The following is a 56395-nucleotide window of genomic DNA, read 5'->3' as shown; positions in this document are numbered from 1 at the left end:
AGCCAGAGAGGGCTGGGCTTACGCGTCGCCGCCGTCGCCGTCGGGCGGACGTCCGTGGGCGGGGTGTACACCTTCTTCTTACGGACCTGAGACTTGGGCACGACGCTCTCCAGAGGGGTTACGACCTCGTCCGGCCTGCAACCGGGCGCGAGGGCGACGGTCCATGGCCAATAATGTTCGAGAGCTAGCGTAGTCCGGAAGCCCCGCTCAATCCACGAATGGGGCCAGACCCGTTGCCGGACGCCCCGGCAGCGGACGGCGGAACAAGGGCCGTCACGACCGTACGGGTACGGTCGCCGGAGCCGAGGACAGGGGGACGGTCGTGGAGTACACGTCCGGCGCGGCCTCGTGGCAGAAGGTGCTGCGACGCCTCGTCGCCGGCCTGCTGCGGCGTGGACGGCGGCGACGTCCTGGCTGGTCAATCGGGGTACCGCTGATCGCCGCCGCTGCCGGCCTGCTCTTCACCACCACGGCCACCACCGCCGGCGGCACCGCCCTGCGCGAGGACCGCCGCCCTCAGCTCACCGAGTTGATCGAGGACCGCAGAGACCGGGTGGCCGCTAACGAACAGTTGGCCGGGACCCTGCGCCGGGAGGTCGAAAATCGTACGAACGACCTGGCGAACTCGGACACTCCGATCAAGGAGCAGCAGGAGCGGGCCGCCGAGAACCTGGCCGCCGCCGGCTTCACCGCCCTCACCGGGCCCGGATTGACTGTCGAACTCGACGACGCCCCACAGCTCAGCAAACTCCCCGAGGGGGCCAGCAACGACGACCTCGTCGTGCACCAGGGCGATGTGCAGGCGGTGGTGAACGCACTCTGGGCCGGCGGCGCGGAGGCCATGTCAATCATGAATGTCCGCGTTCTGGCTACCAGCGCGGTACGCTGCGTGGGTAACACCCTGCTGCTGCACGGCCGGGTGTACTCCCCACCTTTCAAGATCGTGGCAATTGGCGATCCCGGCGCGCTTCGGCAGGCCCTCGCCGCTTCCGAGGGAGTCCGGTGGTTCAGGAACGCGGTGGAAAACTACCAACTCGGCTACTCCGAGCACGCCTCCACGGTCACCGTGCCCGCATTCGAGGACTCCACCACTCTGCGCTCGGCGACCGTGCCGGAGTGAGGCCCTCATGAGCAAGCGGATCGCCGAGCAGAGGGCCGGGGCCGAAGCACCGTCATGAGCGAGCGTCCCCAAGGTCGACACCACGACCAGGCTGACGAGGCCACCGCCTTCCTGCCTAGGATCGAACGCACCGAGCCGACCCCGCCCCCGGCCCGCCCGACTGGTGCCTGGCCCGATCCGGTGCCGCCGCGTCCGACGACACCGGCACGTAGCGAGGGCGCGGCGCAGGTGACCGGCGTACCGCTGCCCTCCGGCCAGCCGGACATTCCGGTCGGGCCGACCCCGTGGCGGACGGCCTTCGAACCCAGCCGACCCCCCGACCAGGGCCCCCAGCGCAGCCAACCGCAGACCGCGCAGCAGCACCACCGTCAGCCACCGCCAGCCGGGCAGGGGTTCGGACCACCCGCACCGGCCGGGCAGCCCGACCGCCAGCCACCCCCGGCCGGGCAGGGGTTCGGGCCACCGGCACCGGCCGGACCTCGGGCGGCACCGCCACCCCAGGCCCCGCCACAATCCCAGACCCCGCCGCCCCCCGGGTACCGCTCTCCGGTGGAGGCACCCACCGCCCACCAGCAGCTCTTCGGCGGTACGCCTGCGCCGCAGCGCCCGCAGAGCGGCCCGTCGGCATCGCACGGCCCGCAGAGCGGCCCGTCGGCATCGCACGGCCCGCAGCCGCCCGGCGGGCACCAACGGCCCACCACACCGCTCCGCCCCGGCGAGGCTGGCGGACCGCAGCGTCCCGCCCCGGATCCGGCTGGCTGGTCCACCGAGGGCCCGACCGCACTGATCCCCAAGATCAAAGACTCCGCCACCGGCCCGACCCCGCCAGGGCCCCACCAGCGGCCCGGGGCACCGTCGAGCCACCCGGCCGGACCCCACCAGCAGTCCGCCCCGCCGCCGAACCACTCGGCAGGGCCTCACCAGCAGCCCGGACCGGTGCCACCGAAGCACCCGGCGGGACCCAGCCAGCAGCCTGGCCCGGTGCCGCCGAGCCATCCGGCGGGGCCCTCAGCGGCGGACCAGCAGCGAGCGGCTCGGAGCGGGCCGCAGCAGCAGACCGGCCCGACCGGGACCGATGAGGCGGCCACCGCCCTGATTCCGGCCGTCAACGGCGTACGGCCGGGAGCGCCGACCGCGACGGATTCGACCGCCCTGATGGGTGCGGTGCCCCGGGCACCGAAGGTCGAAGTGCCCGAGGGTGCCGACCAGCAGAGCGAGCCGCCCAAGCCTCGCCGGGGCGACCGGGTGGTGCAGTTGCGACCGGAGCAGACCGGTGAGGGCTACAAGAGCGTCTACTCCGAGCTGACCCGGCCCTCCTTCTGGTCCCGGGTCCGCACCGGCCTGCGTTTCGGTGGCGAGCTGCTGATCACCTTCGGTCTGGTGGTGTTGCTCTTCGCCGGGTACGAGATCTGGGGTAAGTCCGCGATCGTGGACGCCCATCAGGACGAGTTGAGCCAGCAGTTGGCCCAGGCCTGGGCGCCGGAGACCGACCCGACGGTCGCTGCCCCGGCCAGTCCCTCCGCCTCCGCCTCGCCCAAGCCGCCGGTGCAGGGCAAGCCCATCGCCGGTCTCTACATTCCGAAGTTCGACAAGGAATGGATCGTGGTGGAGGGCGTGACCCAGAAGGACATCCGGTACGCCCCGGGCCACTATCCGGACAGCGTCATGCCGGGTCAGGTGGGCAACTTCTCCGTCGCCGGGCACCGCAACCGGGCCACCTTCTGGCGGCTGGACGAGCTTCGCAAGGGCGATCCGATCATCGTCCAGAGCCGTGACGAGTGGTACGTCTACCAGGTGACCGAGAATCTGATCGTCAAGCCGCACCAGGTCGAGGTGGTGGCCCCGGTTCCCGGGCGACCCGGGGCGAAGCCGACGAAGAAGATGCTCACCCTGACCACCTGCAACCCGAAGTTCGACAACTACGAGCGCCTGATCATCCATGCGGAGTTGACGCGTACCCAGTCCAAGGACCAGGGGCGCCCGGCTGAGCTGGGGGCCTGATGTACGCCTGGATCTGGCGCAAGCTGCCCTTCGGGCTGCCCGGCAAGCTCATCGGCAGCCTGCTGCTCGTGACCACGGCGGTGGCCCTGCTCTGGTACGTGATCTTCCCCTGGGCCGGGCCACTGCTCCCCTTCACCGGCGAGGACGTGCAGGTCACCCAGCAGGACTCCGAGATACCGGGCACCCCTGGTGAGGTCGAGCCCGGCACCGAGCCCGGCACCGGGCCCGGCGAGGAGGCCCCGCCGGGCGACGAACACGACCTGCCGTACGACACCGACCGGAACAACACCCCACCCCCTGACGAGGACGAGTGAGACCGATGCGCGTCCTGGTGATCGACAACTACGATTCCTTCGTTTTCAACCTGGTCCAGTACCTGGGCCAGCTCGGCGTGGACTGCGAGGTACGGCGCAACGACGAGATCGACCTGGCCGAGGTGGGCCGACTCGGCCGAGCCGGGTTGCTGCTCTCGCCCGGCCCGGGTAGCCCGGATCGGGCCGGCATCTGCCTGGAGGTCATCCGCGAGTACGCCGGCAAGCTGCCCATCTTCGGGGTCTGCCTGGGCCACCAGGCGATCGGTGAGGCGTTCGGCGCCACCGTCACCCGGGCCCCGGAGTTGCTGCACGGCAAGACCTCGCAGGTCCACCACGACAACAGTGGGGTCCTCGCCGGGCTGCCCGACCCGTTCACCGCGACCCGTTACCACTCCCTGGCGGTGCTCCGCGAGACCCTGCCGGAGGAGCTGGAGGTCACCGGCTGGACCGAGTCCGGCATCGTGATGGCGATGCGGCACCGCACCCTGCCGATCGAGGGTGTCCAGTTCCACCCCGAGTCGGTGCTCACCGAGGGCGGCCATCTGATGTTGGCCAACTGGCTGGCCACCTGTGGTCACCGTGAGGCGTTGGACCGCGCCCCGGAACTGGCCGCCGAGGTCGACGCCCGCCGCCTGGCCGCCTTCGCCACCAGCTGAGCCGAGAGGCCGGGCAGGTCCGCCGCAGTGCCAGGTTGGTCCCTCAGCGGGTCAGTGCGTCCCTGACGCCAGGGTGAGCCGGGGAGTCGACTGCGGCGGGGCGGTTTCGGATCGCATCCCAGGCAGCCTTGCCACTGGCGAAGTAGTCCCGTACCGCCTTCTCCGCTAGCAGGCCCGCCCCGCAGCCGGAGCAGCGGGCGGGCACCCCGTCGGCCTCCACACCGAGCTGCCGACAGAGGGTCACCGCCCGGGACAGGTGGTAGGACTGGGTCACGATCAGGGCCCGCTGCACCCCGTACACCTCCCGGGCACGGCGACAGCTGTCGTAGGTGTCCAGGCCGTAGGGGTCGGCGACGACCCGCTGCGGATCGACCCCCAGCCGCTCGGTGAGGTGTGCGGTCATCGCCGCCGTCTCGTCACCGGAGGCACCGTTCCCGTCGCCCGAGACGAGTACGACCTGGGCCCGTTGTCGATGTACCAGCTCCGCGGCGGTCTCCAGCCGGCCCGCCAACCGGATGCCCGGCTGACGCCCCTCCTCGGTCACCGCCGTGCCCAGGACGATCACCACCTCCACGGTCGGGGCCTCGTCGACGGCATGGATGTGGCCGTACGCGGTGGCGGTCGTCCACATCCAGGGCAGGCTGGTGAGCAGGAGGGCGATCAGCCCCAGGACGGTCACCCGGCGCACGAGGCGCCGCCGACTCACCCCGCCCATCGGCGACTCATCCGGCCTGTCGGGTCCGCTCAGTCGACGGGTAGGCGGAAGGGCGGGACGCCCGGCCACACCTGACCGGTGTCGCCACTGCCGCCACCGCTGCCACCACCGTCATCGTCCGGCGGCGGGGTGGTCGGCTCCCCGGTCGGCGGGGTCGGGGTCGGAGGGTCGTCGTCCTCCGGCTCCGGCACCGATACGACGATCGTCACCTTGGTGCCCTTGGTCCGCTGGCTGCCGGCGTTCGGGTTCTGGTCGGTCACCCGGCCGGCCCGGTCGGCGGGTACCTCCGGGCCGATCTCCACATTCCACTCGAAGCCGGCGTTCTCCAGTTCCCGCTTCGCGTCGGCCTCGGTGAGGTTCTCCACGTTGGGCACCCGGGCCACGTTGCCCTTGGAGACGGTGAGGGTGACCACGGTGTTCTCGGCGACCTTCGTGCCTTCCTTGGGGTCGACCTCGAGCACCAGGCCGGCGGCGTCGGCGCTGTTCTTCTCCACGACCTTGACCCGGAGCTTGCGCTCCTCGACGCGCAAGGTGGCGCTGTCGACCTTGCTGCCGACGAGGCCCTCCGGAACGGTCGCCTCCGGCTTGCCGCCGCAGAGCCGCACGGTGACCGTGCTGTTCGGGGCGACCCTTTCTCCGGCGGGCGGGGTCTGGGTGGTCACCCGGCCCTTGCGGCAGTCCGAGGTGAACTCGTCGTCACCCCGCACCGGCTGAAGGCCGTCCGCCTCCAGCCGGGCGAACGCCTCCTGCTGGGTCATCCCACTGAGGGTGGGGACCGGCACCTCCTCGGCCGCCCGGTTATTGAACAGCAGCGCGGCCACCAGGGCGATCACGGCCAGCACCCCGAGGGCGGCGAACATGGCGATCAACCAGGATGAGGCGCGCCGCTGACGGGGGTCGCCCACCCGGGCCGGGATCTGGCGGGTCTGGGTGGCCCCCGCCGAGGGGTAGCCCGGACCACCGGCCGCGGACATCGGCACGGTCTCGTCCTCGCGCAGCACCGGGGTGGCCATCACCGGCCGACCCGCCGCCGCCCGAAGCAGATCCGCACGCATCTCGCCGGCGCTCTGGTAGCGGTTGAGGGGGTTCTTCGACAGCGCCTTGAGCACGATCGCGTCGACCGCCGGGTTGACCTCCGGGTTGAGATCGCTCGGGGTCGGCGGGGCCTCCCGCACGTGCTGGTACGCGACACTGACCGGGCTGTCGCCGACGAAGGGCGGATGCCCGCAGAGCAGCTCGAACAGCACACAACCGGCGGCGTACACGTCGGAGCGGGCGTCGACGGCCTCGCCGCGGGCCTGCTCCGGGGAGAGGTACTGCGCGGTACCGATGACCGCGCTGGTCTGGGTCATCGTGGTGGCGCCGCTGGCCAGGGCACGGGCGATGCCGAAGTCCATCACCTTGACCTGGCCGGTCTGGGTGAGCATCACGTTGCCGGGCTTGATGTCGCGGTGGATGATGCCGTGCCGGTGGCTGAAGTCCAGGGCGGCGCAGATGTCGGCGCAGATCTCCAGGGCCCGCCGGGGTTGCAGTCGCCCCTCGGCGCCGAGCACCTCTTTGAGGGTGCGCCCGTTGACGAACTCCATCACGATGAACGGAAGGGTCTCGCCGGTGGGTGCCTGTTCCTCACCGGTGTCGTAGACCGCGACGATCGCCGGATGGTTCAGGGAGGCGGCGTTCTGGGCCTCCCGACGAAACCGCATCTGGAAGGTGGCGTCCCGAGCGAGGTCCGTGCGGAGCATCTTGATCGCGACGTCGCGGCCGAGCCGAAGGTCACGACCTCGGTGCACCTCGGCCATGCCGCCATACCCGAGCAGCTCGCCGACCTGATACCTGCCACCGAGCAGGCGGGCCTGCGCTGTCATCGCGTCCGTCGTCCTTCGCTCGTCATCGTCTCGTAGCCCGCTCGGGGCTGATCCAGTCGACGGTACGCCGTCCGGGCCGGATCGTCTTGTCCGTCGGGCCCCAGCGCGCCGGACGTCACCGACTGCACGGACCCCACTACCGGCATGCTGCTGTTGAGGCTGTCCCGCAGCCTGTAGGAAACCACGCCCGAACAGACCACGACCAGTGTGCCCAGCAGGATGGCCAGGAACACCATGCCGGGCCGTGACCGCCTGGGTGCGGGCCGCGACTGACCGACCTGCGGGGCGTACGCCGGGGGAACCGGAGCTGCACCGCGTGGATAGCCGGTCACCGCCGGTGCCACCGTCGTCGGACGGGGCTGGGCGACCGGCTGCCGCCCGGCGACCGGCCGGTGACCCGCCGCCGGAGGATGCGCTGCGGCCGGGCGACGGTTGACGGCCGGCGGCCGAGGTCCGGCGGGCGAGTGGGAGGCCGCCTGCGGCCGGGGTGCCGCGGGCGAGTGAGGGGCCGCCGGTGGGCGGGGCGGCTGCGGCGCCGGCACCTGGGCCCGTCCGGGAGGCGGTGCCGCCGGGGGCCGACCCGGGGCCGGTGAGGCCGGCGCCGCCGAGATGGGGGCCGACCCACCGGGGCGCGCCTGCCGGGACAGGGCCGCCTTCAACTGCCGGGCGACCCCGGCCAGCATGGCGGCGCTGGCCCAGCGGTCCTTCGGATCCTTGGCCATCGCCCGCTCGACGAGCGCGCAGACCTGCGGCGGAATGTCCGAGGGCAGCTGCCGGGGGGTCTCCCGGACGTGCCGCATGGCGATGTCCAGCGGGTTGTCGCCCTCGAACGGCCGACGCCCGGCGAGACACTGGTAGGCGACCACCCCGAGGGCGTACACGTCGGAGGCGGGGGTGGCTACCTGACCGGTGGCCTGCTCCGGCGAGATGTACGAGGCGGTGCCGAGCACGGAACCGGCTGCGGTGAGCTGACCCACCAGCTCGGAGCGGGCGATGCCGAAGTCGGTGAGCACCAGGGTGCCGTTGGGGCGGACCAGCAGGTTGCCGGGCTTCACGTCCCGGTGCACGATCCCCTTGACGTGGGCGGCGTGCAGGGCGTCGGCGGCCTGCGCGACCAGCGCCATCGTCCGGGCCGGGGTGAGTCGACCGACCCGGCTGAGGGTGGCCGACAGGGGATCGCCCTCGATGTACTCCATCACCAGGAAGGCGATCTGCTGGTCGCTGCCGAAGTCGTAGACGTCGACCACCCCCGGGTGGTTGATCGTCGCCATGGTCCGGGCCTCGCCCCGGAACCGCTCGGCGAAACCCGGCTCGTCCAGCAACGCCGGGAGCAGGCTCTTGACCGCGACCGTACGCCCCAGCACCTGGTCGGTGCCGCGCCAGACGTCACCCATGCCGCCGCTGGCGATCCGCTCGTCCAGGCGGTACCGGTTGCCTAGCTGTACTCCCGGACTGAGCATGTCAGCGCCCCCCGGGGTCGGCGATGGCGGCGCGCATGATCTGGCCGGCGATCCGGGCGGCCTCGGCGCTGCCGCCGCTGCCCGCCTCCTCCAGCACGACGCAGACCGCCGAGACGGGGTTGCCGTCGGAGTCCAGTGCGAAGCCGATGAACCAGCCGTGGTCGGGCCGGTCCGGCGCGGACTGCGCGGTACCGGTCTTGCCCCCCACGGTGTAGCCGTTGATCTGGGCGTTGCGCCCGGTGCCGTTGCGCACCACGCTGACCATCATGTCCCGCAGGTCGGCGGCGACCTGACCGCTGACCGAGCGGCGCAACTCGCGCGGGTTGGCGGTGTCGTAGACCGTGGTGCGATCCGGCGCGAGCAGCTGACGCACCAGGTACGGCCGCATCTGGCTGCCGTTGTTGGCCACCGCCGCCGCGATCATGGCCCCTTCCAGCGGGGTCATCCGCACGTCCCGCTGCCCGATGGAGGACTGGGCCAGTGCGGCCGGGTCGGGGCCGCCGTCCGGGTTCTCCATGCTGCCGGTGCGGCTGGCCGCGACGCCCTGACCACCCTCGCCGAGCCGGCCCACGGTCAGGTCCTCCTGCTCGAAGCCGAAGTCCTGGGCCTTCTTCTTGATCACATCGGGGCCGAGCTGCACCCCCAGCTTGGCGAAGCCGGTGTTGCAGGAGTCGGTGACCGCCTTCATCAGGGTCACCTCCGCCTGGGGGCAGATCGAGGGCGCCGCGTTGGTGATCGACTGACCGGAGGTGGGCGGGGTGTAGCTGGGGCCCGCCGAGATGTTGGTGTCCTTGCCGATGCCGTTCTCCAACGCGGCGGCGGCCACCACGATCTTGAAGGTGGAACCGGGTGGCAGCACCTCCCCGAGGGCCCGGTTGCGCAGCGGACGGGACCGATCCTGATCCAGCTTGTTGTACGCCGCCGTCGCCTCGCGGGTGTTGTGGCTGGCCAGCGAGTTCGGGTCGAAGCTGGGCATGGAGACCATGGCCTGCACGGCCCCGGTACGCGGATCGATCGCGATCGCCGCCCCCTTGCTGGCCCCCCGGTTGTTGTTGCGCAACTGGTCGTACGCGACGTCCTGAGCACGCGGGGAGAGGGTGAGCAGCACGTTGCCACCGGCGGTGCGGTTGCCGGTGAACATGTCCTTGATCCGGTTGGCGAAGAGCTTGTCGCTGGTGCCGGCCAGGAAGTCGTTCTCGGACCGCTCGATGCCGGTGTCGGCGAGGTTGACCGGCTTGTAGCCGAGCACATGGGCGTACTTCGCCCCGCCGGGGTAGGTACGCAGGAAGGTCAGCTTGCCGTCGGTCTCCTTGCTGACCGCCAGGGCGGTGCCACCGGCCTCGATGTTGCCCCGGCGACGCTCGTACTCGGCCAACTGGACCCGGGTGTTGTAGTCGCTGGTGCGGTACTCGTCGGCCTTGTACCCCTGAACCCAGTTCAGGTTGGCGAAGAGCAGACCGAACAGGACGATGACGACGACACCGACCCGGCGCAGGGGTGCGTTCACGGCTTGATCACCTCCGTGGGGGCACCGTGCAACTGCTCGGGCGGGCCCCCGGTCGGTCGGTTCACCTTGCCGCCGCCGGTGACCGGCCGACGACCGGCGTCGGAGACCCGCAGCAGCACCGCGATGAGCAGCCAGTTCGCCATCAGCGAGGAGCCACCGGCGGACAGGAAGGGGGTGGTCTGACCGGTCAGCGGGATGAGCTTGCTGATCCCGCCGACGATCACGAAGACCTGCAACGCCAGGGTGAAGGCCAGGCCACCGGCGAGCAGCTTGCCGAAGGAGTCCCGCACCGCCAGGCCGGCCCGCAGCCCCCGCTCCACGATCAGCAGGTAGATCACCAGCAGGGCGGAGAGCCCGAACAGGCCGATCTCCTCACCGATCCCGGCGAAGATGAAGTCGTTCTGCACCTCGGGCAGCTCCGTCGGCTGGCCGCCGCCCGGCCCGGCCCCGAACAACCCACCGGTGCCCAGGGCCAGCAGCCCCTGCACCAACTGGTAGCCCTCGTGGTACGGCTTGGCGAAGGGATCGAGCCAGATGTCGGCCCGGACGGAGAAGTTGAGGAAAGGTCCACCGACCGTACTGCCGAGCACGTACGCCAGGTAGGCGCCGCCGAAGAACAGGACCAGACCGATGAGCAGCCAACTGACCCGTTCGGTGGCGATGTAGACCGTCGCCACGAACATGCCGAAGTAGAGCAGGGAGGTGCCCAGGTCCTTCTGGAAGATCAACACCAGCAGGCTGATCACCCAGACCACCAGCACCGGACCGAGGTCACGGCCGCGCGGGAAGTCGATGCCGAGGAACCGGTGACTGGCCAGCGAGAGCACCTCGCGCTTGCGGACCAGGTAGTAGGCGAAGAAGGCCAGCAGGGCCAGCTTGGCGAACTCACCGGGCTGGATGGAGAAGCTGCCGATGCGGATCCAGAGCTTCGCACCGTTGATCTCGGAAATGCTGTCCGGCAGCACCGCCGGGATCATGACCAGGACGATGCCGGCCAGCCCCAGGGTGTACGCGTACCGCGAGATCGAGCGGTGGTCGCGCACCAGGGCCAGCAGACCGGCCGCGAGCAGCACCGACAGCAGGGTCCAGGCCAGTTGCCGGCCACCGGTACCGGCGAAGATGGCCAGGTCGGCGCGCTCCTCCGGGTCGGCGTAGGCCAGGTCCAGTCGGCGCAGGAAGCCGACCCCCAGGCCGTTGAGCAGCGCCACCGCCGGCAGCAGTGCCGGGTCGGCGTGCGGGGCCAGGAACCGGATCACCACATGGATGCCGAGGAACACGGCGGTGAGCACCGCGGCCGGCACCCAGAAGTTCGGGGTCACCGTGTCGAGCACGTTCGCCTCGACCATCGCGCTGTACGCGGCGACCAGCACCATGGCCAGCAGCAGCAGCGACAGTTCGGCGTTACGTCGGGACCGGGCCAGGCGTACGCCGGGTCGCTCGCCCGCGTTGGCGGGCGAGGATGCCGGAGTGGCCGCTGCGGTCACGATCGTCCTCGGGTCGGAAGCCGACGCCTACTCGGGCGACCGGCAGGCCGCCGGGTCGACCGTGGGCGTGAAGGCATCGGCGGGCGGGGCGTCCGGTGTGCTCACCGGCGGGGCAAGGGAACTGCTGTCGGGTGCCGGCGAACCGCTGGCGGCCCGACTCGGCGGAGCGCTCGGCGCCGGGGAGAAGAAGTCCGCCGTGGGGTCGGTGCTCGGGGTCGAGGTGGGCGGGCAGAGCGGCTTCAGGTTGACGTTCGTCGGGCTGTCCATGGTCAGCTCCGCCAGCCGGCGCTCCGCGTCCGGCCTGCTCCTGGCCGGAATGCCCTGCTTGACCTGCTCCTGAGCGGCGAGGGTGAGGTCGTCCAGCCGAGCGGTGCTGGTGGAATGCACCGAGGAGAGATCCATCCCGGCGATCTCGCCCTGGATGCCCTGGAACACGGCCACCTGGCCGTCGTCGGTCGCCCCGACGTAGTACTGCCGCTGGGTGTATTCGTACCCGGCGAAGACCCCACCCCCGATGATCACCAGGAGGGCGGCCGTCATCGCCAGGGCACGCAGCGGACGGCGGCGGGCCTCCGGCTCGTCGTCGTCTCCGGCCGGCTCCTCCGGCGCGGGCGGCCGGGGAGCCGACAGCGCCGAGGCGCGGGCCGCCGGGGTGGAGACGTCCGCCGAGGTCGCCATGCCCCGGTCCCGGGCAGCCGCACCGCCGACGATCGGGGCGGCCTCGACGATGTCGCGGTCGGTGGCGTCGGCGATGATCACGGTGATGTTGTCCGGACCGCCGCCGCGCAGGGCCAGTTGGACGAGCCGCTCGACGCACTGCTGCGGGTCGGCGTACTCGCGCATCGTCTCGGCGATGGTCTCCGCACTGACCACCCCGGACAGTCCGTCCGAGCAGATCAGGTAGCGGTCCCCGGGCAACACCTGGCGGACGGAGTACTCCGGGTCGATGTCCCGACCGTCGAGGGCCCGGGTCAGCAGCGACCGCTGAGGGTGGCTGCTGGCCTCCTCCGGGCTGATCCGACCCTCGTCGACGAGCATCTGGACGTAGGTGTCGTCCTTGGTGATCTGGTTGAAATCACCGTCACGCAGCAGATAGGCGCGCGAGTCACCGATGTGGACCATCCCCAGCTTGCTGCCGGAGAAGAGGGTCGCGGTGAGTGTGGTGCCCATCCCCTCCAACTGCGGGTTGGCGTCCACTGTCTCGCGGAGCTGTTGGTTGGCGGTGCCCACGGCGGAACGTAACGCGTCGACGAGGGCATCCCCAGGGACGTCCTCGTCGAGCGGCGCCATGGCACCGATGACGATGTTGCTGGCGACGTCACCGGCGGCCATACCGCCCATGCCGTCGGCGACGGCGAGTAGCCGCGGTCCGGCGTAGACGGAATCCTGGTTGCCGTCTCGGATCAGACCGCGGTCGCTGTGGGCCGCATAGCGCAGGGTCAGAGTCATGGCCGTAATTCGAGAGAGGTGCGGCCGATCCGGATCGGCACGCCAAGGGGTACGGGGGTCGGTCCGGTGACCTTAGCGCGATCGAGGTACGTCCCGTTAGTCGAACCGAGGTCTTCGACGAACCACTGCCCGTCACGGGGCGCCAGCCGGGCGTGTCGCGCCGAGGCGTAATCGTCGGTGATGACGAGGGTGGAGTCCTCGGCCCGACCGATGGTTATCTGAGCCTCACCCAACGTGATCCTGGTGCCGGCGAGTTGGCCGGCGGTCACGACCAGTTGATGCGCCGCCCGCCCCCGCTTCACCTTCGCCGGCTTCGCCGTCGCCTGGCCGGTCGACGCACCGACCATGCGGGGCGCGGCCACCAGCCGACCGGACCGGGCCCCGGCGAAGAGATCCCGCCGGATGACGCCGACCACCGTGAACACGAAAATCCACAGCAGGACGAGGAATCCGAACCGGGCGACGGTGATGACGAGTTCCGGCAAGGCGGATCAGCCGTCCACGCGGAAGGTGAGGGTGGTGGTACCGAGCTGGATCATGTCGCCGGGGTTCAGCGCCACGGCGGAGACCCGCTGGCCGTTGACCATGGTGCCGTTGGTGGAACCGAGGTCGGTCAGCACGACCTGCCCACCGTCGAAGTCCAGCCGGGCGTGTCGGCGGGAGATGCCGACGTCCGGCAGGCGCAGATTGGCCTGGTCGCCACGACCGATCACGGTCGACCCCATCTGGAGCGGGTAGGTGCGGCCGTCGCCGGAGACCAGTCGCACGTTCCGACCGCCGCTGTGCGCAGGCGGCGGACCGTAGCCACCACCCTGGTCGTAGGCGGGGTAACCGGGGGGACCGGCGTCGTAGCCCGGGGCGGCTACCGGGGCGACCTCGCCACCGGTGTAGACCTCGGCGGTGACCCGGAACATACCGGTGTCCAGCCCTTCGCCGCGCTCGATCTCGACGATCACGTCGCCGTAGACCGTCCACGCCTGCTCGCCGATGAACTCCGCCTGCGACTGGGCCAGTTCCTGGGCCAGCGCGGCGGCGTACGGCGCCAGCCGACTGTGGTCGTAGGGCGAGAGATCGATCACGTAGCGGTTGGGCACCAACGTGCGCCCGCCAGCCAGGATGGCCTTGTGCGCCTCGGCCTCCCGCTGCATGGCGTTGAGGATCTCCACGGGGTGCACGACCCCTTTGAAGACCTTGGCGAAAGCTCCTTCGACCAGGCCTTCCAGACGCTTCTCGAAGCGTTGCAGCACGCTCACCGGCTCCTCCTCGGGTCCCGAGGACATGATGGTATCCGTCCAGAGCGCACGCAGCTCACACGCCGCTCGGCCGGCAGGCCAGGCCTCGTTCGGACGGCTCAGGATTGTCGTGCTACTCTTTCGTCCGCCACGAACGGTAACCGCTGGAAGCAGCGAACGCCATTCGCGGCGAAGACCGGAGCCACGTAGCATTGCCGAGGCCCCGCTGGCGACAGCGGAGTCGGCGTTTACTACGCTGACCGAGGTCATGCCACGGGGAAGTGGCGGAATGGCAGACGCGCACGGTTCAGGTCCGTGTGTCCGAAAGGACGTGGGGGTTCAACTCCCCCCTTCCCCACCAGTCGACGAGGCCTCGCGAATTCGCGGGGCCTCGCTGCTTATCGGGCATACCGAATGTCACGCTATGCTTCGCTGGTTTCTGCCTCCAACGGACCAGGAGTGGCTCGTGAGTGTCGCATTCGTGACCGGCTCGGGCGGGTTGATCGGCTCTGAGGCGGTCCGGCACTTCGCCGGCCTGGGTCTCGACGTGGTCGGCATCGACAACGACATGCGGCAGGAGTTCTTCGGCGAGGAGGCGTCCACCGCGTGGAACGTACGTCGGCTCACCGACGAACTGGGCGAGGCGTACTCGCACCACAGCATCGACATCCGTGACCGCAGCGCCCTGGGTGCGCTGTTCCAGCGGTACGGCCGGGACATCGTGGTGGTGATCCACACCGCCGCCCAGCCCTCGCACGACTGGGCGGTACGCGATCCGTTCACCGACTTCGACGTCAACGCCGCGGGCACCCTCAACGTGCTGCAGAACGTCCGGGAACACTGCATCGAGGCGCCGATCATCCACTGTTCGACCAACAAGGTCTACGGCGACCGGCCGAACAGCCTGCCCCTGGTCGAGTTGGCCACCCGCTGGGAGATCGAGCCGGGGCACCCGTACGAGCGGGGTATCCGGGAGGACATGTCGATCGACGCCTGCCTGCACTCCATCTTCGGGGCCTCCAAGGTCGCGGCGGATGTGATGGTGCAGGAGTACGGCCGGTATTTCGGGATGAAGACGGCCTGCTTCCGAGGCGGCACCCTGACCGGGCCGGCCCACTCCGCCACGGAGTTGCACGGTTTCCTCGGGTACGTGATGCGGGCCAACATGGAGCGCCGCACCTACAAGATCTTCGGCTACCAGGGCAAGCAGGTCCGGGACGCCATCCACAGCTCGGACGTGGTCTCCGCCTTCGAGGCCTTCTTCCGCAACCCCCGCTCGGCAGCGGTCTACAACCTCGGTGGCGGCCGACACTCCAACATCTCCAACCGGGAGGCGTTCGCGCTGGCCGAGCAGATCACCGGCCAGGAGATGATCACCGAGTACGTCGAGGCCAACCGGATCGGCGACCACAAGTGGTGGATCGGCTCCAACGAGGCCTTCCAGGCCGACTACCCGGACTGGAAGCAGGTCTACGACGTACCCATGATCATGCGAGAGATCTACGAGGCCAACGTGGACAAGTGGGTCCCGGCTGACAACGGCGAGGTCCGGTCGTGAGCAAGCGCAACGTGCTCGGCGTCCTGGTCGACGCCACCGACTATGCGACCGCGACCGAGCAGGTCGTGGCCGCCGCCCAGGAGCGCCGCCCGCTGGCGCTGACCGCGCTCGCCGTGCACGGGGTGATGACCGGGGTGCTGGACCCGGCGCACAACGCCCGGTTGAACTCCTTCGACCTGGTGACCCCGGACGGCCAGCCGGTGCGCTGGGCGCTGAATCTGCTGCACGGGGCGGGCCTCACCGATCGGGTCTACGGGCCTCAGCTGACCCTGCATGTGCTGTCCCGCTGCGCCGACGAGGGCCTGCCGGTCTACCTGTACGGCTCGACGGAGGAGACCCTGGCTCGGCTGATCCCCGAACTGGAGCGGATGTTCCCGGCCCTCAAGATCGCCGGGGTGGAGCCCTCCAAGTTCCGTGCCGTGCAGCCGGGGGAGGACGTGGAGATCGCCGACCGGATCAGGGCCAGCGGGGCCCGGCTCGTCCTGGTCGGCCTGGGCTGCCCCCGCCAGGAGATCTTCACGTACGCGATGCGTCCGCTGCTGGACATGCCCTTGATGGCCGTCGGCGCGGCCTTCGACTACCACGCCGGGCTGCTGCGCCAGCCCCCGCCGTGGATGCAGCGGGCCGGGCTGGAGTGGTTCTGGCGGCTCGGCCTGGAGCCGAAGCGGTTGTGGCGGCGGTACGTGATCCTCAACCCGGCCTACCTGAGCCGGTTGTTCGCACAGAAGGTCGGGCTGTGGAAGGCCCGGCCGCCCGCGCCGGCCACCGAGCGACCGACCGGTTTCGCGGTCTGACCGCACGCCCGGAGATTGACGACGATCGGGCCCCCGACCGCTTGGTCGAGGGCCCGATGTCGTACGAGGGTCAGAGGTTGAGGGTCCAGGTGTTGAGGTAGCCGGTGTCAGCGCGGTAGACGTCGCGCACCTGGAGGCGCCAGGTGCCGTTCGCCGCCTCGCTGGACAGGTTCACCGTGTAGGTGGTGTTCACGTTGTCCGTGCTGTCCGAGCTGCTGCTGTTCTTCAGCCGGTAGGACGAGCCGTCCGGGGCGAGCAGGTCGATGACCAGGTCGCCACGGTAGGTGTGCACGATGTTCACCGCGACGGTGGAGCTGGACGAGGCGTTCCGGTTGCAGCCGGAGATGATGATCGAGCTGGTCACCGCCGAGCCGGCGTCCGGGATCGAGACGTCGGTGCCGTTGGTGCCGGAGCAGCTGCCGCTACCGCTGCCGGTCACCGTCAGCGTGTAGGTGGCGGTCTTGGTGCCGGAGGCCGCGCTACCGGTGATGGTCACCGGGTACGTGCCGGCCGGCGTGCTGGCCGAGGTGCTGATGGTCAGCGCCGAGGACCCGCCCGAGGTGACCGTGGCCGGGCTGAACGAGGCGGAGGCCCCGGACGGCAGGCCGCTGGCCGAGAGGCTGACCGACTGGGCCGAGCCGTTGGTGGTGGCGGTGGACACCGTGGCGGTCGCCGAACCGCCCGGCGCGACCGAACCCGAGGTCGGCGACACCGAGACCGAGAAGTCGTTGGTCGGCGGCGGGGTGCTGCCGTTGACCACGTAGAGCAGCTGGTTGGGGGTACCGGTGCCGACGTTGCTGATCACGTTCGGGGTGGAGTTGTTGACCAGGTAGTCCCGCACCTGCTGGTTGCTCCAGGACGGGTTGGCCGAGAGCACCAGGGCGGCGGCACCGGCGACGTGCGGCGAGGCCATCGAGGTACCGCTGATGGTGTTCGTCGAGGTGTCGTTGGTGATCCACGGGGCCGTGATGCTCACGCCGGGTGCCAGGATGTCGACGCAGGTGCCGAAGTTGGAGAAGCTCGCGGCGGCGTCGTTGTTCTGGGTGGCACCGACGGTGATCGCCGGTGCGGTCCGGGCCGGGGAGTAGTTGCAGGCGTTCTGCCGCTGGCCGAGGCTGTTGCCGTTACCGGCGGCCACCACGAAGGTGACGCCGGAGTTGATCGAGTTGATCACCGCGTTGTCGAGCGTGGTGTTCGCCCCGCCGCCGAGGCTCATGTTGGCCACGGCGGGCTTGACCGCGTTCGCGGTGACCCAGTCGACGCCGGCGATGACCCCGGCGTTGGTGCCGCTGCCGGAGCAGTTGAGCACCTTGACGGCCACCAGTCGGGTCGCCTTGGCCACGCCGTACGCGGTGCCGCCGACCGTGCCGGCGACGTGGGTGCCGTGGCCGTTGCAGTCGGTGTTGTTGGAGTCGACCGCGTTGGTGCCCCAGGTCGCCCGGCCACCGAAGTCCGAGTGGGAGGTCCGGATGCCGGTGTCGATGATGTACGACGTCACGTTCGAGGCCGTGTTGGGGTACGTGTAGGAGCTGTTCAGCGGCAGGTTGCGCTGGTCGATGCGGTCCAGGCCCCAGGACGGCGGGTTGGTCTGGGTGGCCGCGAGCTGCACGGTGTGGTTCTGCTCGACGTACGCCACCGCCGGATCCGCCGCGATCCGGGCCGCCGCCTTGGCGCTGATCCGCAGCTCGGCGCCCCGGATGGCGGTGCTGTAGGTGCGGGCCGTGGCTCCACCGTGACGGCGCAGCAGGCGTTCCACCGAGGAGCCGACCGCGGTACGGCTCACCTCGCTGTCCTTGAACACGACGATGTAGCTGTCTTTGACGGCGGTGGCGCCGCCGGCGCTTCGGATGGTGCCGACCGGTTCGGCGGCCATGGCCGGCGTCGCTGCCGCCACCATCGCCAGCGCAGCCAAGCCGACGAAAACGGACCTTTGTGGAAGAGCCATCTTCCTACTACCTCCCTCTGATCGACAGCCTTCGTCGCCTGCTCGGGACAGCTAGATCGAAGGACGCCGATCAAGAAGAGGGTAGTTCCAGGTGTTCCACCAGATAAACATGTCGGATCACCCATAACACGAAGCGATGGTTCCCCCTACGGGTACGGGTACGGGAGCAACCGGGGACCAACCCGGATTCGGCGGCGCGAAAAACGGGCAAGGCTGACAGGTATGCAGAACCACTTGGTCCTCCTGCTCCCGGTCGCAGTCGTCTGGTGGGCCGCCGGCTACCTCGCGGAGGGGCTGCCCCGGATGAGGCACGCGCGCGGGCTGCGCCGACACGCCGGCTGGCTGCTCGGATTGACCCTGGTCGGGCTCGGTCTGACGGTGGCTCTGCCGATCGCCGGCCTGACCACCGCCGGTGCCACCCTGGCCGACCGGGCCGCCGGTGGCCTGGCCCTGGCCGCCCTGCCTGCGCTGACGGTGGCGATCTGCACCGTACGCCGGGTGCGTCGACTCCGGGCCGGAGCGGGGGCACTGGCCGTCGCCCCTCAGACCCCGGCCCCGCACGGGCTCCGGGCCGCCGCCGCCCATCCGATGATCGGGCTGCCGTTGCAGGTGACCGGCCTGACCCTGCTGCCCGCACTGATCGCGGCCAGCGGCGTCGGTCAGTTCTTCGGCCCCGGCGCCACCGGCCCGGCGGTCACCGTCGGAGTGTTGGGCGTGGTGGCCATCGGGGTCCGCCACGCGCTGCGGCACAACCGGCTCGCCGAGCGGGCCATGCCGCAGCGGTCCGCCAGCTCACCGAGCCCGGCCGGCGCCCTGCACGTATAGCAGCTCCAGGATCGCCCGGGTCGCCTCGAACCAGCGGTCGAGCCAGCCCGGAGGCGGCACACTGCCCCTCGGCGGCAACTCCAACAGCAGACCGCGCAGCAGCGGATGATCCGCCAGGGAGCCCTCGTCCATCGTCGACCAGCCGGCCGCCGGGAAGGACGGCTCGGTGAGCGGATTGGGGTCCAGCGACGGCAGGGTGAGCGGCGAGGCCGCCGGCTCGCCCGTCGGGCTGGCCTCCCGCCCAGGGTGTTCGGTGTCCGTCGAGACCACCTCGGTCAACACGGTGTCCCGCCGAGCCCCACGATATTTCCCACCGAATCGCTCCGGCTTGCCCGGCCCGTTGGTGAGGTTGTCCGACCCGATACTCGTCATCCGTCTCGCCTGCCTCGTTCGGATACCCGCCCTGCTCGGGGGGATGTCGACCAGCGCGTACCGAGAGGTACAACGAGACGGGCTCGAAGTGGCGACGGCAGCCGCGCCGACCGTCGGCATGAACTGGTCCCCGACCGGACATGCCGATCGGGGACCAGTCACTACTACGGGATCAGTCCCGTCCGAAGACGCCGTCCCGTGTGCCGGCGACGAAGGCGCGCCAGCCACCCGGGGCGAAGACCAGGGCCGGTCCGGCCTTGTCCTTCGAATCCCGGACGCCGACCGCCCCGGTCACATACGCCACCTCAACGCAGTTGTCACAGTTCGGCCCGCTCTTCGAGCTCTTGAACCAGTGCGCCTGCGTCAGGTTCACGGGGAATCCTTGCGTCGCCATTTCCACAGCGGCTCCTCTGCCAGTTTTGCGATGTACCCGACGGACTCCTCCGGACGCATGGCCGCTGCTCGAATGTGATCGAAGATGAAGTTGTACTTCTGTAGCTCGTCGCTCTTCTCCAGGAAGAGCCCACCCGTGGCGTTCTCCGCGTACACGACATCCGGATCACCGGGTTCAGGGAAGCCCAGGATCGTGAAGGTGCCGTCCATGCCGGCGTGAGCTCCCACCTCGAAGGGCAGGACCTGCAACGTCACGTTCGGCAACCGGGCTACCTCCACCAACCGCTGGAGCTGAGCGCGCATCACCGCGTCCCCGCCCACCGGACGGCTCATCACCGCCTCATCGAGCACCACCCACAGATCGACCGGATCGTCCTGCGTCAACAACGACTGACGACCGAGTCGGACACGCACTCGTTGCCGCACCTGTTCCGCGGTGAAGTCAGGGCGGGCCGCCCGGATCATCGCGTTGGCGTAATCCTCGGTCTCCAGCAGACCCGGAACGACCTGCTGTTCGTACGCACGGATCGAACTGGCCGCGGCCTCCAGGCCCACGTACGCCCCGACCAGAACCGTGCTGTACGGATGCCACCATCCCTTCTGCCGCGCCTCCCGCGCGATCTGCACCAACTCGTCGCTCTCGGCACCGACCACCCCGTAGATGCGGAGCATGTCCCGAACGTCCCGGGGGGTCGCGGTGGTGTGGCCGGTCTCGATCCGGGAGATCTTCGACGCCGAGCACTCCAGTTGCTCGGCGACCGCCTCGATGGTGATTCCGGCCGTCTCGCGCTGGCGACGAAGCTCTGCGCCGAGTCGGCGTCGCCGGATGGTCGGACTACGCCGCTCACTCACGGTGTCACCTTCCGCCTCGACGCGCCGCTGCATGCCGCCCGCCTGGGGCGCGCAATCCATGGGGCGGCGGACGTTCGCGGCAAGGGTGGAACCGGTCCTCGACCGGCCGCGACGGGCGAAACCGGTCCCAGTGTGCCGTTCGGGTGGTGGAACGTTCAAGCGTCGTTTCGCGCGAGCCGCTCACGTATCGGCAAAAGTCGACATGCAACTTGCATGAAGCATGACCCTGATGCAGTCTGTCCGTATGACCCAGGCTACGCACCGTTTCGATCCAGTCTCCCCCTGTGATCATCACGGTGCGATCGGAGGCGGTGGCGTCAGCCGCTTTCCGTGACAGCCGAGACATGACGGGACCGGTGGCGACCAGCACCGCTCGACCCGTCAACGTCACGCACCGGCGTAGAGACACGACCTCCGCGCCGGGAGTTCGCACTGCCCCCCACAGCCTTGCCGGCCTTCTCCGCCGGCCGATCCTTCAGGAGCCCATGTGCTTCCCCGCTCCGGTGACGTACTGCACGTGAACAGCGCGGCCAGCGTCCAGTTCACCAAGCCCATCCACTTCCGGGTCATCCGGGTGCTGGACCGGCCGACCTACGACGGCTGGCTCTGGCTGGAAGGCTACGAGTTGAACGCGGTGGGAGACGCGGTCAACCGCCGGTCCATCTTCGTCAAGCGGGAAGGGCTGCGACTGCTTCAGGCCGCCCCGCAGCCGCTGCCGCACACCGTCCGCGCGCTGCGCCGGCCCGTGAGCCGGACCCCGATTCGTACGGGCTGAGCAGCCGATCCACGACGGGCTGAGCCTTCGGAACATCCGCCGAGGGGCACACCGGCATCATAGAATCGGTGTGCCCACCCCGGCACCTCTCCACCGCGCGTCCAGGGCCCTGAACCTGGGATGGCCATGGTCAATCTGTCCGCGCGGCGGCCCCATCGGTCCCGTATCGCCTACGCCTTCGGAATCCTGGCACTGCTAGGTGCCGCCGCCACTCTGGCGGTGCTGGTCCGGGATCCCGCCCTGTCGTCGACTCGGCTGGCCGAGCCGGTGCCCGCCCCCGAGATCACGGTGGTGGAAGCCACCCCGACGGCGGGCTCACCACCCACCTGGGACGAGTACACCGACGAGGGCTCCGCCGTGCCGCCCGAGGGCTCGGCCACCCTGCCCGGCGGCGCCGAACCCTCCGCCGGGCACCGGGCGGGCCGGACCGGTCACACCGTCGGCGAGCACAGCGCCGACGAACTCAGTCGGTCGCTGTTCTGGTCAGGGGTGTTCGGGCTGGCCATCTCCCTGGCCGGGCTGGGGCTGGTGGGTACCAGACGACGCCAGTGGTGAGCGCACCGACGGTCACCTCGTGGGGCTGGCCGTGGCCGTCGGCTCAGTGGTCGTCGGTTCAGTGGTCGGCTCGGTGCTCGGCGGCCCAGAGGTCGGTGTCGACGGGCTCGGACCGGCCGTGGCGACCACCAACCTGACCACGTCGCCCGACTCGACGGGATCACCCGCCCCCGGGTCGGTGGCGATCACCGTTCCCGCCGGTTGGTCCGACGGGCGGTACTCCACCTGGGGTTCGAGGTCCAGCCGGTCCAGCAAGGCCCGGGCCGCCCCTTCGGTGAGGCCGACGAGTGGGGGCAGCGGCAGGGTGGTCGACGCCGCGCTGGTCGTCGGCGCGGCCGAGGGCGACCGGGTGGGTGACGGCGAGTCGCTCGTGGGTACCGCCGAGGTCGTCGGCTGCGGCGAGGGCGGGCCGGAGTCGCCCTCGTCGACCGCCTGACGCGCCAGCCACAGCCCTGTCCCGAGCAGCGCGAGGAGCAGCAACAGGGCGATGCCCCAGGCGATCGGCAGCCACCAGCGCCGCCCGGCCGGGTCGTCGCCGTACCACTCGCCGGCGGCCAGGTCGCGGTCCTGACCAGGACCCACCGGCGGTACCTCGGCCCGTCCCGACCATGGCTCGGACCGCCGCACCGGGGGCACCGGTACGGTCGGGTCCGCCGCTGTGGATCCAGGGGTGCCGCCCAGGATGGCGGTCTGGTCGGGATCTGCGGCGGACGGGGGCAGAGGACGGGTGTGGTCGGGATCTGCGGCGGACGGAGGAAACGGACGTGTCTGGTCGTCCGGCTGCTCCTCGCCCCGCTCGCTCATCTCGACATCCCCACCCTGGTCAACCTAGCGCCTCCGCAGGCCATCGGCCGGCATCAGCGTGTCGGGTGCCCGGTCACTGCGAATCCGGGCTCTCCTCCTGGGTCCCGCAGAGGAGGCGCACCTCATCGTTCCACCGGCCGAGGGTGCCGCCGGCAGGTTCCTGGGCGTTGACCGTGCCGTCCACCCCGGCCGGATGGCGGGGGTCGAATCCGTAGCGCAGGAGGTCGGCCGCCGCCGCCCGGCAGTCCTTCCCCATCACGTTCGGCACCTCGGTCGGCGGTGGCGCCCCGATCACATTGATCACCACGACGGCACCGAGTTTCACCGGGCTGCCGGCCTCCGGATCGGTACTCGACACCCGGGCATCGTCCCCGCTGCCGAAGACGAATTTCCAGCTCAGTCCGAGCACGCGCACCTCGTCCCGGGCGTTGACGAAGTCCATCCCGACCAGGTCCGGCACGGTCAACCCGGTCGGACTCGGTGCACCGGCGGTGGTCGGCGCGGAGGTCACCGGGGGCTGCTCGTCCGGTGTCGGCGCCCCCGGTTCCGGCGTGGTGGGGCTGTGGCTTGCCTCGGCGACGAGGGGCGGCGTTGTCGTCCGCTGCCGGTCGCCGGCTAGCCCCCAGCCGACGGCGGCTCCGATCACCACGAGCAGCACCGTCACCAGGCCGCCACCGATCACCAGTGTCGTCCGGTCGGAGTGGGCGTCAGTCTGCTCCGGCCGCCCCTGCGTATCGTCCCCCGTCATCGCCCCCACCGCCCAATCATCGGCGTCTGTGACCGCCGATGCCAGGCACCGTCGGTCACCTTAACCCTCCGGTACGGCGCACGACTCGCCGCTACGAGCACAGGAGGTTACGCTGCCCGGCATGGCCAGACAGGGCTGGGGAGGATCGATAGCCACCGCAGCCGGCGTAGCCGCCGGCGCCGGTGCCGCCCAACTGGGTTTCGGGTACGGGCTGGGCATTCTGAACTGGGCACCGGCCGATCCGACGGCCGGCACGGCGGCCTGGGTGGCCAGTCTGATCTGGGCCACCTGGATCGCCGCCAACTCGACGATTGTCGGTGCGGTCTGTGCGCAACGGCTCCGCGAGCGGCACCCCAGCCCGGCCGACCTGACCTCGACAGCCGACCCGGGTCGACCCTCGCGGACCGGCCGGCGCTCCGGTGACGGCGCGTGGTGGGTCGCGTTGGCCGGGGCCGCCGCCCTGGGCGCACTGATCACCGTGCTGCTGGTCGCGGTACCCGCCCGGGTCGCGGTGGTACCGGACACCCCCGCGCCACGGAACATGGCCGCCGGGTACGCCGCAGTCGGCGTACTGGTGGGCGCGTTGGTGGCCCTCTGGGCGCTGCGGTGTCGGGCGGCAGCCACAAATGTGATCGCCACCGCCGGCTGGTTGTGGCTGCTCGCGGTCGTCGCCGTGGTCGACTCCGTGCTCGCCGGTCGGGGTCTGACCACCGCCCAGTTGGGCATCTGGCAGCTCAGTTCCGACAGTGACCAGTTCTGGATCCGGGACTACTTCTACTGGCCCGGTGCCATCCTCTCGCTCGGTTCGGCACTGGTGATCGGTGCCCTGGCCGCCTGGCGGGGCGTACGCGACTCCGATCGGCGGGTCGGCGCCACCGCCTCCGGTGCGGCCGGCCCACTGCTGGTGGCGATCGCCTACTTCCTCGCCGTACCGAGGTTGACGGCGATCAGCCCCGAGCAGGTGTCCGCCCACCTCATCGCCCCGTACGCGGCGATAGTCGGAGTCGGGGGTTCCGTCCTGGTCGCCGCGCTTGCGCAGCGGGCCACCCGCCGCAGGTCGGACCAGTCGGCCGCCGATCAGCCACCCATCCCGCCGCTGCCTCGGCAGCGTGCCGGGGACGACAGCATGGCCCCCGGGGTCACCGACGAGCCGGCCAGAAACAACAGCCCCGGCGAGCCGACCGGGGACAGCACCGGTGCGGCCGGGGACATCCCTGGTGTGGCTGACGGCGAGCCCACTGGGTCGGATGGGCAGGCCGGGGCGGATGGGCAGGCCGGGGCGGATGGGCAGGCCGGGGCGGAGCCTGCGGAGCCTGCGGAGATCACCTCCGGCGGGGCCCGGGAGGGGTCGGATGCGCCCCTCGGGGCCGAGCGGTCACCGGACGGGCCGCAGACCCGGAGTGGACCTGCCCGGCCCTCGCGGCGAACCCGCTGAGGTCAGTCGATCGGCCAGGTGTGCACCGGTTCGTTGCTGCCCTGCAACTCGGCGTAGCGCTGAAGCATGTGGTGCAGGGCGGCCCGCCGGTCCAGGCCCCGTTGCCGCTGGGCGGCCCACACGGTCGCGGTCTGCCAGGCCGCACCGTTACGGCCGGTATGACAGCGCTGCTCGATGATGCCGAGCAGTCGGTCGCGTTCGGCCGGGGCCACCCCGAAGCCGTCCAGCCCGGCGGAGGCGACGGGCAACAACACGTCGAGGACCAACTTGGTCACCGGCACCTCACCGAGGCGGGGCCAGTGCAGGACTGCGTCCATGCCCCGTCGGGCGGCGGCGTGGAAGTTCTCCTCGGCGGAGCTGAAGGTGAGCTGGCTCCAGATCGGACGGTCGGCCTCGGCCAGGCCCCGGACCAGCCCGAAGTAGAAGGCGGCGTTGGCCAGCATGTCGACCACGGTGGGCCCGGCCGGCAGCACCCGGTTCTCGACCCGCAGATGTGGGCGCCCGTTCATGATGTCGTACACCGGGCGGTTCCAGCGGTAGACGGTGCCGTTGTGCAGTCTCAGCTCGGCGAGTTCGGGCACCCCCCCGGCGTGCAGGACCTCTACCGGGTCCTCGCTCTCGCAGATGGGCAGTAGCGGCGGGAAGTAGCGGACGTTCTCCTCGAAGAGGTCGAAGATCGAGGTGATCCAGCGTTCCCCGAACCACACCCGGGGTCGTACCCCTTGTGCCTTCAACTCGTCCGGGCGGGTGTCGGTGGCCTGTTCGAACAGGGCGATCCTGGTCTCCGCCCAGAGTTGCCGGCCGTACAGGAAGGGCGAGTTGGCACCCACCGCCACCTGCGCTCCGGCGATCGCCTGGGAGGCGTTCCAGTAGTCGGCGAAGCTGTCCGGTGCCACCTGGAGGTGGAACTGGAGACTCGTGCAGGCCGCTTCGGGGGCGATGGAGTCGGTGTGCGTGCGCAGCCGCTCCACCCCGCGGATGTCCAGTTCGATGTCCTCACCCCGCGCACCGACGATCTGGTCGTTGAGCACCCGGTAACGCTCGTTCGTGGACAGATTGTCGGCGACCAGATGCCCCTCGGTCAGGGTGGGCAGGATGCCGACCAGGACGATCCGGGTGTCCGAGCGGGACGCTTGCTCACCCGCCCGATTGAGGCTGCCCAGCAGGCCCCGCTCGTAGTCGGCGAAGCCGTCACCGGAGATCAGTCTCGGACTCGCGTTCAGCTCCAGGTTGAACTGTCCCAGCTCGGTCTGGAACAGCGGATCGGCGATGGCGGCGAGGATCTCCTCGTTGCGCATGGCGGGTTCGGCCGCCGAGTCGACCAGGTTCAGCTCGATCTCCAACCCGGTCATCGGCCGGTCGGCGTCGAAGCCGAAGTCGTCGAGCATCAGGGCGAAGACATCCAGGCAGCGGCGGACCTTCTGCCGGTAGAGGACCCGATCCTCACGGGAGAACGTGGCTCGGTCGACATCCCTGCCCATGTGTTCCTCCCGGGGCGCGACGCGACGGAACCGGTGCCGTTCCGCAGCGCAGTGTGAACCATACTCGTTGACGCGCCGAACCTGGCTGCCCCGAACATCGGTTCCCTGCCGCAGTCCACCGCCCAGCCACGCCGCTCTGACCAGCGGCGGGCCAGATCGGACGCGCTAGAGAACTTCCTACCCAGCCGGGCCGTCGCGGCCAACGGTCCAACTGACGAACAATCTGTGACATTCAGCATCGGCCCCCGTGGTTGCCACCGGCGTCCACATGGCTGGCCCGGCATCCCGCGTGGTTGTCCCGGCATGTCGCCGACACGTACCACCGGTGGCAGCGCGACGCGGTGGACAGAGCCGACAGACCCGCGCGAGCTTCAGCGCGGGCCTGTCGGCAGGTGTCAGGATCAGGCCTGGCGGACGCCCTCGCCCTCGATCTCGATCTTGATCTTCTTGCCGACCAGGACGCCACCGGACTCCAGGGCGACGTTCCAGGTCAGGCCGAACTCCTCCCGGTCGATCTCGGTGCTCGCCGAGAAGCCGAAGATGTCCGTGCCGAAGGGGCTGCGACCGACACCCTCGAACTCGACCTTGAGGTCGACCGGGCGGGTCACGTCCTTGATGGTGAGCTCACCGGCGAGGACGAACTCGTTGCCGCTGTGGGACTTCACCCCGATGCTGCGGTACTCCAGGGTGGCGAACTTCTCGACGTCGAGGAACTCCGGGCTGCGCAGGTGTGCGTCCCGGTCGGCCTGCGCGGTGGTGATGCTGGCCGCCTGGATGGTCGCGCTGACGGTCGACTCCAGCGGCTCCTCGGCGATCGTGATGGTCGCGGTGGCCTCGGTGAACTCACCCCGCACCTTGGAGACCATCATGTGCCGGGCCAGGAAGCCGACCCGCTTGTGCGCAGCGTCCAGCAGGTAGGTGCCGGCCGCCGGGATGGTCAGGCCGTTCCACTCGCGGGTAACCGACTCGGTGCTGGTCATGGGAACTTCCTCCAGGATATTGTTCGGCAGGTCAATGACTGACTCAGCAACTATACTCTCAACAATATTCCGTGTGTCAAGTACTGATAGGATGGCCTGGTGAACCCGAACGTGTTCAACGACTCACGCATCACCGCTGTCGGCCTCCTCTTCGAGGTGCACGCCGGGCTGTCGGCACGATTCGCCGCGCAGCTGGAAGAACACGGGCTTTCCTCGGTCGAGTTCGAGGTGCTCACCCGACTGACCCGCTCGCCCGACAACCAACTGAGAATGACCGACCTCGCCGCCCAGACCTCGCTGTCCACCAGCGGCGTGACCCGGGTGGTCGACCGGATGGAGCGCGACGGCCTGATCGTCCGGCAGGCCTGCCCCTCCGACCGACGTAGCTCCTTCGCCGTGGTGACGCCAGCCGGCCTGCGTCGACTCGATGAATGCCTGCCCGGCCACCTCCAACTCATCGAGGACTGGTTCACCGGCCAACTGGATCCGGCAGCACTGAGCGCACTGCTCGACGGTTTGCGCCGGGTACGAGACGCGGTGCATCCCTGCGCGACCGCCGGCAGCGATGACCCTGTCCGTGCGGAGGACACCAGCTCCACCGAGCGTTGATCATCGCTTGACCGTGGCTGCTGATCAACCCCCGCTGCGAACTAGCGGTGTTCAGCCGACCAGCCCACGGTGACAGCAGCGGCAGAAAAGGCGGCAGAATCGACCGATCAAACGGGGATAGACCATCAAATCCGACAGATGGCCTATCCCCGTCTCGCTAGTCTCGGGTCCGCGGGGGCGTGCAGGGGGGTGCCGGCGCGGGCGATGAGCGAGGGGTGACAACAGGGGGCTTCCTCGTCCGCGCCACCACCCCCCGTCGCCGCGACCGATCGCGGTCCCTCGGCGACTCCTCCCCGGCGGCCTCACCCGCACCGGCCAGCGCCGCCACCTCCAGCGCCGCCCGGGCGCGTAGTTCCGGGTCGGCATCAGCGGTACCCGGATCGGCCAGCAGCCGGGACAGCCACTGCCGCCCCGCGGCTTCCTGCCCGCAGCGCCGCCACCAGGGCGGCAGGCTAGCCGCCAGACGCAGGGCGGTGCCGGGATCGTCGACTGCGGCGTACGCCAGCGCGGCATCGATGTCCCCGCGAACCTCGTCGAGTAGACAGGCCTCGGTGTCGACCAGTCCCGCCACGGTGCGCTCCACGAACCGCGCGATCACCCGGGCGTGCCGACGACGGATGACGGTCGACTCACCGGCGCCGGAGGCGCGCTCCAGGGCGTAGTCCCGGACCGCGTCGAGCAACCGGAAGCGCAGCGGTGCATCCCCGCGAATGTTCAGCAGCCCCAGTTCCAGGAACCGGTCGAGCAACCGTACGGGGTCGGCGGTGATGGCGGTGCCGGTGAGCATCTCCTCGGCCAGTTCGAGCGACCACCGGTTGCCGAACGCGGCGAACCGCCGCAGCGCCGCACGTTCCTCGTCGTCGAGCAGTCGGTAGCTGGCCGCCACCGCGTCGCGCAGTGTCTCCTGCACCGGTGCGTGGGCCTCGCCCCGCCGCACCTGCCCGCCCTGCCAGCCGCTGCGGACAGCCAGGTCCAGATCCAGCACCCGGTCGCCGTACCGGTCCAGCAGTTCGGTCAGGCTGAGCAGTCGACCGCGCGCCGCCATCAGTTCGATGGCCAGTGGCAGCCCGCCGGTTCGTCGTACCAGGGTGGCCAGGGCAGGCAGCTCCTCGGTAGCCGGTGGTTCCCGGCGGACCTGCGCCAGTCGGGCGGTGAACAGGGCCACCGCAGGACAGGCCGCCAGGGTCGCCGGATCGATGACCTCCGGCGCCGGCACCTCCAGGGGCGAGACCGGTCGGACCCATTCCTCCGGCAGCCCCAGGGGATGCCGACTGGTGATCAGTACACGCAGGGAGGGCGCCGCCTCGGCGAGGCGGGGCACCGTCCGGACCACCGACTCGGGGGCCCGTTCGGCCGCGTCCACCAACAGCAACCCCGGACGATCGCCGATCCGGGCGGCCAGGTCCGCGACCCGGACGGCCCCGAAGACCCCCAGCACGGCGGCGAGCACCTCGGCGACATCCGATCCGGCGCCGAGGTGAACCCCGCGGGCCTCCCCAGGGAGTACGGCATGACCGACGGCCAGGGCCAGCGCGGTCTTTCCGACCCCGGCCAGGCCCACCAGGCTGATCGTCTGAGGGCCGTGCGGCTCGGTCAGCAGGGCCACCAGCTCGGCCAGGTCGCGCTCCCGCCCGATCAGCTCGGGTGGTGGCGGGATGGGTGTCGGGGTACCGGGGCCGACCGGGTCGTCACCGGCTCCCCGAGCGGCGGCCACGAAGGTCGTCCGGGCGGCACCGGTCAGTCCCAGAGCACCCGCGAGCAGCTCGATCGTGGTCCGTTGCGGACGCAGGGAGCGTCCCCGTTCCAGGTCCCGGACCGTCCGTACGCCGACACCGGCCCGGGCCGCGAGTTCGGCCTGGGTCAGGCCGGCGGCTCGACGGTGGCCGCGCAGCAGTTGCGCGAGGTCGGACGGCTCGGCCGAGGCCGAGAAGGGATCATGACCCAGCGTCATGGCCACGGACATTACGGGCCAGGACCGACAGCCGGCACGCGAGCGTCAGCCACCCGACCGGTCGATGCGGAAAGCCGACAGGACGAGCCGGGGTCAGCCGCGCAGGGCCAGCGTCAGGACCGGTGGCCCGTCGAGCCCTGGTCCCGGCTGCCCGGCTCGGCTCACATCCCCAGGTCCCGCGCGATGATCATGCGCTGCACCTCGGAGGTACCCTCGCCGATTTCCAGGATCTTGGAGTCCCGCCAGAACCGGGCCACCGGGTACTCGTTCATGAAGCCGTACCCGCCGTGGATCTGGGTCGCCTCCCGGGCGTTGTCCACCGCGATCGTGCTGGCGTGCAGCTTGGCGATCGCCGCCTGCCGCTTGAACGGCTCCCCGGCCAACATCCGGGCCGCCGCGTCGTAGTACGCCAGGCGGGCGGTGTGCGCCTTCATCTCCATGTCGGCGACCTTGAACTGGATCGCCTGGTAGTTGCCGATCGGCTGACCGAAGGCCTGCCGCTCGCCGGCGTACTTGATCGACTCGTCGACACAGCCCTGAGCGAGCCCCACGGCCAGGGCGGCGATGGCGATCCGACCCTCGTCGAGGATGCGCAGGAACTGGGCGAAGCCCCGGCCCCGCTCGCCGAGCAGGTTCTCCGCCGGCACCCGGCAGTCGTCGAAGGTCAACTCGTGGGTGTCCGAGGCGGTCCACCCGACCTTGGAGTAGCCGGGGGCGACCGTGAAGCCCGGGGTGCCGCTCGGCACGATGATGGTGGACAGTTCCTTGGCGCCGTCGGGTCGGGTGCCGGTGACGGCGGTGACGGTGACCATGACGGTGATGTCCGTGCCCGAGTTCGTGATGAACGCCTTCGAGCCGTTGATCACCCACTCGTCGCCGTCCAGCACGGCCCGGGTCTCGGTGCCCCCGGCGTCCGAGCCGGTGCCCGGCTCGGTCAGCCCGAACCCGGCCAGCGCCTCGCCGCTGAGCAGCTTCGGCAGCCAGCGGGCCTTCTGCTCCTCGGTACCGAACCGGTAGATCGGCATCGCGCCCAGGGAGACCGCCGCCTCCAGGGTGATCGCCACGCTGGAGTCGACCCGGGCCAGCTCCTCCAACGCCAGGCAGAGGGCGAAGTAGTCGCCGCCCATCCCGCCGTACTCCTCGCTGAAGGGCAGGCCGAACAGGCCCATCTTGCCCATCTGCCGGATGACCTCGTACGGGAAGGTGTGCTGCTCGTAGTGCTCGGCGATGACCGGCGCGACCACCTCGCGGGCGAAGTCCCGCACGCTGTCGCGCAGCGCCTGGTGCTCCTCGGAGAGCCGGAAGTCCATCGGTTCCTCCTGTGTGGACGGTCGTCGGGCGCTTGTGGCGCCGCCGACGGTGCCGGTGCTGACTGATGCGGATACGCCGGTTCAGACGGGGGTGACGCCGTGCCGACGCCGGGAGAAGTGCCGGTCCTTGCTCCGGGCGGCGGTGAAGCGGCGAATCAGTTCGGCGCGCAACTCGTGCGGCTCGACGATCGTGTCGATGACGAGTTCACTGGCCAACCGGACGATGTCGATGTCCTGCTCGTACTCGGCGCGCTTGGCGGCGACGAAGGCAGCCCGCTCGGCCTCGTCCTCGATCGCGGCGATCTTGTTCGCGTACACCGCGTTGACCGCGGCCTCCGCGCCCATCACCGCGATCTTCGCGGTGGGCAGGGCGATGGTGGCGTCCGGCTCGAAGCCCGGCCCGGCCATGGCGTACAGACCGGCGCCGTACGCCTTGCGGACCACCACACAGATCTTGGGTACGGTCGCCTCGGAGATCGCTGTGATCATCTTTGCGCCGTGCCGGATGATGCCCTGCTTCTCCACCGCGCTGCCGACCATGAAGCCGGGCACGTCGGACAGGAACAGCAGCGGCACGTTGAAGGCGTCGCAGAGCTGCACGAACCGGCTGGCCTTGTCGGCCGAGTCGACGAAGAGCACCCCGCCCTTGAACATCGAGTTGTTGCCGACCACGCCGACGACCTCGCCGTTCAGCCGACCGAACCCGATGGTCAACTCCTTGGCCCAGAGGGCCTGGATCTCGAAGAAGGAATCCTCGTCCAGCAGGCCCTTGACGTACCGCCGCATGTCGAAGGCCTGCCGCTCGCTGGCCGGCACCAGCGCGGCCAGGTCCGCCTTGGCGGGCGCGGCGACCGGCTCCGCGGTCGGGGGCTGCTGGGTCCAGTTCGCCGGCAGGTACGACAGGTAACGCCTGACCACCTCGAGGGCCTCGGCCTCGGTCTTGCAGAGGAAATGCCCGACGCCCGACTCGGCGCAGTGCACCTTGGCCCCGCCCATCGCCTCCAGGGTGGTCTTCTCCCCGGTGACCATCTCGACCATCCGGTCGGAGCCGAGGTACATGCTGGCGTTGCCGTCCACCATGGCCACCACGTCGCAGAAGGCCGGAATGTACGCCCCACCGGCCGCGCTCGGCCCGAACAGTGCGCAGACCTGAGGAATCGAGCCGGAGGCGCGTACCTGATTCCAGAAGATCTTGCCGGCACCCCGTCGGCCCGGGAACAGCTCCACCTGGTCGGTGATCCGCGCTCCGGCCGAGTCGACCAGGTAGACCATCGGGACGCCGGTGTCGTACGCCCGCTCGATGATCCGAATGATCTTCTCGACGGTACGCGCACCCCAACTGCCGGCCTTGACGGTGGAATCGTTGGCCATCAGGCAGACCTGACGCCCGTCGATGGTGGCCGTGCCGGTCACCACCCCGTCGGCGGGCAGCCCCTCGGCGAGGGCGTTGGCGAAGAGTCCATCCTCGACGAAGGAACCCTCGTCGACCAGCAGCGCCACCCGCTCCCGGGCGAACAGCTTGCCCTTGGCCGCGTTCGCCGCGTGATACTTCTCCGCACCGCCGGCCCGAACCCGCTTGCCGAGTTGCTCCAGCGCCCCACCGTCAACCGTCACCACGGCTCCCCACCCCAGCCGACCTGAACGATCGTTAATCTACCCCACTCCACCCACCCCCCACCACGCCTCACCCACCCCCATCCCCACCCCGCCCCCGCCCCATCCCCGCGATCTTGCACTTTGTGTCGCCCATATACGCCTTTCATAGCGATATGCGGCGACCAAAACTGCAAGATCGCGGGGGAGGGCGGGGCGGGCGGGGCGGGGCGGGCGGGGCGGGGCGGGGCGGGGCGGGGCGGGGTGGGCGGGGCGGGGCGGGGCGGGGCGGGGCGGGGTGGGTTTAGGGGTGGGGGGTCAGGTGGGTGCGGGGGCCGGCGCGGAGGACGCCGGAGGGGAGGCGGCGGGCGGTGAGTTCCTCGGCCAGTTTGGCGGCCTCGATCAGGGCATCCAGGTCGATGCCGGTGTCGATGCCCATGTCGTGCAGCATGTGCACCGCCTCCTCAGTGGCCAGGTTTCCGCTGGCGCCGGGGGCGTACGGGCAGCCACCCAGGCCACCGACGCTGGCGTCGAACTCGGTGATCCCGAACTCCAACGCGGTCAACAGGTTCGCCAGGGCGGTACCCCGGGTGTTGTGGAAGTGCAGTAGCACCGGGATGTCCGCGTTGCGCTCGCGTACGGCGGCTAGCAGGTCACGGACCCGTCGGGGGGTACCCATGCCGGTGGTGTCGCCGAAGGCGACCCGGTCGGCGCCGTCGCGGACCACCCGGTCCACGATGGCCGCCACCCGGCCGGGGTCGATGTCCCCCTCGTACGGGCAACCGAAGCTGGTAGCGATGATGACCTCGGCGGTGGCGCCGGCACCGTGCAGCAGGTCGATCAGTTCGGCGATGTCGTCGAGCGACTCGTCCGTGCCACGGTTGACGTTGCGCCGGTTGTGGGTGTCACTGGCGGAGACGACGACCTCGATCTCGGTGAACCCGGCGGTCAGGGCCCGCTGGGCACCCCGGGTGTTGGGGACCAGCGCCGAATAGTTCACCCCGTCGACCTTCGCCGCCCGTTGCCACACCTCGTCGGCGTCGGCCATCTGCGGGATCGCCTTCGGGTGCACGAACGACACCGCCTCGATCCGCCGTACCCCGGTGCGGGACAGCGTATCGAGCAGCCGCACCTTCGCCTCGGTCGGAATCGGCTCCTCGTTCTGGAGCCCGTCACGCGGTCCAACCTCCCGGATGGACACAAACCCCGGCAGTTCCGTCATCCTGGCCACCTCACTGTGACACCCATCGAACCTTGCTTTCTTTCCCAGCATCCCACCCCACCCATCCCGCACCTGTTGATCAAGAGGTTTGCGTCGTGAATCGGCCTCGGCCCGACGCAAACCTCTTGATCAACGGGGCTATCCGGGCGGGCGGGGGCGCAGGGGCGGGGGCGCGGGGGTTAGCGCATGCGGGTTATCAGGGTGGTGTCGTAGGTGCCGGAGGTGAACTCCTGGTTGTCCAGGAGTTCGGTGAAGAAGGGGAGGTTGTTCTTGGGGCCGGACAGGGCGAATTCGGCCACGGCGGTGCGGGCGCGGGCGATCGCCTCGGAGCGGGTGTCGGCGTACACGATGAGCTTGGCCATCAGGCTGTCGTAGAAGGGGGTGACCGTGTTCCCCTCGACGTAGCCGGAGTCGACGCGTACCCCCTCGCCGGTGGGCTCCACCCAGGTCTTGATCACCCCTGGGCCGGGCAGGAACCGCTTCGGGTCCTCGGCGTTGATCCGCAACTCGATGGCGTGGCCGCGCGGGCTCAGCGCGTCCGGGTCGAAGGTGGGCGGCAGACCGGCGGCCACCCGCAGCTGCTCCTCGACCAGGTCCAGGCCGTAGACCAACTCGGTGACCGGGTGCTCCACCTGGAGCCGGGTGTTCATCTCCAGGAAGAAGAACTCGTCGGTACCCGGGACCAGCAGGCACTCCACCGTGCCGGCGTTGCGGTAGCCGACCGCCTCACCGGCCCGTACCGCCGCGGCCAGCAGTCGCTCCCGCAGCTGCGGCGACACCGCCGGGGAGGGCGACTCCTCGACCAGCTTCTGGTTGCGGCGCTGCACGGAACACTCCCGCTCACCGAGGGCCACCACCCGGCCGTCGGCCAGCCCCAGGATCTGCACCTCGACGTGCCGTACCCGGGGGAAGTAGCGCTCGATCAACACCGAGCCGTCGCCGAACATCCGCTCCGCGAACGCGCGCACCTTGTCGTACTCGGTGCGCAGGGCGCTCTCGTCGGCGGCCACCCCCATGCCCATGCCGCCACCTCCGGCGGCGGCCTTCACCATGACCGGGTACCCGATCTCGTTCGCAGCCGCGACCGCCGCCGTCAGGTCGGCCGCCGGCTCGGTGGTGCCGGGGGCGACCGGAACCCCGGCGGCGGCCATCAGGTTCCGCGCATTGATCTTGTCGCCCATCGCGCTGATCGCGTCCGCCCCCGGTCCGACCCAGACCAGGCCCTTGGCCTCGACGGTACGGGCGAAGTCGGCGTTCTCCGACAGGAAGCCGTAGCCGGGGTGGATGGCCTGGGCCCCGGTCGAGGCGGCGGCGGCGAGGATCGCCTCGGTGTTGCGGTAACTCTGCGCCGGGTTGGCGGGCCCTACACAGACCGCCTCGTCGGCCTCCCGCACGAACGGCAGATCGGCGTCTGCCTCGGAATACACCGCGATCGCGCGTACGCCGAGCCGCCTGGCGGTACGGATGATCCGGCGGGCGATCTCGCCCCGGTTGGCGACCAGCAACGACTCGATCATGGGTCCTCCGAGCGTCCAGATGGTGGGAACGCATGCTAGGCAGCCCCACCGCCCCGGAGCAAGGAAGGGTCCCCGCTCAACGCTTTCGGTAGAGCAAGGGCACCTGCCGGAGATGGAAAGCCGCCCACGCCCAGTTGCGGGCGGAGCGGGAGACCTCAGGCCGGTCCGGTGGGGGCCAGCAGCGCGGCCAGGCTGGCGGCGCGCAGCAGTTCGGCACGGCGGCGGCGGTCCACCTCGCCACCGAGGAAGGGGGTGGAGTTCATCAGGCCGAAGGCGGCGTGCGCCAACACCCGCGCCTCCCCGTCGGGCAGCCCGTCGTGCAGCGCGGTCAGCACGGTGACCCACTCCTCCACGTAGAGCCGCTGGAGGCGCCGGATGCGCCGTCGGGGCTCCTCGGGCAGCCGGTCCAACTCGTGCAGGTGCAACGCGATGACTGCGGGATTGGCCAATGCGAAGTCGACATGAAAATCGATCAACGATTCCAGGGCGGCACGTGGATCGCCCGGGTGGCCGGCGGCGCGCTGACGACCTCCGTCGAGCAGTTCCTCGCTCACCGGCACCAGCGCGGCGACCAGCATCGCCTCCTTGCCGGCGAAGTGGTGGTAGAGGGCTGGGCCGGTCACCCCGGCCGCCGCGCCGATGTCGTCCATCGACACCCCGTGGTAGCCGCGGGAGGCGAACAGCCCCACCGCGATCTCCAGGATCTCGTCCTTGCGGGACCGGCGCCGCCCCGTCCCCGTGGCCCCGCTGTTCGCGCCGCGGGCCCGCTGCTCCACCGTCACCGGGCAAGCCTAGACCGAGGCCGATGACCGGGGGCAGGCTTGGTTACCCGCCAGTCCGCCTGCCGGGAACGCCCACTCGGTGATACCCGCCGACAATCGATCACGAACAGCACCCACACCAGCTCAAAGGGCAGATCGGCCGCTGAAGTTGCCAAACAGCCCGCCCGGCAACCTCAACGATCAATCTGGCGGGTCAGGTCGGGTTCGGGCCCTTAACGACGGGGGCACGGACCAGATTGCCCCATTCGGTCCAGGAGCCGTCGTAGTTGCGAACCTGGGGGTAGCCGAGCAGGTGGCGCAGCACGAACCAGGTGTGGCTGGAGCGTTCCCCGATCCGGCAGTACGCGATCACGTCGTCGTCCGGGCTCAACCCGAGTTGGTCGGCGTAGATGGCGCGCAGTTCCTCGGCCGACTTGAAGGTGCCGTCGTCGTTGGCGGCGGACTTCCACGGCTTGCTCACCGCACCCGGGATGTGTCCACCCCGCAGCGCACCCTCCTGCGGGTAGTCCGGCATGTGCAGCATCTCGCCGGTGTACTCGCCCGGCGAACGCACATCCACCAACGGGCGGCCCGCCGCGACGTGCGCCGCGACCTCCTCGCGGAACGCCCGCACCGGCGCGTCGTCGCGCTGCGGGACCGGGTACTGCGCCCGCGGCCGGTTCGGCTTGTCGCGGGTCAACTCCCGCCCCTCGGCGACCCACTTCTGTCGCCCACCATCGAGCAGGCGCGCGTCCGAGTGGCCGAAAAGCGTGAAAACCCAGAGGGCGTACGCGGCCCACCAGTTGAAGTTGTCGCCGTAGAAGACCACCGTGTCGTCACGGCCGATGCCCTTGGCGGCGCAGAGTTCGGCGAACCGTTCGGCATCCAGATAGTCGCGGGTCACCTGGTCGTTCAACTCCAGATGCCAGTCGACCTTCACGGCACCGGGAATGTGCCCGGTGTCATACAGCAGCACGTCCTCGTCGGATTCGACGACGACCAGACCCTCGTCGTGCAGATGCTCGGCCAGCCACTCGGTGGTGACCAGCCGCTGGGGATCGGCGTAGGACTGGAGTCGGGGATCGGGATCATTCGGCACAGGCATGATCCCCAAGGTACCCAGTCGCGGGCTGCCGGGTGGCCGCTCCGGTGACGGGACAGGCGGCCGGGCCCAGCCGAATATCGTCGGTAATGACACTTGCCGATCGATCGGAAGGTTCCGCTGTGGCTGTTGGTCGTCGCTGGCTGTCACGAACGGTGGCCGCCACATTGCTCGTCCTTGCCAGTACGGCTCTCCCCGCTGGTCCCGCCGCTGCCGTGGACCCGGAGCCGAAGTTCGACTTCGATCTGACCAGTACGACGGCTCCGCTGGGGGTCGAGAAGAAGCGAATCTATCTCAGGTTCACCAACCTGACGACTGACGAGACCCCGACCGCGTGGCAGCTCGATGTCGGTCCCACCCGCTTGGATCCGTGGCAACCGGCCACCATCGAATGGCCGGAGCCGGGCAACAGAAGCGGGGAGTGCGACGGTGAGCCCGATCGTTTCTACTGCTTCATCTCCGCTTCCACGAATCAGGGGCTCATACCGGGACCCGGTGAGACGGTGGAGATTCCACTCACCATGTACATCCGCGAGAAGAACGAGCCGTACGAGGACACGTTCTCGGTCACAGTGCACGCATACTGGGGAGACGTGAGGTCACCCGACGTCAGAAAGACGTTCCCGATCAAGGTCGTCGACGATGCCGAGGCTGACCTGTCGGTGATTGCCCCGGACGTGAAGCAGTCCGTGCGGATAGCGGCGGACGGCAAGCTCGAAGCGACCGGGCCGCTGAACCCGGGCGAGACGGCCGCAGTGCGCTACCGGATCGTCAACCAGGGCCGGAAGGCGGTCAGCGGGGTCAAGGTCACCCTAAGCCTGCCCGAGGGCACCGCCTTCACCCAGCCGCCCGAGGAGTGCGCGGTCGACGAGGACGGACGCTCGGCGGTCTGCACCTATGACAGCCTGGCCCTCGTACCGGTCGCCGAGGACACCGACCCCAAGGACGACATCCACTCCGCGGTCGAACTGCACAATCTGGTGACCGTGCCGGCCGCCACCTTGGCCCCGGTCACCTTCAAGGGCGGGACCGTACAGGTCGAGGGCCTGACCGAGGAGGTCGTCGCCAAGTCCGACCGGGTGCGTACCAAGCTGCCGGCGAACGCCGTGGCCGTACCGGCGGCGGATGTGGATGCCAGCGACAACCAGGACGGTTTCTCCGTCGTGGTCGCCGCCCCCCGCAGCGGCGGGGACGACGGCGGCAACGGGGGCGGGGGTGAACTGCCGATCACCGGGGCACAGACCACCCTGATCGCCGGAATCGGCCTGGTCCTGCTGGCCGGTGGGGGCCTCATGCTGCTGCTCACCCGACGCCGCAACCGCCTACCGCACGCCTAGGCGCCCCTGGCGCCACCCGTCTGATAGGAAGTCGTCGTGCCGACGGCTTCCTGATCAGCTAGGCGGCTGTGACGAGAAAGGACCGAGCAGGGGGCGTTTGGCGGTCCGGGTGTCACCGGAGGAACGGCCGGTGATACGGCGCTTGATCCAGGGGGCCAGGTGCTGTCCGGCCCAGCGCAGGTCGGCCGCCCGAGCGGAGAGCCAGGGCGTCGGCTGCGGGGAGGGCGGTACGAGCAACCACTGCTCGTCACAGCCGACCCCGAGGGCGGCGAGCACCTGACCGGCGACCCGACGGTGACCGGCCGGGGACAGGTGCAGCCGGTCGGTGCTCCACAGCATCGGGTTCAGGTAGGTGTCGTCGGCGTACAGGTCGACCAGGATGGCGCCGTGCCGTTCGGCGGTCTCGCCGACCGCGCGGTTGAGCAGGGTGACCCGGGGGGCGATGAACCGCTGCCCGGGCAGTCGGGCCATCACGTCGGCGAACCGGAACAGCAGCACGTCGGCGCCGTCCGCCCGCAGCCGGCCCACCACCTGGTCGAAGCGTTCGACCAGCGCGTCCGGGTCGAAGGTACGGCGCAGCACGTCGTTGCCACCGGCCGCGAAGCTGATCAGGTCGGGCTTCATCGCCAACGCCATTGGCACCTGCTCGGCCACCACGTTCGGGAAGGTGCGACCCCGGATGGCCAGGTTGGCGTACCGGAAGTCGGGGCCGGCCTCGGCGGCCAGTCGGGTGGCGACCAGATCGGCCCAGCCCCGGAGGGAGCCGTCCGGGTACGGGTCGTCCAGACCTTCGGTGAAGCTGTCCCCGACCGCGACATAGCTACCCCAGCGCACCACTGCTCCTTCAGAGGAAGGGAAGGAAGGGCCCCTTGTTAACGCCTGCGGTATAGGAAGGGCCCCTTCTTAACGTCGCAGAGTCTGGCACCAGACCGGCACCCCCGGCTGCCCCTGACGGCTGATCGTGGCGGACGTCATCGCCCCCGCCAACCGAGTACGCTCGCTGCTCGTGACGGCGGAGCTTGCCATGATCTCCATCTCGGCCGGGCAGGTGACGCTGTCGGACCGACGTACCCAGCGGCGCTGGTCGGTGCGGCTCCAGCCGTACGACATCGCTGCCGTCCCGGTCACCCAGGAGCAGTACGCGCAGGTCACCGGCGAGCGCCCCAGCGCGGCTGCCGGCGACCGGCTTCCCGTCGAGAGCGTTTCCTGGTGGGACGCGATCCGCTTCTGCAACGCCCTGTCCCAGCGAAAGGGCCTGACACCGGCGTACCGGATCGACGGCGAGCGGGTCGACTGGAACGTCAACGCTGACGGGTACCGGCTGCCGACCGAGGCCGAGTGGGAGTACGCCTGCCGGGCCGACACGACCGGCCCCCGGTACGGGCCGCTGGACGAGATCGCCTGGTATCGCGGCAACTCCGCCGAGCGGATTCACGAGGTGGCCGGCAAGCAGCCCAACGCCTGGGGCCTGTACGACATGTTGGGCAATGTGTGGGACTGGTGCTGGGACGTCTACGACGCCGAGGTCTACGGCAGCTACCGGGTGCTGCGCGGCGGCGGCTGGTTCGACGAGCAGTGGAGTTGCCGCGCCTCCGTACGCCGTCGCAGCCATCCGACGTTCACTGTCGACGATGTCGGTTTCCGGGTGGCCCGCTGGGCATTCCGCTGACCGTTGCGGGGCCGCCCCGTCCCATGTGGTGTGAGGCGGCCCCTGGGCAGCCCCACCCCGTCCCCGATGGATGGGAGCAAGACCGCTACGTGACATTCTGCTGATCTCACGACTACGGTCGGAAGGCACACGCGCGTGCCGGGGTGATCCCCACGCCGGCTCGGGAACCCCGTGGGAGCGGCCGACAGATCGTGGAGGCACTGTGGAATCGGAGCCGACCGCCGAACTGATTCGGGCCCAGCTGCGCAGGCTGCGGCTGGCCGCCGGGATGACCCAGGAGGATTTCGGCAAGCTGGTGCACTTCTCCGGCTCCCAGATCTCCGCCATCGAGCTGGGACAACGCCCGTTCGACCGACTCTTCCTCAAGCGCGCCGACGAGGTGCTCGACAGCGATGGCCTGCTGTTGGGGTTGCTGCGCATCGCCGAGCTGCACGGTCAACCGAGCTGGCTGCGGCCGTGGCTGGATGCCGAACGCGCCGCCCGCCAGCTGCGTTGCTATCACCCCACCCTGGTGCCAGGTCTGTTGCAGATCGAGCACTACGCCCGAGCGGTGATCCGCGCCGATGATCTGCTCAGCGACGACGAGGTGGAGCGGCGACTGGCGGTACGGATGGATCGGCAGGCCATCCTGACCCGGCCCGATCCGCCGATGCTGGTCGCGGTGATCGAGGAGACGACGCTCCGCCGGGCCGACGAGAGCTTCCGGGGCATCATGATCCAGCAGATCAACCACCTGCTCGACTGCGTGAAACGCGGCGGTGTGCTGGTGCACGTGATCCCCGTCGAGGTGAGCGTGCATGTCGGCCACGCCGGCCCGCTGACCCTGGCCCGCGGTGTCGAGGGCGAGTGGGTCGGACACCTGGAGAACCATGTCGGTGGCGCGACCATCGACAAGAACGAGGAGATGGCAACTGTGCTGGCGAGGTGGGAGGGCATCCGCAGCGTCGCCCTGCCCAAGGCGCAGTCCGAGCTGCTGATGAAGGAAGTGATGGACTCGTGGACGATCTGACCGGGGCGACCTGGCGCAAGTCGAGCCGCAGCGCCAGCGGCGAGTGCGTCGAGGTCGCCGACAACCTGCCGGGCGTGATCGGCGTACGCGACAGCAAGGACATCACCGGCCCGGTGCTCACCTTCGACCCAGCCACCTGGCGTCGCTTCATCGCCTTCACCAAACGCCCCTGATCCACGAAGGTGCCCTTCCCGCATACGTCCGTGGGCGACCTCCGGTGTCGCCTGCTGACGACTCCACCGGTTCGGGCTCGCGCCGTACCCTGAGGCCGTGGCCGGTCGTGCGAGGGAGCAGGCGTGCCGCCCCTGGGTAGTCGATCTCCTGCTCGGTGTGGGTGTCACCGTCGTCGTTTCGATCGTGATCAGCGCCAACGAGGGTGGCCGACACGGGCCGGTAGGGGTCGCCTACCTGTGGGCCGTCGGCCTCGGGGCGCTGATGCTGGCCCGTCGCCGCTACCCGGTGCCGGTGCTCGCCGTGACGGTGCTGGGCCTGTGCGCCTACTACGCCGTCGGCTACCCGGCGATCGGCTTGGCCGTGCCGGTCGCCGCCGCCCTCTTCTCCGCCGCCGAGTACGGCCGACTCGCCGCCGCCGTCACCGCCGCCGTGCTGGTCACCGTGGTCTCGGTGGTCTTCCGTCTGGCCGAGGGGCAGGACTTCTCCTTCGTGGTCGGCTACGAGTTGGCCGGGCACCTGCTGTTGATGGGGGCGGCGATCGCTCTCGGCGACAGCGTGCGGTCCCGCCGGGCGGCGCAGGCGGACGCCCGGCGGATCGCCGAACTGACCGCCGCGCGGTACCGGCAGGAGGCGCACACCCGTATCCAGCACGAACGGATGGCCATCGCCCGGGACCTGCACGATTCTCTGGGTCACACCGTGTCGGTGATCGCCCTGCACGCCGATGTGGCTCGGGAGGCGTTGGGCCGGGACGAGGCCGCCGCCCGCTCGGCGCTGGAGCTGATCCGGTCGGCGGCCGGCCGCAGCCTGGTCGACCTGCGGCGCACGGTGACCCTGCTCCGCTCGCCGGACGACCAGCGCCGCACGGTCGTCTCGCTGGCCAACCTCGACGCGGTCACCCAGGCGGCCGGCGCCGCCGGGTTCGACGTCGACCTCCGGGTCGACCTCGACATCCCCGTCCCGGGTCCGGTGGAGGCCGCCGCCTTCCGGATCGTGCAGGAGGCGATCACCAATGTCGTACGACACTCCGCCGGCAGCCGGGTCGAGATCCGGGTACGCCAGGACGAGCACCGCCTGACCCTGTCGGTCACCGACACCGGCGCCGACGCCCCAGCCGACGCGGAACTCGAAGCACCAAAGGCAGGCACCCCCGGGCACGGCATCGTCGGGATGCGGGAGCGGGCCGAGAGCCTGGGGGGTCGGCTGACCGCCGACCCGGTGCCGGGGGGTTTCGCCGTCCACGCCGAACTTCCGCTGGTCGGGCCGGCATGACCAGGGTGCTGATCGTCGACGACCAGGATCTGGTCCGGGCCGGCATCCGTACCCTGCTGTCGGCCGATCCGCGGATCGAGGTGGTCGGGGAGGCCGCCGACGGGCGGTCCGGGCTGCGCCTGGCCCGGCAGCATCGGCCCGATGTCGTACTCATGGACATCCGGATGCCGGTGCTGGACGGCCTGGCCGCGACCGCGGCGATCCGGGCCGACGAGCAGTTGGCCGCCACCCGGGTGCTGATCCTGACCACCTTCGACGACGAGGAGGACATCATCGAGGCGGTCAGCCTGGGCGCCGCCGGGTACCTGTTGAAGGACACCCCCTCGGAGGAGCTGCGCCGGGCGGTGCTGACGGCGGCGGCGGGCGGGAACCTGTTGTCCCCCTCGGTCACCCGCCGGGTGATGGAACGGCTGGCCGCCGCACCCCGACCGGCCCGCCCCGATCCTCGGCTGGCCGTGCTGACCGAGCGGGAGCGGGCCGTGCTGGCCCGGGTCGGGTTGGGGGAGACGAACGACGAGATCGGCCGTGCCCTGTTCATCAGTCCGGCGACCGCCCGCACCTATGTGAGTCGCCTGCTGACCAAGCTGAACGCCCGGGACCGGACGGCCCTGGCGGTGATCGCGCATCGGGCCGGACTCAGCGAACCCTAGTACCCAATGCGTTCGCCGAGACCGCCCCTGCGGTCGTACCCTGCGGCAATGCTGCTACGGATGTCCACCACCCTGCTCCGGACCCTGCGCGAGGACCCGGCCGAGGCGGAGGTGCCGAGCCATCGGCTGCTGCTGCGCGCCGGCTACCTGCGGCGGGCCGCGCCGGGCGGCTACACCTGGCTGCCGCTGGGCAAGCTGGTGCTGGACCGGGTCACCGAGATCGTCCGGGCCGAGATGACCGCGATCGGTGGCCAGGAGGTGCACTTCCCGGCGCTGCTGCCGGCGGAGCCGTACCGCACCAGCGGACGGTGGACGGAGTACGGCGACGACATCTTCACCCTGGCCGACCGGCGCGGGGCCGAGCACCTGCTCGCGCCGACCCATGAGGAGATGGCCGCGTTGCTGGTGAAGGACCTGTTCACCTCGTACCGGGATCTCCCGATGGCGCTGTTCCAGATCCAGACCAAGTTCCGGGACGAGGCCCGTCCCCGGGCCGGGCTGCTGCGCGGACGCGAGTTCCTGATGAAGGACGCGTACTCCTTCGACCTGGACGACGAGGGCCTGCGGGCGGCGTACGACCGGCACCGCGCGGCGTACCGGAAGATCTTCGACCGGCTGGGCCTGGACTACACCGTGGTGCATGCCGTGTCCGGGGCGATGGGGGGTTCCGCCTCGGAGGAGTTCCTGGCGGCCACCCCGGTCGGGGAGGACACCTACGTGGGCTGCACCGACTGTGCCTACGCGGCCAACACCGAGGCGGTGACCACCCCGGCACCCCCGGCCGGTGACCCGCACCGGCAGCCTGCCGCCGAGGTGCACGACACCCCGGAGACGCCGACCATCGCCGGCCTGGTCGCCCTGGCCAACGACCGGGCCCTGGCCGGTCGGACCGACTGGACCGCCGCCGACACCTTGAAGAACGTGGTGCTGACCCTGCGTCGTCCGGGTGCCGAGGATGCGGAACTCCTCGTGGTCGGGGTGCCGGGCGACCGGGAGGTGGACCTGAAGCGGTTGGCCGCCGCGCTGTCCCCCACCACTGTGGACATCTTCGACGGCTGGGACGACCATCCCGAGTTGGTTCGTGGCTACCTCGGCCCGCAGGTGCTCGACAAGCTGGGCATCCGTTACCTGGTCGATCCCCGGGTGGTGCCGGGGACGGCCTGGCTGACCGGCGCCAACGAACCGGGCCGGCACGCCACCGATGTGGTGTGCGGCCGGGACTTCACCCCCGACGGCACGGTCGAGGCCGTCGAGGTACGCGCCGGTGACCCCTGCCCGGCCTGCGCCCAGGGTCGGCTGACGATGCGCCGGGGCATCGAGATCGGGCACATCTTCCAGCTGGGCCGCCGTTACACCGACGCCTTCGCCGTCGACGTACTCGGACCGCAGGGCAAGCCGGTGCGCCTGACCATGGGCTGCTACGGCATCGGGGTGTCCCGGGCGGTGGCGGCCATCGCCGAACAGCACCACGATGAGCGGGGACTGGTCTGGCCCAGGTCGGTGGCACCCTGCGATGTGCATCTGGTGGCGGCGGGCAAGGGTCCGCAGTTGGAGGCGGCCCTCGACCTCGGTGCCCGGCTGTCCGCGGCCGGTCTGCGGGTGTTGGTGGACGACCGGACCGGGGTCTCGGCCGGGGTGAAGTTCACCGACGCCGAGCTGATCGGCATCCCGCGCACCGTCGTGGTCGGCCGCCGCCTGGCCGAGGGGTACGTCGAAGTACGCGACCGGGCCACCGGCGAGCGCACCGAACTGCCGCTGGCCGACCTGCTCCCCCATCTGACGGTGAGCGGTGAGCGTGTCCCGGATGGGGTGTAGTAGCCGGAGAACGGGGTACCGCATTCTGATCGACCTAATGTTCTCTGGAGGCTCTCATGTCCGACTATCGCGTCGCCGACGTGATGACCCGACAGGTCATCTACCTGTCGGCGGAAACCACTCTCGACGAGGCGGCCCGGGTGATGAAGGAAGCCGACATCGGTGACGTCGTCGTCACCGAGGGCGCCACCCTCGCCGGACTGCTCACCGACCGCGACATCGTGGTCCGGGCGGTGGCCGCCAACAGCGACCCCACCAGTACGACGATCGGTTCGATCACCACCCGCGAGGTGGTGATGATCGAGCAGAACTGCTCGGCCGGTGACGCGGCGGCCCTGATGCGCGAACGGGGCGTACGCCGGGTGCTGGTCTGCGATGCCGAACGCAAGCTGGTCGGCATCATCTCCCTCGGCGACCTGGCCGTGCAGTTCGACCCCCAGTCCGCCCTCGGGCAGATCAGCGAGCAGGCCCCCACCCTGTGACCGGGGTACGCCGGTAGCCTGGCGGAATGCCCGAGATGCCGAGCAAGCTGGCCGAGATCGTGGACGAGTTCGCCGCCGCGCCACGGGACGTGGTGCTGGAGATGCTGCTGGAGTACTCCGAGGCGGTGCCGCCGCTGCCCGCCGGCCAGGAGGGCCACGAAGGCATGGAGCAGGTGCCGGAGTGTCAGACCCCCTTCTTCCTCCGCGCCGAGGTGACCCCCGAGGGCACGGTACGGACCTTGTTCGACTGCCCGCCGGAGGCGCCGACCACTCGGGCCTTCGCCGGCATCCTCGCCGAAGGGCTGGCCGGGGCCACTCCTGAGCAGGTGCTCGCCGTGCCGGACGACCTGTACCAGCGGATGGGTCTGGCGCAGGCGATCACCCCGCTGCGGGTGCGGGGCGGCACCGCCATCCTGGGCCGACTCAAGCGGCAGGTGCGGGAACAGATCGCCGGACCGAGGGGTTGACCCGGGTTATGGAGATCGACATCTACGCCGACGTGGTCTGCCCCTGGTGCTGGATCGGTCGGCGGAAGCTGGACCTGGCCCTGGCCTCCTACGAAGGCTCGGTCACCGTCCGGCAGCGGCCCTTCCAGCTCGATTCGACCCCGGTGACCGAGCCCAGGCCGCTACTGGAGGCGCTGAGCGGGAAGTTCGGCGGACCGGATCGGGTCCGGCAGATGGTCGACCGGGTAGCCGGGATCGGCGCGGACCTGGGGTTGGATTTCCGTTTCGACCGGGCGATCGCGGCCAACACCTTCGACGCGCACCGGCTGATCGACTGGGCCGGGGAGCGGGGCCGCGGGGACGAGATGGTCGAGGTGCTGCACCGCGCCCACTTCACCGACGGTGTGGACATCGGGTCCACCGAGGCCCTGGCCACCCTGGCCGCCGAGGTGGGCCTGGACGGCACCGAGGCCCGCAGCTTCCTCGACTCCGACCGCGGAGTCGCCGAACTCACCGCCGAACTGGATGCCGCCCGCCAGATGGGGGTGACCAGCGTGCCCGCCTTCGTGTTCGCCGGGAAGTACGTCGTCGCTGGCGCCCAGGATCCGGCCACCCTGCTGGCCGCCCTCGCCGAGGTCGAACAGCGCGAGGTCGAACAGCGCGAGGCCGCCGGCAACTGAACCGCCCGATGTTTCACGTGCAACAACATCGAGCAGCATCAGTCTCTAGACCGGCTTGGCCAGATCCTCCACCACCCGCGCGTTCGGCAGGGTGGCCAGCGCCGCACCGGGCAACGCGATCTTGCTGTGCCGCACCCCGGACCCGATGATGACGTACGGCGCGGCCACCACCCGCGCGTCGACCAGGATCGGCCACTGCGCCGGCAGGCCGATCGGGGTGATCCCGCCGTACTCCATGCCGGTCAACTCGACCGCGTCGGTCATCGGGGCGAAGCTGGCCTTGCGTACGTCCAGTGCCCGCCGGACCACCCCGTTGACGTCCACCCGGGTGGTGGCGAGCACCAGGCAGGCCGCGTACCGGGTCACGCCCTCCCGCTTGCCGGCGACCACCACACAGTTGGCCGACTCGTCCAGCCCCACCTCGTACGCGGCACAGAACTGCGCGGTGTCGGCGAGTTCGGCGTCGATCGGTGCGACCAGCACCGAGTCGACCTCCACGGCGTCGGCGGGCCAGGCGGCCAGCGCGGCGGCCACCGGCGCGGCCAGCAGATCGGGGCGGGTACGGGCAGGCTCGGTCTTCAACGTTCCCATCACAGCTGAGATCGTCGCATCCGCCGCAGGTCACGCCACCGGCAGCCGCCCCGAATCACCCGGTCACCCGGAACCGACCAGGGGGTCTCAGCCGTTGCTGAGGAAGCCGTGCTTGTGCAGCAGGGCCCGATCCCGGGCCGCGGCCATCTCCTCGGCCCGCTGGGTCTGCACCCTGCGCATCTCGACGTCCTCAATGGCATGTCGGACGGCCAACCGGATCACCCCGTACAGGAAGACGAACCCACAGACGTACAGAACGCTGGTGACGACGAACGTGAGCATGATTCGACCGTAGGTCGGGCCGCCCGGGGACCAGGCCCACCTCGACGCCGTTCCCCCGAAGGTGTCACCGCGCCAAGTCGACGAGGGTGAACAGGAAGAACAGCGCGATCACCGCCTCGCTGACGATCCACGAGTGGGTGTCCGCCCAGGTCCTGATCCTGGGTAACACCACCCGGGCCCGGCCTCCCAGCAGCAGCAGGGCGAGCAGGGGCAGGGCTAGCAGGGTCAAGGTGAGCAGCACGAACGGCAGCAGGTGCCACCAGCTCTGATCATGGCGGGCGGCGGTCGCACCGACCGCGATCATCGTCAGACCGTCGGTCGGCATGGCCAGAAACAGCAGCAGACCGACCCGGAAGGCGTACCCGGGGCTGGCGTGCTGAAGTCGACCCATCCAGCTCGGCGGACCCCGGTGACGAAGCAGGAACACCGCGATCGCCAGCACCACCAGCAGCCCGAGGACGAGCCAGTCGATGGCCCGTTCCACACCGTCGCGTGCCGTCCCGGTCGAGAACCTGATCCGGAACAGCCGCAGGGCCGCCCAGGCCAGGGTCGTACCGCCACCCACCACGATCGCCGCACCGGCCAGATAGCCCAACGAGGCGGCCCGGGGTCGGTCGGACGAGGCGAAGAAGACCGCCGCCACCAACTGGGTGCCGGCGATCATGACCACCGCCAGCGGCAGCAAGGTCAGGAAGCTCATCGGTAGCCGATCACCGCCGGACCCACCGGCCAGCACTCATCCAGACCTCCCCGTGCCCGTCGTCATCCGGCATTCCACCCACCGAACCGGCTCATGCCCACCCGAACCGGAAAACTTCCCCCACCCGGACGGGCATAAGGGACGCCCCGGCGGGAAGCCAGGCCGCCGGGCACGACCGGCAGGAGGCGCGATGCGGTACGGCAGAAGCAACGGAAGGCTGACCAATTACCCGATCCGTCCCGTCCGTCGATGACATCGCTCGGCGGGCTCCTCCGCCGCCTCCGGCCACCGGTCGACGTACCGCTGGTGCACGATGTCGCCCGGGACGCCAGCGCCACCGTCAGCAGGTTCGCCCGCACCATCGGGTTGAGCAGCCGCCGGGTCTGGTCCCGGCCGGGACGCCACCACATCGAGGTGCACGGGGTCTGCCAGGACGGTGGCGACGTCCTGGCCCGCCAGGTGGAGACGGCGCTGCAACGGATACCCGGCGTGCAGTGGGCCCGGGTCAACGCCCCCTCCGGCCGGGTCATCGTCGCCATCGACACACCCGGGCCGAAGGTACGCGAACTCATCGCCGTCATCGCCCGCACCGAACGCGCCAGCCCGCACGAGCCGGACCCGGAGATCCCACCCCCGCAACCGCCCGGGGAGGGACCCCGAACCGCCCGTACCCTCGGCGCCCTGGCCTCCGACGCCCTGGGCCTGACCATCTCCGCGGCCACCCGCATCCTGCCCATCACCCCGATCCCCGCCGAGGTGGCCGGGCTGCTCGGCGCCGTGGACCTGCACCCCAGGCTGCACACCCTGGCCGGACTGGGCATCCGCAGCGACCCCCGCGCCGACCTGCTGTTCCCCCTGGCCGAGGCGGTGGTGCAGGGCCTCGCCGGTGGCTGGACCGGCATCGTCCTGGACGGGGCCCAACGGGTCGTGCAGTGGGGCGAAGGGCTGGCCCAACTACGTGCCTGGGAGAAGGCCGAGCCCCGACTGACCGGCGAACCCGATCGGGCCGTCGCCCGTAACCCGGACGGTGAGCGCCCCTGCCCGAAGCCGGACAGCACGGTCGACCAGTACAAGATCCGGATGCTCGGCGCCGGGGTGGCGGCCTTCGCCGCGGCCAGCCCGGTGATCGGCCCGAAACGGGCCGCCGCGCTGGGCCTGTCCGCCCTACCCAAGGCCCCCGGCAGCGGTCGTGAAGGCTACGGCGCCCAACTCGGCCGGATCCTGGCCAAGCGCGGGGTCATCGCCATGGACCGAAGCGTGCTGCGCGAACTCGACCGGATCGACACCCTGGTGCTGGACACCCGGGTCCTCGGCACCGACCGAGGCGTGCTGGCCGACCTGGCCCCGCTGCCCGGCGCCGACATCTCCCAGGTGGCCACCCGGGCGTTCGCCCTGTTCGAGCCGGACGCTCCCGACGAGGTACGCCGACGCGACGGCTGGCAGCTCGGCCCGCTGGACCGACTCGACGCCCACGACCCCGGCGACACCGAGGAGAGCCGCCGGCTGCGCCAGCGGGGCGGCAACCTGCTCGGCCTGGCCCAGGGCGACACCCTGGCAGCGGTACTGCGGGTGGAACCGGAACCCGCCCCGGGGGTGGACAGCCTGCCGGCGGTCGCCCGGCAGGCCGGACTGCGGCTCATCATGGCCGGCGAAGACGCGCAGCGGCACACCTCCGCCGACGCCCTGCTGCCCGGGGGTGACCAACTGGCCGCCTCGATCCGCCGGTTGCAGCGCGAAGGCGCCATGGTCATGCTCGTCTCCGGCGACCGGGCGGCACTGGCCGCAGCAGACTGCGGCCTGGGCGTGGCCGACCCGCAGTCCCTGCCGCCCTGGGGCGCCCACCTGCTGATCGGCACCGACCTGCGGATCGCCGCCCTGATCATCGAAGCCGCCGGGGTGGCCCGCCGGATGACCGCACAGAACCTGCGCGTCGGCCTGGCCGGCACCGGTCTCGGCGCCCTGAGCGCACTGACCGCCGAGCGTGCCGCCCTTCCCATTCGCACCCTGGCCGCCGTCAACGGCGCGTCCGCCCTGGCCTTCGGTCACGGGGTGTGGCGGGCCTCCCGGCTCTCCGAACATGCCGAGACACCCGCCCCGGCGATCACCGCCTGGCACCTGATGCCGGTGCCGACCGTCCTGGACCAGCTCGGCAGCAGCCCGGACGGGTTGACCGACGCCGAGGCCGAACAGCGCCAGGCCGCCGGTCCCGCCGAGGCCGCCGGGCCGGGCGGACTGCTCCGCGCGGTCGCCGACGAACTGGTCAACCCGCTGACCCCGGTCCTCATCGCCGGGGCGGCCCTGTCGGCCAACTTCGGCTCCCTGGTAGACGCGGCCCTGGTCGGCGGAGTCGTCGGCGGCTCCGCCCTGATCGGCGCCGTGCACCAGCGCAACACCGAGAAGTCACTGGCCCAACTGCTGTCCCGGTCGGCCGTCACCGCCCGGGTCCGCCGCTCCGGCACCGAACGGGTGGTACCCGCCGAGGACCTCGTACCCGGTGACGTGATCGTGCTGGAATCCGGCGACGCCGTACCGGCCGACTGCCGGGTGCTGGAATCCGTCGGCCTGGAGGCCGACGAGTCCTCCCTGACCGGCGAGTCCCTACCGGTGGCCAAGACCGACCAGCCGGTGGTCGCCGCAGCCGTCGCCGAACGCCGATCGATGCTCTACGAGGGAACCACCATCGCCGCCGGACAGGGCACCGCCGTGGTGGTGGCCATCGGCACCGACACCGAAGCCGGACGCAGCCTGGCCCTGGCCCGCCAGGCACCACCGGCCAGCGGAGTCGAAGCCCGACTGGGCAACCTGACCCGCGCCGCGCTCCCCCTGGCCGTCGGATCGGCGGTCGCGGTGGTCGGTGCCGGACTGCTGCGCGGCGTACCCCTGGCCCAGACGGCCGCGACCGCCGCGAACCTGGCCGTGGCCTCGGTGCCCGAGGGGCTGCCCTTCCTGGTCAGCGCCGCCCAACTGGCCGCCGCACGGCGACTGGCCGGGCACGGCGCGCTGGTCCGCAACCCGCGCACCATCGAGGCCCTGGGCCGGGTCGACGTGCTCTGCTTCGACAAGACCGGCACCCTCACCGAAGGACACCTGGTGCTGGCCGGGGTCGGCGATGCGGACGGCTACGCCCGCCCGGACGAACTCGACGACCGGTTGCGGCGGACCCTGGCGGCGGCGTTGCGCGCCACCCCCACCGCAGATGATCCGGAAGAGTTGGCCATGCAGACCGACCGGGCGGTGCTGCAGGGTGCCCGCGCCGTCGGGGTGGGCGAGCAGGAGGCGGCCCCGGACTGGCAGGCGGCGGGCGGGCTGCCCTTCGAGCCCTCCCGGGGCTACCACGCCAGCGTCGGCAAGACCCAGGGCCGACTGCTGCTGAGCGTGAAGGGCGCACCCGAGCAGGTGCTGCCCCGGTGCGCCAACCACCGCACCGGGGGTCGGGAGGAGCCCTTGGACGAGGCCGGTCGAGCCGACCTCCAACGGCAGCTCAGCGAACGCGCCGGAGCCGGACACCGGATCCTCGCCGTCGCCGAATGCATCGTCGGCGACCCCGCCATCACCGACGACGAGGTGACCGGCCTGACCTTCACCGGATTCCTGGCCATCGCCGACGGGGTACGCGCCAGTGCCGCGCCGGCCGTGCACCGCATCCGGCAGGCCGGGGTGCACACCATCATGATCACCGGTGATCATCCGGCCACCGCCGAGGCGATCGCCGCCACCATCAGCGACGGCGCCGCCCAGCGGGTTGTCACCGCCACCGAACTCGACCACCTCGACGACGAGGCCCTGGCCGACCGGCTGACCGCAACCGACGTGGTGGCCCGCTGCACCCCGACCCACAAGGTCCGGATCATCCAGGCGTTGCAGAAGCGCGGGCGGACCGTGGCGATGACCGGTGACGGCGCCAACGACGCCCCCGCGATCCGGCTGGCCGACGTGGGCATAGCCCTCGGCCAACGAGGAACTCCGGCCGCCCGGGCCGCCGCCGACCTGGTCGTCACCGACGACCGGCTGGAGACCATCATCGCCACCCTGGTCGAAGGACGCGCGATGTGGTCCTCGGTACGCCACGCCCTGAGCATCCTGGTCGGCGGCAACCTCGGCGAGATCGCCTTCAGCGTGCTGACCGCCGCCGCCACCGGCCAGGCCGCCCTCAACGGACGCCAACTGCTCCTGGTCAACCTGCTCACCGACATGGCACCCGCGATGGCCATCGCCGTCCGGCCACCCGCCGCCGAACACGCCGACGACATGCTGCGCGAGGGACCGGACACCTCCCTCGGCCAGACCATGACCAAGGAGATCGGGCTGCGGGCGGCAGCCACCACGCTGGGCGCGACCGCCGGCTGGACGTTGGCCCGCTACACCGGTCGCCGCCGCCGCGCCGGCACCGTCGCCCTGGTCTCCCTGGTCGGTACGCAACTCGGGCAGACCGTGCTGGCCGGCGGCACCAGCCCCACCGTGCTCGCCTCCACGGCCGTCTCGTTCGGCGCACTGGCCGCGGTGGTGCAGACCCCCGGATTGAGCCAGTTCTTCGGGTGCACCCCCCTAGGCCCGGTCGGATGGACCATCGCCACCGGTTCCGCTCTCGGCGCCACCCTGGCCAACGGTGCCATGACCAAGTTGGTCGCCCGGCTGCCCCGAATCGACGGCCCACACCTAAGCCCGGCGGAGCACTCTGATCCGACCGCGCAGTCAGGCTCGACTGAGCAGTCTGATCCGGCGGGGCAGTCTGATCCGGCGGGGCAGTCCGGTTCGGCAGGGTCGGGGTCCTGACGCGGGGTCAGGGGGTGGGAGCCCAGGTGGCGGCGGCCCGGCGCAGCCGGTCGTTGACCGCCCGACCGACACCGGTCTCCGGCACCGGCTCGGCGACGATCTCCCCGACCCCGGCCGCGTCCAACCGGTGCAGCGCCTCGAACAACCGCGCCGCCGCCTCGGTCAGATCACCCGAGGGTGAGAGGACCTCCACCGCCGCCCAGTCACCCGCCGGCCGATCCCGGAACGCCAGGTACCCCCGCCCCGTCCCCACCTGCTCGGTGGCGGTCCCGTCGAGGACCCCGGCAGCACCCGACAGCCGCAACGGCGTACGCGGGGCGTAGTGCGCGGCAAGGGTGCCCGGCGCCACCGGCTGCCCCGAACTACCCGGACGGATCGTGACCGGGCCGGTGACCTTCTCCAACTCCTCGACCGGCAAGGCGCCCAGACGCAGCACCACCGGCCGTTCCCCCCGGGCGTCCACGATCGTCGACTCGATCCCGCACCGGGTCGGCCCACCGTCGAGCACCACGTCCACGGCGGCGCCCAGCCCGCGTACCACGTGCTCGGCCCGGGTCGGGCTGAGCTGACCGAACCGGTTGGCGCTGGGCGCGGCCACCGGCACCCCGGCCGCCGCGATCAACCGCCGCGCGTACTCGTTGTCCGGCACCCGTACCGCCATGGTCGCCAGCCCGGAGGTGACGATCGGCGGCACCACCTCCGGCCGGTCCACGATCAGGGTCAACGGCCCCGGCCAGAACCGCGCCGCCAAGGCGGCCACCGCCGGCGGCACCGACCCGACCAGCGGCTCCAGATCGGCCACCTCCGCCAGATGGGTGATCAACGGATCGAAGCTGGGTCGCGCTTTCGCCTCGAAAATCCGGGCCGCCGCCCGCGCGTCCAACGCGTTCGCCCCCAGGCCGTAGACGGTCTCGGTGGGAAAGGCCACCAACCCGCCGGTACGCAGCACGGACGCCGCCTCGGCGAGATCACCGTCGGCGGGCAGGACACGAGGAGAGGCGCTGTTCACGCCCCCGACGCTAGCCGGTGGCCGGTCGCCCGGCGCCGCACCCCCGACCCCCTTCATCACATCCGCTGCCACCACCGGTGGACTCCCAGGTCACCTCAGGGCCGACCCACGATCAGTCGCAGCGAGCCGTGGAAGGTCGGCTGACTGCGCAGATGCCCGTACCTGGCCTCCCAGGTCCCCGAGTCGAGGTCGGCCCGCAGCCGCTCCACCGCCCGGCTCGTCGCCGCCTCGTCGACGAACCCCCACGCCGACTGGGCGGCCCGCACCGCCGGATCGAGCAACTGTTCCGGGCGGGCGTAGTAGGCCTCCGTGAAACCGTCCACACAGTCGACTGGGATCGGCACCTCGACGACCTCCACCTGGGAGCCGATGGCCTCCCTGATACTGCTGATCGCCGGGTAACGGCGGCGCTCCACCGCGATCAACTCCGGGGCGTACTCGGCCAGCCAGAAGCGATCCAGGGCCGTACCGTCGAAGGTGAGCACCACCACCGGGCCCCGCGCGACCCGACGAATCTCGGCCAGGCCCCGGGCGGTGTCCGCCCACTGGTGCACGGTGACGGTCGCCATCGCCGCGTCGAAGGCGTCATCGTCGAACGGAATGGACTCGGCAGCGGCGGCCAACGCCGGCACCACCGTCGCCGGCCGCTGACCACGCATCCGGGCCGAGGGCTCGATCGCCACCAGGTACCGGTCGGTGGGCTCGTAGGAACCGGCCCCCGCCCCCACATTCAGCACCGTACGGGCCGCACCCAACGCGGTGTGGATCAGCGCCGCGATCCGTGGATCGGTGCGCCGCTGCACCGCGTACCCCTCGCCCTTGGTCTCGTAGTCGAAGTCACCCGCGCCACCACTCATGCGGGCACGCTAAACCCGCACCTCCGGGTACGGGTCAAGTCCGCCCACGACCTTGACCCGTACCCAGGGGTGCGGGTTTAGCATCGGATCGTGCGGGTGGGGGAGCTGGCGCGCCGAACCGGAACGACCATCCGAGCCCTGCGGTACTACGAGTCCGTCGGGCTGGTCGTCCCCCGCCGTCTCGGCAACGGCTACCGCGAGTACGACCCCATCGCGGTCCGCCTGGTAGCCCAGATCCGGGAACTCACGGCCCTCGGACTCAGCGTCGAGGAGACCCGACCCTTCGTCGAATCCATCGCCGCCGGAGCCGACGAGGCCGATGTCTGCGCCGCCGCTCTGGCCACCTATCGCGGCACCGTCACCGCACTTCAGGAACGCATCGGCAAACTGACCGCACAACGCGACGCCCTCAACGCCCGGCTGGACGCGGCAGCCAGCCACCTCGTACCCGCCGCCCGGTCACCCCTCGGCACCGACCCACACGACCTGATCGGCCGCCTTCTGCCAGCACTGCACTTCTACGCCACCGACGGCCGCCCCGTCGACCTGTCCACCCTCGGCCCGGGACGCAGCGTCATCTTCGTCTACCCCCTCACCGGCCGCCCCGGCCTGGACCTGCCGAACAGCCTGCTGGAGGTGACCGGCGCACTGCGGGACACCGAGCAACCGGCCTGGTTCCGCGACCACCACGCCGAACTCCGCACCGCCGGGGCCGACCGGGTCTACGGGCTGTCCGCACAGTCCACCGGCTACCAGCGGGAACTCGTACACCGGCTGAGGCTGCCGTACCCCCTGATCCCGGACCCACGACTCACCCTGGCCGCCACCCTCGGCCTGCCCACCTTCACCGCCGGCGACATGACCCTGTACGAACGACTCACCCTGATCGTCGCCGACGACGTGATCGAGCACGTCTTCCACCCGATCCGCTACCCGGCGGCACACGCCCTGGACGTCATGCGCTGGCTCACCAAGAAACGCATGAATCGCACTCGACGAACCGAACGACCTCGCCCATAGACTCGGATGATGGTGATCGGGCAGGGCAGCAGACCCCGGTGGCTGATCAGTGTCGCGGCCGTCGCTGTCGTCTCTGTCGCCCTGGCCGCGGGCCTGATCATCGGCTTCACCCTCCCGCCCACCGCCAACACCAGCGACCTGCCGCAGTCGATCACCGTGAACGGCGCTGGGCCTGACCCGGTTTGACGGACATCCCAGCTCAGAGGGGCTGTGTGCTCCTCGGGAGGATGTTCATCATGGAAGG

General features: G+C 70.6%; 53 protein-coding genes, 1 tRNA gene and 1 pseudogene (1 of these 55 cut by a window edge). 25 read left to right on the top strand and 30 right to left on the bottom strand.

The genetic code is table 11. The features are described 5' to 3' along the window. Positions 1-101 carry the 5' end (the start) of a cell division protein CrgA gene (locus ACLQ2T_RS00275; protein WP_425763954.1) on the bottom strand. Its footprint begins 163 nt before the window's first position, so 101 of the gene's 264 nt are visible here — the first part of the coding sequence; it begins with the start codon at positions 99-101; its stop codon lies off the left edge, out of view. Positions 102-322: 221 nt separating this feature from the next. Here ACLQ2T_RS00275 and ACLQ2T_RS00270 point away from each other — a divergent pair, with 221 nt between their 5' ends. Genes ACLQ2T_RS00270 through ACLQ2T_RS00255 form a run of 4 tightly spaced genes read left to right on the top strand, consistent with a single transcriptional unit; the run spans position 323 to position 4091 of the window. Next, positions 323-1120, top strand: coding sequence for a DUF881 domain-containing protein (locus ACLQ2T_RS00270; protein ID WP_425763953.1), 798 nt, complete (start codon positions 323-325; stop codon positions 1118-1120). A gap of 54 nt (positions 1121-1174) precedes the next feature. Next, positions 1175-3121, top strand: a complete 1947-nt coding sequence (locus ACLQ2T_RS00265) for a class E sortase (protein WP_425763952.1) — start codon at positions 1175-1177, stop codon at positions 3119-3121. Further along, positions 3121-3435, top strand: a complete 315-nt coding sequence (locus tag ACLQ2T_RS00260; protein WP_425763951.1) for a hypothetical protein — start codon at positions 3121-3123, stop codon at positions 3433-3435. Before ACLQ2T_RS00265 ends, ACLQ2T_RS00260 begins: the two co-directional genes overlap by 1 nt. Positions 3436-3440: 5 nt before the next feature. Continuing rightward, entirely contained in the window at positions 3441-4091 is a 651-nt protein-coding gene (locus ACLQ2T_RS00255) for an aminodeoxychorismate/anthranilate synthase component II (protein ID WP_425763950.1), read from the top strand. Between the two features lie 43 nt (positions 4092-4134). Here the strand turns inward: ACLQ2T_RS00255 and ACLQ2T_RS00250 are convergent, their stop codons facing one another. Genes ACLQ2T_RS00250 through ACLQ2T_RS00215 form a run of 8 tightly spaced genes read right to left on the bottom strand, consistent with a single transcriptional unit; the run spans position 4135 to position 13851 of the window. Beyond that, on the bottom strand, positions 4135-4806 hold the full coding sequence (locus tag ACLQ2T_RS00250) for a SanA/YdcF family protein (protein WP_425763949.1): 672 nt from the start codon (positions 4804-4806) through the stop codon (positions 4135-4137). Positions 4807-4835: 29 nt separating this feature from the next. Further along, a complete protein-coding gene (gene pknB / locus ACLQ2T_RS00245) occupies positions 4836-6671 on the bottom strand; it encodes a Stk1 family PASTA domain-containing Ser/Thr kinase (protein WP_425763948.1) in 1836 nt (611 codons plus the stop codon). Further along, entirely contained in the window at positions 6668-8131 is a 1464-nt protein-coding gene (locus ACLQ2T_RS00240) for a serine/threonine-protein kinase (RefSeq protein WP_425763947.1), read from the bottom strand. Before ACLQ2T_RS00240 ends, pknB begins: the two co-directional genes overlap by 4 nt. 1 nt (position 8132) lies before the next feature. After that, entirely contained in the window at positions 8133-9638 is a 1506-nt protein-coding gene (locus ACLQ2T_RS00235; protein WP_425763946.1) for a peptidoglycan D,D-transpeptidase FtsI family protein, read from the bottom strand. After that, positions 9635-11122, bottom strand: a complete 1488-nt coding sequence (locus ACLQ2T_RS00230; RefSeq protein WP_425763945.1) for an FtsW/RodA/SpoVE family cell cycle protein — start codon at positions 11120-11122, stop codon at positions 9635-9637. Before ACLQ2T_RS00230 ends, ACLQ2T_RS00235 begins: the two co-directional genes overlap by 4 nt. Positions 11123-11149: 27 nt before the next feature. After that, the gene (locus ACLQ2T_RS00225) at positions 11150-12571 is read right to left on the bottom strand and encodes a protein phosphatase 2C domain-containing protein (protein WP_425763944.1); all 1422 of its coding nucleotides are present in this window, start codon (positions 12569-12571) and stop codon (positions 11150-11152) included. Further along, positions 12568-13056: an FHA domain-containing protein FhaB/FipA gene (locus ACLQ2T_RS00220; protein WP_425763943.1), complete on the bottom strand. Its 489-nt coding sequence runs from the start codon at positions 13054-13056 to the stop codon at positions 12568-12570. The genes ACLQ2T_RS00225 and ACLQ2T_RS00220 overlap by 4 nt, the downstream gene beginning before the upstream one ends. 6 nt (positions 13057-13062) lie before the next feature. Then, positions 13063-13851, bottom strand: a complete 789-nt coding sequence (locus tag ACLQ2T_RS00215; protein WP_425763942.1) for an FhaA domain-containing protein — start codon at positions 13849-13851, stop codon at positions 13063-13065. Between the two features lie 227 nt (positions 13852-14078). On the opposite strand from ACLQ2T_RS00215, the gene ACLQ2T_RS00210 reads away from it, so the two are divergent. The 3 genes from ACLQ2T_RS00210 to ACLQ2T_RS00200 all read left to right on the top strand — a co-directional run bounded on the left by ACLQ2T_RS00210 (position 14079) and on the right by ACLQ2T_RS00200 (position 16155). Beyond that, positions 14079-14164 (top strand) — tRNA-Leu (locus ACLQ2T_RS00210). Positions 14165-14227: 63 nt separating this feature from the next. Beyond that, positions 14228-15361, top strand: a complete 1134-nt coding sequence (locus ACLQ2T_RS00205) for an NAD-dependent epimerase/dehydratase family protein (RefSeq protein WP_425763941.1) — start codon at positions 14228-14230, stop codon at positions 15359-15361. Next, positions 15358-16155, top strand: coding sequence for a WecB/TagA/CpsF family glycosyltransferase (locus ACLQ2T_RS00200; RefSeq protein WP_425763940.1), 798 nt, complete (start codon positions 15358-15360; stop codon positions 16153-16155). The genes ACLQ2T_RS00205 and ACLQ2T_RS00200 overlap by 4 nt, the downstream gene beginning before the upstream one ends. A 70-nt stretch (positions 16156-16225) precedes the next feature. Here the strand turns inward: ACLQ2T_RS00200 and ACLQ2T_RS00195 are convergent, their stop codons facing one another. Next, the gene (locus tag ACLQ2T_RS00195; protein ID WP_425763939.1) at positions 16226-18100 is read right to left on the bottom strand and encodes a S8 family peptidase; all 1875 of its coding nucleotides are present in this window, start codon (positions 18098-18100) and stop codon (positions 16226-16228) included. Between the two features lie 222 nt (positions 18101-18322). Between ACLQ2T_RS00195 and ACLQ2T_RS00190 the strand changes: the two genes are divergently transcribed. After that, positions 18323-18925, top strand: coding sequence for a hypothetical protein (locus tag ACLQ2T_RS00190; protein ID WP_425763938.1), 603 nt, complete (start codon positions 18323-18325; stop codon positions 18923-18925). Here the strand turns inward: ACLQ2T_RS00190 and ACLQ2T_RS00185 are convergent. From ACLQ2T_RS00185 to ACLQ2T_RS00175, 3 genes are all read right to left on the bottom strand, one after another. Next, entirely contained in the window at positions 18893-19297 is a 405-nt protein-coding gene (locus tag ACLQ2T_RS00185) for a hypothetical protein (RefSeq protein WP_425763937.1), read from the bottom strand. The two genes, ACLQ2T_RS00190 and ACLQ2T_RS00185, sit on opposite strands and share 33 nt — an antisense overlap. A gap of 172 nt (positions 19298-19469) precedes the next feature. After that, positions 19470-19691, bottom strand: a complete 222-nt coding sequence (locus ACLQ2T_RS00180) for a DUF397 domain-containing protein (RefSeq protein ID WP_425764397.1) — start codon at positions 19689-19691, stop codon at positions 19470-19472. Further along, positions 19667-20542, bottom strand: coding sequence for a helix-turn-helix domain-containing protein (locus ACLQ2T_RS00175; protein ID WP_425763936.1), 876 nt, complete (start codon positions 20540-20542; stop codon positions 19667-19669). Before ACLQ2T_RS00175 ends, ACLQ2T_RS00180 begins: the two co-directional genes overlap by 25 nt. Positions 20543-21029: 487 nt before the next feature. On the opposite strand from ACLQ2T_RS00175, the gene ACLQ2T_RS00170 reads away from it, so the two are divergent. Together ACLQ2T_RS00170 and ACLQ2T_RS00165 are read left to right on the top strand one after the other, a co-directional pair. Then, a complete protein-coding gene (locus ACLQ2T_RS00170) occupies positions 21030-21317 on the top strand; it encodes a hypothetical protein (protein WP_425763935.1) in 288 nt (95 codons plus the stop codon). Between the two features lie 120 nt (positions 21318-21437). After that, positions 21438-21872 (top strand): hypothetical protein, encoded by a 435-nt coding sequence (locus ACLQ2T_RS00165; RefSeq protein WP_425763934.1) that lies wholly within the window; start codon positions 21438-21440, stop codon positions 21870-21872. Positions 21873-21884: 12 nt separating this feature from the next. Here the strand turns inward: ACLQ2T_RS00165 and ACLQ2T_RS00160 are convergent, their stop codons facing one another. Together ACLQ2T_RS00160 and ACLQ2T_RS00155 are read right to left on the bottom strand one after the other, a co-directional pair. After that, the gene (locus ACLQ2T_RS00160; protein ID WP_425763933.1) at positions 21885-22454 is read right to left on the bottom strand and encodes a PASTA domain-containing protein; all 570 of its coding nucleotides are present in this window, start codon (positions 22452-22454) and stop codon (positions 21885-21887) included. A 295-nt stretch (positions 22455-22749) separates the two neighbouring features. Further along, positions 22750-23424, bottom strand: a complete 675-nt coding sequence (locus ACLQ2T_RS00155; RefSeq protein WP_425763932.1) for a PASTA domain-containing protein — start codon at positions 23422-23424, stop codon at positions 22750-22752. A gap of 121 nt (positions 23425-23545) precedes the next feature. On the opposite strand from ACLQ2T_RS00155, the gene ACLQ2T_RS00150 reads away from it, so the two are divergent. Next, positions 23546-24859 (top strand): hypothetical protein, encoded by a 1314-nt coding sequence (locus tag ACLQ2T_RS00150; RefSeq protein ID WP_425763931.1) that lies wholly within the window; start codon positions 23546-23548, stop codon positions 24857-24859. Positions 24860-24861: 2 nt separating this feature from the next. Here the strand turns inward: ACLQ2T_RS00150 and ACLQ2T_RS00145 are convergent, their stop codons facing one another. Together ACLQ2T_RS00145 and ACLQ2T_RS00140 are read right to left on the bottom strand one after the other, a co-directional pair. Continuing rightward, complete coding sequence (locus tag ACLQ2T_RS00145; RefSeq protein WP_425763930.1) at positions 24862-26340, bottom strand: glutamate--cysteine ligase; 1479 nt, start codon at positions 26338-26340, stop codon at positions 24862-24864. Between the two features lie 401 nt (positions 26341-26741). Beyond that, positions 26742-27320 (bottom strand): YceI family protein, encoded by a 579-nt coding sequence (locus tag ACLQ2T_RS00140; RefSeq protein WP_425763929.1) that lies wholly within the window; start codon positions 27318-27320, stop codon positions 26742-26744. Between the two features lie 99 nt (positions 27321-27419). Here ACLQ2T_RS00140 and ACLQ2T_RS00135 point away from each other — a divergent pair, with 99 nt between their 5' ends. Further along, positions 27420-27929: a MarR family winged helix-turn-helix transcriptional regulator gene (locus ACLQ2T_RS00135; RefSeq protein WP_425763928.1), complete on the top strand. Its 510-nt coding sequence runs from the start codon at positions 27420-27422 to the stop codon at positions 27927-27929. 271 nt (positions 27930-28200) lie between these two features. Here the strand turns inward: ACLQ2T_RS00135 and ACLQ2T_RS00130 are convergent. From ACLQ2T_RS00130 to ACLQ2T_RS00100, 7 genes and pseudogenes are all read right to left on the bottom strand, one after another. Continuing rightward, a pseudogene (locus tag ACLQ2T_RS00130) lies at positions 28201-29880 on the bottom strand (ATP-binding protein); the annotation flags it as partial. Positions 29881-30041: 161 nt separating this feature from the next. After that, positions 30042-31190: an acyl-CoA dehydrogenase family protein gene (locus ACLQ2T_RS00125; RefSeq protein ID WP_425763927.1), complete on the bottom strand. Its 1149-nt coding sequence runs from the start codon at positions 31188-31190 to the stop codon at positions 30042-30044. Positions 31191-31271: 81 nt separating this feature from the next. Then, positions 31272-32804, bottom strand: coding sequence for an acyl-CoA carboxylase subunit beta (locus ACLQ2T_RS00120; protein WP_425763926.1), 1533 nt, complete (start codon positions 32802-32804; stop codon positions 31272-31274). A 283-nt stretch (positions 32805-33087) separates the two neighbouring features. Further along, a complete protein-coding gene (locus tag ACLQ2T_RS00115) occupies positions 33088-34005 on the bottom strand; it encodes a hydroxymethylglutaryl-CoA lyase (protein WP_425763925.1) in 918 nt (305 codons plus the stop codon). A gap of 179 nt (positions 34006-34184) precedes the next feature. Beyond that, positions 34185-35522: an acetyl-CoA carboxylase biotin carboxylase subunit gene (locus tag ACLQ2T_RS00110; protein WP_425763924.1), complete on the bottom strand. Its 1338-nt coding sequence runs from the start codon at positions 35520-35522 to the stop codon at positions 34185-34187. Between the two features lie 155 nt (positions 35523-35677). Next, complete coding sequence (locus ACLQ2T_RS00105; RefSeq protein WP_425763923.1) at positions 35678-36304, bottom strand: TetR/AcrR family transcriptional regulator; 627 nt, start codon at positions 36302-36304, stop codon at positions 35678-35680. Between the two features lie 193 nt (positions 36305-36497). Beyond that, complete coding sequence (locus tag ACLQ2T_RS00100) at positions 36498-37388, bottom strand: sulfurtransferase (RefSeq protein WP_425763922.1); 891 nt, start codon at positions 37386-37388, stop codon at positions 36498-36500. Between the two features lie 119 nt (positions 37389-37507). Between ACLQ2T_RS00100 and ACLQ2T_RS00095 the strand changes: the two genes are divergently transcribed. Further along, positions 37508-38722 (top strand): LPXTG cell wall anchor domain-containing protein, encoded by a 1215-nt coding sequence (locus ACLQ2T_RS00095; RefSeq protein WP_425763921.1) that lies wholly within the window; start codon positions 37508-37510, stop codon positions 38720-38722. 54 nt (positions 38723-38776) lie between these two features. Here the strand turns inward: ACLQ2T_RS00095 and ACLQ2T_RS00090 are convergent, their stop codons facing one another. Then, positions 38777-39556: an SGNH/GDSL hydrolase family protein gene (locus ACLQ2T_RS00090; RefSeq protein ID WP_425763920.1), complete on the bottom strand. Its 780-nt coding sequence runs from the start codon at positions 39554-39556 to the stop codon at positions 38777-38779. A 190-nt stretch (positions 39557-39746) separates the two neighbouring features. On the opposite strand from ACLQ2T_RS00090, the gene ACLQ2T_RS00085 reads away from it, so the two are divergent. The 9 genes from ACLQ2T_RS00085 (at position 39747) to ACLQ2T_RS00045 (ending at position 46919) form a co-directional block, all read left to right on the top strand. Beyond that, the gene (locus ACLQ2T_RS00085; RefSeq protein WP_425764396.1) at positions 39747-40391 is read left to right on the top strand and encodes a formylglycine-generating enzyme family protein; all 645 of its coding nucleotides are present in this window, start codon (positions 39747-39749) and stop codon (positions 40389-40391) included. A gap of 202 nt (positions 40392-40593) precedes the next feature. Continuing rightward, positions 40594-41400, top strand: a complete 807-nt coding sequence (locus ACLQ2T_RS00080; RefSeq protein WP_425763919.1) for a helix-turn-helix domain-containing protein — start codon at positions 40594-40596, stop codon at positions 41398-41400. Next, positions 41388-41573, top strand: coding sequence for a DUF397 domain-containing protein (locus tag ACLQ2T_RS00075; RefSeq protein ID WP_425763918.1), 186 nt, complete (start codon positions 41388-41390; stop codon positions 41571-41573). The genes ACLQ2T_RS00080 and ACLQ2T_RS00075 overlap by 13 nt, the downstream gene beginning before the upstream one ends. A 97-nt stretch (positions 41574-41670) precedes the next feature. Beyond that, entirely contained in the window at positions 41671-42846 is a 1176-nt protein-coding gene (locus tag ACLQ2T_RS00070) for a sensor histidine kinase (protein WP_425763917.1), read from the top strand. Beyond that, on the top strand, positions 42843-43496 hold the full coding sequence (locus ACLQ2T_RS00065) for a response regulator (protein WP_425763916.1): 654 nt from the start codon (positions 42843-42845) through the stop codon (positions 43494-43496). The genes ACLQ2T_RS00070 and ACLQ2T_RS00065 overlap by 4 nt, the downstream gene beginning before the upstream one ends. Before the next feature lie 48 nt (positions 43497-43544). Further along, a complete protein-coding gene (locus ACLQ2T_RS00060) occupies positions 43545-45311 on the top strand; it encodes a proline--tRNA ligase (RefSeq protein WP_425763915.1) in 1767 nt (588 codons plus the stop codon). Between the two features lie 56 nt (positions 45312-45367). Then, positions 45368-45793, top strand: a complete 426-nt coding sequence (locus ACLQ2T_RS00055; RefSeq protein ID WP_425763914.1) for a CBS domain-containing protein — start codon at positions 45368-45370, stop codon at positions 45791-45793. Between the two features lie 26 nt (positions 45794-45819). Then, on the top strand, positions 45820-46260 hold the full coding sequence (locus ACLQ2T_RS00050; protein WP_425763913.1) for a SufE family protein: 441 nt from the start codon (positions 45820-45822) through the stop codon (positions 46258-46260). Between the two features lie 8 nt (positions 46261-46268). Then, on the top strand, positions 46269-46919 hold the full coding sequence (locus ACLQ2T_RS00045) for a DsbA family oxidoreductase (protein ID WP_425763912.1): 651 nt from the start codon (positions 46269-46271) through the stop codon (positions 46917-46919). 45 nt (positions 46920-46964) lie between these two features. Here the strand turns inward: ACLQ2T_RS00045 and ACLQ2T_RS00040 are convergent, their stop codons facing one another. The 3 genes from ACLQ2T_RS00040 to ACLQ2T_RS00030 form a co-directional block, all read right to left on the bottom strand. Beyond that, complete coding sequence (locus ACLQ2T_RS00040) at positions 46965-47510, bottom strand: YbaK/EbsC family protein (protein ID WP_425764395.1); 546 nt, start codon at positions 47508-47510, stop codon at positions 46965-46967. An 87-nt stretch (positions 47511-47597) separates the two neighbouring features. After that, on the bottom strand, positions 47598-47792 hold the full coding sequence (locus tag ACLQ2T_RS00035) for a hypothetical protein (RefSeq protein WP_425763911.1): 195 nt from the start codon (positions 47790-47792) through the stop codon (positions 47598-47600). A 64-nt stretch (positions 47793-47856) separates the two neighbouring features. After that, positions 47857-48492, bottom strand: coding sequence for a GAP family protein (locus tag ACLQ2T_RS00030; RefSeq protein ID WP_425763910.1), 636 nt, complete (start codon positions 48490-48492; stop codon positions 47857-47859). 249 nt (positions 48493-48741) lie between these two features. Here ACLQ2T_RS00030 and ACLQ2T_RS00025 point away from each other — a divergent pair, with 249 nt between their 5' ends. Continuing rightward, a complete protein-coding gene (locus tag ACLQ2T_RS00025; RefSeq protein ID WP_425763909.1) occupies positions 48742-53265 on the top strand; it encodes an HAD-IC family P-type ATPase in 4524 nt (1507 codons plus the stop codon). A gap of 7 nt (positions 53266-53272) precedes the next feature. On the opposite strand, the gene ACLQ2T_RS00020 is transcribed toward ACLQ2T_RS00025, so the two are convergent. After that, entirely contained in the window at positions 53273-54250 is a 978-nt protein-coding gene (locus tag ACLQ2T_RS00020) for an L-threonylcarbamoyladenylate synthase (protein ID WP_425764394.1), read from the bottom strand. Between the two features lie 119 nt (positions 54251-54369). Continuing rightward, on the bottom strand, positions 54370-55131 hold the full coding sequence (locus ACLQ2T_RS00015; protein ID WP_425763908.1) for a methyltransferase domain-containing protein: 762 nt from the start codon (positions 55129-55131) through the stop codon (positions 54370-54372). A 90-nt stretch (positions 55132-55221) separates the two neighbouring features. Between ACLQ2T_RS00015 and ACLQ2T_RS00010 the strand changes: the two genes are divergently transcribed. Both ACLQ2T_RS00010 and ACLQ2T_RS00005 read left to right on the top strand, forming a co-directional pair. Next, a complete protein-coding gene (locus ACLQ2T_RS00010) occupies positions 55222-56151 on the top strand; it encodes a MerR family transcriptional regulator (RefSeq protein ID WP_425763907.1) in 930 nt (309 codons plus the stop codon). Between the two features lie 9 nt (positions 56152-56160). Beyond that, entirely contained in the window at positions 56161-56337 is a 177-nt protein-coding gene (locus ACLQ2T_RS00005) for a hypothetical protein (protein WP_425763906.1), read from the top strand. The last annotated feature ends 58 nt before the right edge of the window (positions 56338-56395 follow it).

This window comes from Micromonospora sp. DT229 (genome assembly GCF_049844505.1).
GTDB lineage: Bacteria > Actinomycetota > Actinomycetes > Mycobacteriales > Micromonosporaceae > Micromonospora.
Note: the sequence above shows the minus strand (reverse complement) of the source record. Positions and strands in the feature narration are given on the sequence as shown.

Bases quoted from the DNA above. Each gene is read 5' to 3' on its own strand.
- ACLQ2T_RS00265 (WP_425763952.1), top strand. From the start codon at position 1,175: ATGAGCGAGCGTCCCCAAGGTCGACACCACGACCAGGCTGACGAGGCC.
- ACLQ2T_RS00260 (WP_425763951.1), top strand. From the start codon at position 3,121: ATGTACGCCTGGATCTGGCGCAAGCTGCCCTTCGGGCTGCCCGGCAAG.
- ACLQ2T_RS00255 (WP_425763950.1), top strand. From the start codon at position 3,441: ATGCGCGTCCTGGTGATCGACAACTACGATTCCTTCGTTTTCAACCTG.
- ACLQ2T_RS00250 (WP_425763949.1), bottom strand. From the start codon at position 4,806: ATGGGCGGGGTGAGTCGGCGGCGCCTCGTGCGCCGGGTGACCGTCCTG.
- pknB (WP_425763948.1), bottom strand. From the start codon at position 6,671: ATGACAGCGCAGGCCCGCCTGCTCGGTGGCAGGTATCAGGTCGGCGAG.
- ACLQ2T_RS00240 (WP_425763947.1), bottom strand. From the start codon at position 8,131: ATGCTCAGTCCGGGAGTACAGCTAGGCAACCGGTACCGCCTGGACGAG.
- ACLQ2T_RS00225 (WP_425763944.1), bottom strand. From the start codon at position 12,571: ATGACTCTGACCCTGCGCTATGCGGCCCACAGCGACCGCGGTCTGATC.
- ACLQ2T_RS00215 (WP_425763942.1), bottom strand. From the start codon at position 13,851: ATGTCCTCGGGACCCGAGGAGGAGCCGGTGAGCGTGCTGCAACGCTTC.
- ACLQ2T_RS00205 (WP_425763941.1), top strand. From the start codon at position 14,228: ATGCTTCGCTGGTTTCTGCCTCCAACGGACCAGGAGTGGCTCGTGAGT.
- ACLQ2T_RS00195 (WP_425763939.1), bottom strand. From the start codon at position 18,100: ATGGCTCTTCCACAAAGGTCCGTTTTCGTCGGCTTGGCTGCGCTGGCG.
- ACLQ2T_RS00190 (WP_425763938.1), top strand. From the start codon at position 18,323: ATGCAGAACCACTTGGTCCTCCTGCTCCCGGTCGCAGTCGTCTGGTGG.
- ACLQ2T_RS00185 (WP_425763937.1), bottom strand. From the start codon at position 19,297: ATGACGAGTATCGGGTCGGACAACCTCACCAACGGGCCGGGCAAGCCG.
- ACLQ2T_RS00180 (WP_425764397.1), bottom strand. From the start codon at position 19,691: ATGGCGACGCAAGGATTCCCCGTGAACCTGACGCAGGCGCACTGGTTC.
- ACLQ2T_RS00165 (WP_425763934.1), top strand. From the start codon at position 21,438: ATGGCCATGGTCAATCTGTCCGCGCGGCGGCCCCATCGGTCCCGTATC.
- ACLQ2T_RS00155 (WP_425763932.1), bottom strand. From the start codon at position 23,424: ATGACGGGGGACGATACGCAGGGGCGGCCGGAGCAGACTGACGCCCAC.
- ACLQ2T_RS00150 (WP_425763931.1), top strand. From the start codon at position 23,546: ATGGCCAGACAGGGCTGGGGAGGATCGATAGCCACCGCAGCCGGCGTA.
- ACLQ2T_RS00145 (WP_425763930.1), bottom strand. From the start codon at position 26,340: ATGGGCAGGGATGTCGACCGAGCCACGTTCTCCCGTGAGGATCGGGTC.
- ACLQ2T_RS00140 (WP_425763929.1), bottom strand. From the start codon at position 27,320: ATGACCAGCACCGAGTCGGTTACCCGCGAGTGGAACGGCCTGACCATC.
- ACLQ2T_RS00125 (WP_425763927.1), bottom strand. From the start codon at position 31,190: ATGGACTTCCGGCTCTCCGAGGAGCACCAGGCGCTGCGCGACAGCGTG.
- ACLQ2T_RS00115 (WP_425763925.1), bottom strand. From the start codon at position 34,005: ATGACGGAACTGCCGGGGTTTGTGTCCATCCGGGAGGTTGGACCGCGT.
- ACLQ2T_RS00110 (WP_425763924.1), bottom strand. From the start codon at position 35,522: ATGATCGAGTCGTTGCTGGTCGCCAACCGGGGCGAGATCGCCCGCCGG.
- ACLQ2T_RS00100 (WP_425763922.1), bottom strand. From the start codon at position 37,388: ATGCCTGTGCCGAATGATCCCGATCCCCGACTCCAGTCCTACGCCGAT.
- ACLQ2T_RS00085 (WP_425764396.1), top strand. From the start codon at position 39,747: ATGATCTCCATCTCGGCCGGGCAGGTGACGCTGTCGGACCGACGTACC.
- ACLQ2T_RS00065 (WP_425763916.1), top strand. From the start codon at position 42,843: ATGACCAGGGTGCTGATCGTCGACGACCAGGATCTGGTCCGGGCCGGC.
- ACLQ2T_RS00060 (WP_425763915.1), top strand. From the start codon at position 43,545: ATGCTGCTACGGATGTCCACCACCCTGCTCCGGACCCTGCGCGAGGAC.
- ACLQ2T_RS00055 (WP_425763914.1), top strand. From the start codon at position 45,368: ATGTCCGACTATCGCGTCGCCGACGTGATGACCCGACAGGTCATCTAC.
- ACLQ2T_RS00050 (WP_425763913.1), top strand. From the start codon at position 45,820: ATGCCCGAGATGCCGAGCAAGCTGGCCGAGATCGTGGACGAGTTCGCC.
- ACLQ2T_RS00045 (WP_425763912.1), top strand. From the start codon at position 46,269: ATGGAGATCGACATCTACGCCGACGTGGTCTGCCCCTGGTGCTGGATC.
- ACLQ2T_RS00040 (WP_425764395.1), bottom strand. From the start codon at position 47,510: ATGGGAACGTTGAAGACCGAGCCTGCCCGTACCCGCCCCGATCTGCTG.
- ACLQ2T_RS00035 (WP_425763911.1), bottom strand. From the start codon at position 47,792: ATGCTCACGTTCGTCGTCACCAGCGTTCTGTACGTCTGTGGGTTCGTC.
- ACLQ2T_RS00030 (WP_425763910.1), bottom strand. From the start codon at position 48,492: ATGAGCTTCCTGACCTTGCTGCCGCTGGCGGTGGTCATGATCGCCGGC.
- ACLQ2T_RS00025 (WP_425763909.1), top strand. From the start codon at position 48,742: ATGACATCGCTCGGCGGGCTCCTCCGCCGCCTCCGGCCACCGGTCGAC.
- ACLQ2T_RS00015 (WP_425763908.1), bottom strand. From the start codon at position 55,131: ATGAGTGGTGGCGCGGGTGACTTCGACTACGAGACCAAGGGCGAGGGG.
- ACLQ2T_RS00005 (WP_425763906.1), top strand. From the start codon at position 56,161: ATGGTGATCGGGCAGGGCAGCAGACCCCGGTGGCTGATCAGTGTCGCG.